Origin of the sequence: Staphylococcus sp. 17KM0847 (assembly GCF_013463155.1) — a bacterium.
Classification (GTDB): domain Bacteria; phylum Bacillota; class Bacilli; order Staphylococcales; family Staphylococcaceae; genus Staphylococcus.
On sequence record NZ_CP040781.1, the window covers coordinates 115,343 to 173,013 of the forward strand.

At 39.6% G+C, this 57,671-nt stretch carries 46 protein-coding genes, 9 tRNA genes, 7 rRNA genes and 1 other annotated feature (2 of these 63 running past the window's edge); of the genes, 60 read left to right on the forward strand and 2 right to left on the reverse strand.

Going from position 1 to position 57,671, the window contains the following annotated elements:
* The 33 genes from mfd to FGL66_RS00715 all read left to right on the forward strand — a co-directional run.
* Window positions 1-1,540: the end of a transcription-repair coupling factor gene (gene mfd / locus FGL66_RS00555; protein ID WP_180809694.1), read on the forward strand. It extends 1,985 nt beyond the left edge of the window; only the last 1,540 of its 3,525 coding nucleotides appear in the window; its start codon lies beyond the left edge, outside the window; it ends in the stop codon at window positions 1,538-1,540.
* The gene (locus FGL66_RS00560; protein ID WP_180809695.1) at window positions 1,518-3,065 is read left to right on the forward strand and encodes a polysaccharide biosynthesis protein; all 1,548 of its coding nucleotides are present in this window, start codon (window positions 1,518-1,520) and stop codon (window positions 3,063-3,065) included. The genes mfd and FGL66_RS00560 overlap by 23 nt, the downstream gene beginning before the upstream one ends.
* Window positions 3,062-4,249 carry a MazG nucleotide pyrophosphohydrolase domain-containing protein gene (locus FGL66_RS00565; protein ID WP_180809696.1) on the forward strand — a complete coding sequence of 396 codons (1,188 nt, stop codon included), beginning with the start codon at window positions 3,062-3,064 and terminating at the stop codon, window positions 4,247-4,249. Before FGL66_RS00560 ends, FGL66_RS00565 begins: the two co-directional genes overlap by 4 nt.
* Window positions 4,239-4,493: an RNA-binding S4 domain-containing protein gene (locus tag FGL66_RS00570; RefSeq protein WP_180809697.1), complete on the forward strand. Its 255-nt coding sequence runs from the start codon at window positions 4,239-4,241 to the stop codon at window positions 4,491-4,493. Before FGL66_RS00565 ends, FGL66_RS00570 begins: the two co-directional genes overlap by 11 nt.
* Window positions 4,494-4,522: 29 nt before the next feature.
* Window positions 4,523-4,906, forward strand: a complete 384-nt coding sequence (locus FGL66_RS00575) for an FtsB family cell division protein (RefSeq protein WP_180809698.1) — start codon at window positions 4,523-4,525, stop codon at window positions 4,904-4,906.
* 229 nt (window positions 4,907-5,135) lie between these two features.
* Window positions 5,136-5,513, forward strand: coding sequence for a S1 domain-containing RNA-binding protein (locus tag FGL66_RS00580; protein WP_180809699.1), 378 nt, complete (start codon window positions 5,136-5,138; stop codon window positions 5,511-5,513).
* A gap of 97 nt (window positions 5,514-5,610) precedes the next feature.
* Window positions 5,611-6,900: a tRNA lysidine(34) synthetase TilS gene (gene tilS, locus FGL66_RS00585; RefSeq protein WP_180809700.1), complete on the forward strand. Its 1,290-nt coding sequence runs from the start codon at window positions 5,611-5,613 to the stop codon at window positions 6,898-6,900.
* Window positions 6,890-7,429 carry a hypoxanthine phosphoribosyltransferase gene (gene hpt, locus FGL66_RS00590; protein ID WP_180809701.1) on the forward strand — a complete coding sequence of 180 codons (540 nt, stop codon included), beginning with the start codon at window positions 6,890-6,892 and terminating at the stop codon, window positions 7,427-7,429. The genes tilS and hpt overlap by 11 nt, the downstream gene beginning before the upstream one ends.
* Before the next feature lie 153 nt (window positions 7,430-7,582).
* Window positions 7,583-9,652, forward strand: a complete 2,070-nt coding sequence (ftsH, locus tag FGL66_RS00595) for an ATP-dependent zinc metalloprotease FtsH (protein ID WP_180809702.1) — start codon at window positions 7,583-7,585, stop codon at window positions 9,650-9,652.
* Window positions 9,653-9,931: 279 nt separating this feature from the next.
* On the forward strand, window positions 9,932-10,813 hold the full coding sequence (hslO, locus tag FGL66_RS00600; protein ID WP_180809703.1) for an Hsp33 family molecular chaperone HslO: 882 nt from the start codon (window positions 9,932-9,934) through the stop codon (window positions 10,811-10,813).
* Between the two features lie 136 nt (window positions 10,814-10,949).
* Window positions 10,950-11,879 carry a cysteine synthase A gene (gene cysK, locus FGL66_RS00605; RefSeq protein WP_180809704.1) on the forward strand — a complete coding sequence of 310 codons (930 nt, stop codon included), beginning with the start codon at window positions 10,950-10,952 and terminating at the stop codon, window positions 11,877-11,879.
* Window positions 11,880-12,040: 161 nt separating this feature from the next.
* Entirely contained in the window at window positions 12,041-12,832 is a 792-nt protein-coding gene (folP, locus tag FGL66_RS00610; RefSeq protein ID WP_180809705.1) for a dihydropteroate synthase, read from the forward strand.
* Window positions 12,822-13,184 carry a dihydroneopterin aldolase gene (gene folB / locus FGL66_RS00615; RefSeq protein WP_180809706.1) on the forward strand — a complete coding sequence of 121 codons (363 nt, stop codon included), beginning with the start codon at window positions 12,822-12,824 and terminating at the stop codon, window positions 13,182-13,184. Before folP ends, folB begins: the two co-directional genes overlap by 11 nt.
* A gap of 1 nt (window position 13,185) precedes the next feature.
* Window positions 13,186-13,692 (forward strand): 2-amino-4-hydroxy-6-hydroxymethyldihydropteridine diphosphokinase, encoded by a 507-nt coding sequence (folK, locus tag FGL66_RS00620; protein WP_180809707.1) that lies wholly within the window; start codon window positions 13,186-13,188, stop codon window positions 13,690-13,692.
* Window positions 13,693-13,710: 18 nt separating this feature from the next.
* The gene (gene dusB, locus FGL66_RS00625; RefSeq protein ID WP_180809708.1) at window positions 13,711-14,703 is read left to right on the forward strand and encodes a tRNA dihydrouridine synthase DusB; all 993 of its coding nucleotides are present in this window, start codon (window positions 13,711-13,713) and stop codon (window positions 14,701-14,703) included.
* 18 nt (window positions 14,704-14,721) lie between these two features.
* Complete coding sequence (lysS, locus tag FGL66_RS00630) at window positions 14,722-16,209, forward strand: lysine--tRNA ligase (protein ID WP_180809709.1); 1,488 nt, start codon at window positions 14,722-14,724, stop codon at window positions 16,207-16,209.
* Window positions 16,210-16,588: 379 nt separating this feature from the next.
* Window positions 16,589-16,703: ribosomal RNA gene (gene rrf / locus FGL66_RS00635) — 5S ribosomal RNA — on the forward strand.
* Window positions 16,704-16,712: 9 nt separating this feature from the next.
* Window positions 16,713-16,788 (forward strand) — tRNA-Val (locus FGL66_RS00640).
* Between the two features lie 3 nt (window positions 16,789-16,791).
* A tRNA-Thr gene (locus FGL66_RS00645) sits at window positions 16,792-16,867 on the forward strand.
* Between the two features lie 10 nt (window positions 16,868-16,877).
* Window positions 16,878-16,950, forward strand: a tRNA-Lys gene (locus FGL66_RS00650).
* 18 nt (window positions 16,951-16,968) lie between these two features.
* Window positions 16,969-17,043: transfer RNA gene (locus tag FGL66_RS00655), tRNA-Gly, on the forward strand.
* A gap of 8 nt (window positions 17,044-17,051) precedes the next feature.
* Window positions 17,052-17,140 (forward strand) — tRNA-Leu (locus tag FGL66_RS00660).
* Window positions 17,141-17,158: 18 nt separating this feature from the next.
* Window positions 17,159-17,235 (forward strand) — tRNA-Arg (locus FGL66_RS00665).
* An 8-nt stretch (window positions 17,236-17,243) separates the two neighbouring features.
* A tRNA-Pro gene (locus FGL66_RS00670) sits at window positions 17,244-17,317 on the forward strand.
* A gap of 15 nt (window positions 17,318-17,332) precedes the next feature.
* Window positions 17,333-17,408: transfer RNA gene (locus FGL66_RS00675), tRNA-Ala, on the forward strand.
* A gap of 137 nt (window positions 17,409-17,545) precedes the next feature.
* Window positions 17,546-19,096: ribosomal RNA gene (locus FGL66_RS00680) — 16S ribosomal RNA — on the forward strand.
* A 259-nt stretch (window positions 19,097-19,355) separates the two neighbouring features.
* Window positions 19,356-22,280, forward strand: a 23S ribosomal RNA gene (locus FGL66_RS00685).
* Between the two features lie 73 nt (window positions 22,281-22,353).
* Window positions 22,354-22,468, forward strand: a 5S ribosomal RNA gene (gene rrf / locus FGL66_RS00690).
* Between the two features lie 241 nt (window positions 22,469-22,709).
* Window positions 22,710-24,260: ribosomal RNA gene (locus tag FGL66_RS00695) — 16S ribosomal RNA — on the forward strand.
* A gap of 102 nt (window positions 24,261-24,362) precedes the next feature.
* Window positions 24,363-24,439: transfer RNA gene (locus FGL66_RS00700), tRNA-Ile, on the forward strand.
* Window positions 24,440-24,611: 172 nt separating this feature from the next.
* Window positions 24,612-27,536, forward strand: a 23S ribosomal RNA gene (locus FGL66_RS00705).
* A gap of 73 nt (window positions 27,537-27,609) precedes the next feature.
* Window positions 27,610-27,724: ribosomal RNA gene (gene rrf, locus FGL66_RS00710) — 5S ribosomal RNA — on the forward strand.
* The 16S, 23S and 5S rRNA genes sit together here with 9 tRNA genes alongside, the layout of an rRNA operon.
* Window positions 27,725-27,826: 102 nt before the next feature.
* Window positions 27,827-29,755 (forward strand): FUSC family protein, encoded by a 1,929-nt coding sequence (locus FGL66_RS00715; RefSeq protein ID WP_180809710.1) that lies wholly within the window; start codon window positions 27,827-27,829, stop codon window positions 29,753-29,755.
* Between the two features lie 34 nt (window positions 29,756-29,789).
* Here FGL66_RS00715 and pdxR read toward each other — a convergent pair whose 3' ends face one another.
* Entirely contained in the window at window positions 29,790-31,208 is a 1,419-nt protein-coding gene (pdxR, locus tag FGL66_RS00720; RefSeq protein ID WP_180809711.1) for a MocR-like pyridoxine biosynthesis transcription factor PdxR, read from the reverse strand.
* Window positions 31,209-31,315: 107 nt separating this feature from the next.
* On the opposite strand from pdxR, the gene pdxS reads away from it, so the two are divergent.
* Window positions 31,316-32,203, forward strand: coding sequence for a pyridoxal 5'-phosphate synthase lyase subunit PdxS (gene pdxS / locus FGL66_RS00725; RefSeq protein WP_180809712.1), 888 nt, complete (start codon window positions 31,316-31,318; stop codon window positions 32,201-32,203).
* Between the two features lies 1 nt (window position 32,204).
* Entirely contained in the window at window positions 32,205-32,768 is a 564-nt protein-coding gene (gene pdxT, locus FGL66_RS00730) for a pyridoxal 5'-phosphate synthase glutaminase subunit PdxT (RefSeq protein ID WP_180809713.1), read from the forward strand.
* A gap of 165 nt (window positions 32,769-32,933) precedes the next feature.
* Here the strand turns inward: pdxT and FGL66_RS00735 are convergent, their stop codons facing one another.
* Window positions 32,934-34,139 (reverse strand): NupC/NupG family nucleoside CNT transporter, encoded by a 1,206-nt coding sequence (locus tag FGL66_RS00735; protein WP_180809714.1) that lies wholly within the window; start codon window positions 34,137-34,139, stop codon window positions 32,934-32,936.
* Between the two features lie 165 nt (window positions 34,140-34,304).
* Here FGL66_RS00735 and FGL66_RS00740 point away from each other — a divergent pair, with 165 nt between their 5' ends.
* The 25 genes from FGL66_RS00740 to rpoC all read left to right on the forward strand — a co-directional run.
* Window positions 34,305-34,766 (forward strand): CtsR family transcriptional regulator, encoded by a 462-nt coding sequence (locus FGL66_RS00740; RefSeq protein ID WP_180809715.1) that lies wholly within the window; start codon window positions 34,305-34,307, stop codon window positions 34,764-34,766.
* A gap of 20 nt (window positions 34,767-34,786) precedes the next feature.
* The gene (locus FGL66_RS00745) at window positions 34,787-35,308 is read left to right on the forward strand and encodes a UvrB/UvrC motif-containing protein (RefSeq protein ID WP_180809716.1); all 522 of its coding nucleotides are present in this window, start codon (window positions 34,787-34,789) and stop codon (window positions 35,306-35,308) included.
* Entirely contained in the window at window positions 35,298-36,302 is a 1,005-nt protein-coding gene (locus tag FGL66_RS00750) for a protein arginine kinase (RefSeq protein WP_180809717.1), read from the forward strand. The genes FGL66_RS00745 and FGL66_RS00750 overlap by 11 nt, the downstream gene beginning before the upstream one ends.
* Window positions 36,303-36,317: 15 nt before the next feature.
* Window positions 36,318-38,765 carry an ATP-dependent Clp protease ATP-binding subunit gene (locus FGL66_RS00755; protein WP_180809718.1) on the forward strand — a complete coding sequence of 816 codons (2,448 nt, stop codon included), beginning with the start codon at window positions 36,318-36,320 and terminating at the stop codon, window positions 38,763-38,765.
* 128 nt (window positions 38,766-38,893) lie between these two features.
* Window positions 38,894-40,264, forward strand: coding sequence for a DNA repair protein RadA (gene radA / locus FGL66_RS00760; protein ID WP_180809719.1), 1,371 nt, complete (start codon window positions 38,894-38,896; stop codon window positions 40,262-40,264).
* A gap of 14 nt (window positions 40,265-40,278) precedes the next feature.
* The gene (locus FGL66_RS00765) at window positions 40,279-41,340 is read left to right on the forward strand and encodes a PIN/TRAM domain-containing protein (RefSeq protein WP_180809720.1); all 1,062 of its coding nucleotides are present in this window, start codon (window positions 40,279-40,281) and stop codon (window positions 41,338-41,340) included.
* Window positions 41,341-42,039 (forward strand): 2-C-methyl-D-erythritol 4-phosphate cytidylyltransferase, encoded by a 699-nt coding sequence (gene ispD / locus FGL66_RS00770; RefSeq protein ID WP_180809721.1) that lies wholly within the window; start codon window positions 41,341-41,343, stop codon window positions 42,037-42,039. It abuts the gene before it with no gap.
* Window positions 42,032-42,508: a 2-C-methyl-D-erythritol 2,4-cyclodiphosphate synthase gene (gene ispF, locus FGL66_RS00775; protein ID WP_180809722.1), complete on the forward strand. Its 477-nt coding sequence runs from the start codon at window positions 42,032-42,034 to the stop codon at window positions 42,506-42,508. Before ispD ends, ispF begins: the two co-directional genes overlap by 8 nt.
* A gap of 74 nt (window positions 42,509-42,582) precedes the next feature.
* The gene (gene gltX / locus FGL66_RS00780; protein WP_180809723.1) at window positions 42,583-44,037 is read left to right on the forward strand and encodes a glutamate--tRNA ligase; all 1,455 of its coding nucleotides are present in this window, start codon (window positions 42,583-42,585) and stop codon (window positions 44,035-44,037) included.
* Between the two features lie 314 nt (window positions 44,038-44,351).
* The gene (gene cysE / locus FGL66_RS00785) at window positions 44,352-44,993 is read left to right on the forward strand and encodes a serine O-acetyltransferase (RefSeq protein ID WP_180810439.1); all 642 of its coding nucleotides are present in this window, start codon (window positions 44,352-44,354) and stop codon (window positions 44,991-44,993) included.
* Entirely contained in the window at window positions 44,977-46,377 is a 1,401-nt protein-coding gene (gene cysS, locus FGL66_RS00790; RefSeq protein ID WP_180809724.1) for a cysteine--tRNA ligase, read from the forward strand. Before cysE ends, cysS begins: the two co-directional genes overlap by 17 nt.
* A 4-nt stretch (window positions 46,378-46,381) precedes the next feature.
* Window positions 46,382-46,771, forward strand: a complete 390-nt coding sequence (locus FGL66_RS00795; RefSeq protein WP_180809725.1) for a Mini-ribonuclease 3 — start codon at window positions 46,382-46,384, stop codon at window positions 46,769-46,771.
* A 3-nt stretch (window positions 46,772-46,774) separates the two neighbouring features.
* Window positions 46,775-47,524, forward strand: a complete 750-nt coding sequence (gene rlmB / locus FGL66_RS00800) for a 23S rRNA (guanosine(2251)-2'-O)-methyltransferase RlmB (RefSeq protein WP_180809726.1) — start codon at window positions 46,775-46,777, stop codon at window positions 47,522-47,524.
* Between the two features lie 3 nt (window positions 47,525-47,527).
* The gene (locus FGL66_RS00805) at window positions 47,528-48,049 is read left to right on the forward strand and encodes an NYN domain-containing protein (RefSeq protein ID WP_180809727.1); all 522 of its coding nucleotides are present in this window, start codon (window positions 47,528-47,530) and stop codon (window positions 48,047-48,049) included.
* Window positions 48,050-48,128: 79 nt separating this feature from the next.
* On the forward strand, window positions 48,129-48,713 hold the full coding sequence (locus FGL66_RS00810) for a sigma-70 family RNA polymerase sigma factor (protein ID WP_180809728.1): 585 nt from the start codon (window positions 48,129-48,131) through the stop codon (window positions 48,711-48,713).
* 58 nt (window positions 48,714-48,771) lie between these two features.
* Window positions 48,772-48,915 (forward strand): 50S ribosomal protein L33, encoded by a 144-nt coding sequence (rpmG, locus tag FGL66_RS00815; protein ID WP_180809729.1) that lies wholly within the window; start codon window positions 48,772-48,774, stop codon window positions 48,913-48,915.
* 18 nt (window positions 48,916-48,933) lie between these two features.
* Window positions 48,934-49,113, forward strand: coding sequence for a preprotein translocase subunit SecE (gene secE / locus FGL66_RS00820; RefSeq protein WP_180809730.1), 180 nt, complete (start codon window positions 48,934-48,936; stop codon window positions 49,111-49,113).
* A gap of 19 nt (window positions 49,114-49,132) precedes the next feature.
* Window positions 49,133-49,681, forward strand: a complete 549-nt coding sequence (nusG, locus tag FGL66_RS00825) for a transcription termination/antitermination protein NusG (protein WP_180809731.1) — start codon at window positions 49,133-49,135, stop codon at window positions 49,679-49,681.
* A gap of 161 nt (window positions 49,682-49,842) precedes the next feature.
* Window positions 49,843-50,265 (forward strand): 50S ribosomal protein L11, encoded by a 423-nt coding sequence (rplK, locus tag FGL66_RS00830; protein WP_180809732.1) that lies wholly within the window; start codon window positions 49,843-49,845, stop codon window positions 50,263-50,265.
* Window positions 50,266-50,456: 191 nt separating this feature from the next.
* Window positions 50,457-51,152, forward strand: coding sequence for a 50S ribosomal protein L1 (gene rplA / locus FGL66_RS00835; RefSeq protein ID WP_180809733.1), 696 nt, complete (start codon window positions 50,457-50,459; stop codon window positions 51,150-51,152).
* A 95-nt stretch (window positions 51,153-51,247) separates the two neighbouring features.
* Window positions 51,248-51,385 (forward strand) — a sequence feature (ribosomal protein L10 leader region).
* 49 nt (window positions 51,386-51,434) lie between these two features.
* A complete protein-coding gene (gene rplJ / locus FGL66_RS00840) occupies window positions 51,435-51,935 on the forward strand; it encodes a 50S ribosomal protein L10 (protein WP_180809734.1) in 501 nt (166 codons plus the stop codon).
* A gap of 38 nt (window positions 51,936-51,973) precedes the next feature.
* Complete coding sequence (gene rplL, locus FGL66_RS00845) at window positions 51,974-52,339, forward strand: 50S ribosomal protein L7/L12 (RefSeq protein ID WP_180809735.1); 366 nt, start codon at window positions 51,974-51,976, stop codon at window positions 52,337-52,339.
* 104 nt (window positions 52,340-52,443) lie between these two features.
* Window positions 52,444-53,052, forward strand: a complete 609-nt coding sequence (locus FGL66_RS00850) for a class I SAM-dependent methyltransferase (protein ID WP_180809736.1) — start codon at window positions 52,444-52,446, stop codon at window positions 53,050-53,052.
* Window positions 53,053-53,260: 208 nt separating this feature from the next.
* A complete protein-coding gene (gene rpoB, locus FGL66_RS00855; protein WP_180809737.1) occupies window positions 53,261-56,815 on the forward strand; it encodes a DNA-directed RNA polymerase subunit beta in 3,555 nt (1,184 codons plus the stop codon).
* A 125-nt stretch (window positions 56,816-56,940) separates the two neighbouring features.
* Window positions 56,941-57,671 carry the 5' end (the start) of a DNA-directed RNA polymerase subunit beta' gene (gene rpoC, locus FGL66_RS00860; RefSeq protein WP_374757665.1) on the forward strand. It continues 2,887 nt past the right edge of the window, so the window shows 731 of its 3,618 coding nt (coding positions 1-731); the start codon lies at window positions 56,941-56,943; the stop codon falls past the right edge of the window.

Consider the following 57,671-nt stretch of genomic DNA (forward strand, 5'->3'; position numbering starts at 1 on the left):
TGCATTTAAAGCAGTCATGTCAGGAAAACAAGTGGCATTTCTTGTGCCAACAACCATATTGGCACAACAACATTATGAGACATTGTTAGAGCGTATGCGAGATTTTCCGGTTGAAATTCAGTTGATGAGTCGTTTTCGAACAACCAAAGAAGTGCGTGAAACAAAAGAAGGTTTAAAGTCAGGATACGTTGATATTGTTGTAGGTACACACAAACTATTGGGGAAAACGGTGGAATATAAAGATTTAGGCTTATTGGTTGTCGATGAAGAACAGCGATTTGGTGTACGTCATAAAGAGAAGATTAAAGCACTAAAAGCAAATGTGGATGTATTAACGCTGACTGCAACACCTATTCCAAGAACGCTGCACATGAGTATGTTAGGTGTGCGAGATTTATCTGTTATTGAAACACCGCCAGAAAACCGTTTCCCTGTTCAAACCTATGTTTTGGAGCAAAATACAAATTTTATTAAAGAAGCTCTGGAACGGGAATTATCAAGAGGAGGTCAAGCCTTCTACCTTTACAATCAAGTGCAGTCGATTTATGAAAAGCGTGAGCAACTTCGCATGTTAATGCCAGAAGCAGAAATTGGGGTAGCACATGGGCAGTTGCCAGAACGTGAATTAGAGGAAACAATGCTAGATTTTATTAATGGTGTATATGATATTTTGTTAACGACTACTATTATTGAAACGGGTGTTGATGTACCGAATGCGAATACACTTATTATTGAAGATGCAGATCGTTTTGGTTTGAGCCAGTTGTATCAATTGCGTGGAAGAGTTGGACGATCTAGTCGAATCGGGTATGCGTATTTCTTACACCCTCAAAACAAAGTGTTAAACGAGACGGCAGAAGAGCGTTTACAAGCAATTAAAGAATTTACTGAACTCGGTAGTGGTTTTAAAATTGCGATGAGAGATTTGAACATTCGAGGTGCAGGTAATTTGTTAGGCAAGCAGCAACATGGCTTTATTGACTCTGTAGGTTATGATCTGTATGCACAGATGTTAGAAGAAGCTGTGAATGAAAAGCGTGGTATGACACCAGAAACCCCTGTGCCAGAACTTGAGATGGATTTACGTTTAGATGCGTATTTGCCAGCAGAATATATTCAAAATGAGCAAGCGAAAATTGAAATTTATAAAAAGTTACGTGCAACAGAGACATTAACGCAGCTTATGGATATCAAAGACGAATTGTTAGATCGTTTTAATGAGTATCCACAGGAAGTGGCGCATTTATTAGATTCTGTTGAAATTAAGGTGTATTTACTACAAGTTGGTGTACAACATGTTAAAGATACAGGTAAAGTCATTGAAATCTTATTAACGCAAGCAGGGACAAATCGTATTGATGGTGAGGTGCTTTTCCGCAACTCAGAACCACTTGGGCGTAGTATGTCACTCGGTGTAAAAGAGGGTTGTATGAAAGTAACGTTGACAAAAGGCAAGCAGTGGCTTGAATCACTGAAATTTTTAGCAAAAACACTGGCAGAAAGTAAGAGGTTAGAAGATGAAGACGAAAACGGCATTTAATGGTGTCGTTGTATTAACTGTTGCACTTATTATGGTGAAAATTTTAAGTGCACTTTATCGTGTACCCTATCAAAATATATTAGGTGATGCAGGACTTTATGCATATCAACAAGTTTATCCAATTGTTGCATTAGGTGTTGTGCTATCGAGCAATGCAATTCCAAGTGCACTCACACAAATGTTAGATGGACAACATGCGACAAAGTTTTTGATGAGACGTTTATGGATGGTGACGGAAATAATAGGAAGTATCTGTTGTGTCATGCTTTTTGTGGGTGCAACAGAAATTGCACGTTGGATGGGAGACAGTCAATTGACACCCATGTTACGTGCAGCGAGTGTGAGTTTTCTCTTCATAGGGGCGCTTGGGTTGTTACGTGGTTATTTTCAAGAAAAATATGAAATGACATACCCTGCGTATTCACAAGTGTTAGAACAATGTATTCGTGTTACAATGATTGGATTTGTTATTGCTTATGCTATACACCGTGATATATCTATATACCAAGCGGGTACATGGGCTATTTTGGCATCTACGTTAGGCTTTGTGATTTCGACGCTTTTTTTATGGTGGAGAAGTGAACGGTTATCATCACCATTATTGGAAGGGCAAGCGCCGTCTCAATCTATCGCATGGAGACAATTTTTTATTGCAGTTGTTATTTTTGCGATGAGCCACTTGATTGTGATTTTATGGCAAGTTATAGATAGCTTTACTATTGTCAATACTTTACAACATGGTGTGGGTTATGCATTTGAAGCAGCGATTGTGCAAAAAGGAATTTACGACCGAGGTGCATCTTTTATCCAGATGGGTTTAATAGTTACGACTACATTTTGTTTTGTATTAATTCCGTTATTAACAGATACTAAACGTCGTGATGCTATAAAAGAGATGAATAATTATGCGAATGTATCGCTCAAGATAAATCTTGTTATCAGTAGTGCCAGCAGTATAGGATTGATGAATCTTTTACCGTTATTGAACCGGGTATTTTTTGAAAGTAATGTTTTAACAGTGACGTTGACTGTTTATATGCTGACTGTTATTGGCGTATCGCTTATCATGATGTATATTGCAATGTTAGAAGTTCATCATCAATTTCGTCTTATTGCAGTAGCATTTATCATTGGATTAGTGAGTAAGTTTGTTTTGAATATGGTTTTAATTGTACAATTTGAAATGTTAGGTGCGAGTTTGGCAACAGTAGGGTCATTGATATTGTTTGTCATCATATTATATCGAGGTGTGATACGGTTTTATACGTTAGAGCACTTAAATCAGTTTTATATCAAACTATCTATCGCTTTATTGGTGATGACTGCTAGTGTACAATTATGTCACTATCTCATACATTCCACATCTCGATTGGGTGGCTTGGTAGAGTTGATTATCTCAGCGATAGTGGGTTTACTGGCTATCGGTGTAATACTCGTTAAACTTAGCATACTGGAAGAAAAAGAGTGGAGCTATCTACCATTTGGAGATAGAATGTATCGTTTACAGAGAGGACGAAAAAGATGACACATCACTTAACAATTATTGGACTGGGAAACTATGGTTTAGACGAGTTACCGGTGAGTATTTATCGTCTTATTACACAGCAACAGCACCTTTATGTGCGCACAGCAGATCATCCTGTTGTGCAAGAACTTAACTCTATTCAAATCACATCTTTTGATACCGTATATGAAGCAAAAGACACGTTTGAGGAAGTTTATGAAGCTATTGTGACACAATTGTTAGAAAAAGCACAAAGTGAAGATGTTATCTATGCGGTTCCAGGGCATCCACGTGTTGCAGAAACGACGACACAATATTTGTTAACACGAGCCTCTGATTATGGTGTTACGGTTGAGATTAAAGGAGGGCGCAGCTTTATAGATGATATTTTTGCAGCGGTGAATGTAGATCCTAATGATGGATTCACATTATTAGATGCCACTGCATTGGATGTGGCGGCGCTTAATTTGAGGACAGCGACGATTGTCACTCAAGTTTACAGTGATATGGTTGCTGGGGCGTTAAAGTTAAGTTTGATGGAACGCTATCCAGATGATTTTGAGGTGATGATTGTCGATGGTGCACATCAGTCGGGTGCATCAGTGATAACTGTACCCTTATACGAGTTAGATCATCATTCAAGTTTTACAAACTTGACGAGTGTGTTTATTCCTAAAGTGACACATGAAGAGCTGTTATATGGTGACTTTGATTTTGCTGATCAAGTGATCGCTCAGCTCGTCGATGATGAGACAGGATGTCCGTGGGATAAAGTACAGACACACGAATCATTGAAACGTTATTTATTAGAAGAAACATTTGAGTTGTTTGAGGCAATTGACAATGAAGATGACTGGCATATGATTGAAGAACTTGGAGATGTATTATTACAAGTGTTACTACATGCAAATATTGGTCGGAAAGAAGGATATATTGACACGCGTGAAATCATTGTAAGCATGACGAAAAAGATGATTCAACGTCATCCGCACGTGTTTGGAGACGGTTATGCGGATAGTGTAGACGATGTGATGTCAATATGGAACAAACAAAAAGCAGCAGAAGGAAAACAGCCACGTATTAAGTTTGAAAAAGTATTTGCACGTCATTTTTTAAAACTTTATGATGAAGTTAAAAATAAAGACTTCACAGAAGAAATGCTTACAAATTATTTAATACAAGGAGGTTATCAGAATGAGACTTGATAAGTATTTAAAGGTTTCTCGATTAATTAAAAGACGTACACTGGCAAAAGAGTTAAGTGACCAAGGGCGAGTATCAGTAAATGGTCAGGTTGCTAAAGCTGGAACCGCTATCAAAGTTGGAGATGAACTTATTATTCAGTTTGGTCAAAAAGTTGTGACAGTTAAAGTAACAGCTTTAAATGAGCATGCGACGAAAGAAAACGCTAAAGGAATGTATGAACTGATGAATGAAGCACGTATTTAGTAAAGCGAATTAAGGAAAGGTGACGCTGCATGAGTAAGAAAGTTAAAGGTATAGGCAATCAATATACGTCAGAAGCCAATGCAAAACGCCAAAGACATGAACGTCGCAAACAAGTTGTTAAAAAGCGTATTACAGTATTTGGTGGTACCCTTCTTGCTATTATTATCGTTTTACTAATAATGGTAGGCCTACAAATCCGTAGTAACTATGAAGCATCTCAGGAACGGCAAGCCAAAGAAGAAACTTATCAAAAAATACAAGATGAAGAAATTGAATTAAAAGAACAGCTTAACAATTTAAACGATGATGAGTACATTGAGAAGATTGCACGTGATGAGTACTATTTGAGCAATGATGGTGAAATTATTTTTAAGTTGCCGGAAGAACAAGAAGATCATAAAAAGAAAGAATAGCTGAGATATATTTGTGGTGTAAAACTTTTGCACATAAAAGACCGATAGAAATGATAAACGTTTGTAACCTAAGTAACAATGATATTTTATAATATACAGTATGTATCCTAGGCGCATGCACTAAAAAGTAAAGAAAATTGCTAAATGTTGTTTTGTCATTGTGTAAATAGTCAAACAAACGTATAATAGAGTTAAATATCGAACATAATCGGGAGGATGCAGTAAAACAATGTCAATCGAAGTAGGAAGTAAGGTCAAAGGTAAAGTCACTGGTATCAAAAAGTTTGGTGCGTTTGTGGAGTTACCGGGAGGAAAAAGTGGGCTTGTGCATATCAGTGAAGTTGCCGACAATTATGTTGAGAATGTTGAAGACCATTTGTCAATGGGTGACGAAGTAGAGGTAAAAGTACTATCTATTGCAGACGATGGTAAAATTAGTTTATCGATTAAAAAGGCAAAAGAGCGTCCACGTCGCCAAAGACCGGCACAAAAACCAGAAGACTTTGAAAAAAAATTATCTAACTTCTTGAAAGATAGTGAAGATAAATTGAATTCTGTAAAACGCCAAGCAGAATCGAGACGTGGTGGTCGCGGTTCACGTCGATAAGTCATCGTAATGTAGGGGTTGAGAAACGAAGGGAACTTTGGATCTCAGCTCTTTTTTTCGCGTTTGAATGAACAGAGAGCATGGAGGGGGTTAAGCGATGCAACAATTTTGGAAGCCGCAAGATCATCTTGTATTAGCCGTATCAACAGGTATTGATAGTATGGTTTTGTTACATCAACTACATATGCATTATGCGCATACATATCGCGCGCTCACATGTTTACATGTTCATCATGGTTTACGAAAGGAATCAGATGAGGAAGCGCGGTTTATTACGGCATATTGTCGTGAACATAATATTCCCTTGCATATACATTATCTAGATTTGAGTGATCTTGTTGAAGCGGGACGTAGCATTCAACAGGAAGCGCGTGATTTAAGATATGCATGGTTTGATAATATGATGCATGACTTACGAGCTGATTATTTGTTGACAGCGCATCACCTAGATGATCAATTGGAAACCATCTTTTATCGTGTATTCACAGGACGTACGAGTCGCAGTATGCTGGGTATGCGTTTATGTGAACAACGTACAGATTATCAGCTAGGTCGTCCATTACTTGATCAAACAAAATCTCAAATTCGTGACTATCAAGGTCAATACGAAGTCCCTTATTATGAAGACGCAAGTAATCAGATTAACAGTTATGTACGCAATGATATCAGAAATAGATTATTGCCTGAAATTGAGCGTAATACACAGCTACAATCTACACAGTTATTAAAGTTAATGGATATTCATACAGAGGCGATGATGTTGTTTAAGCAGCAAGCACAAGATTTTATTACACAGCATGCGATACGACAAAACAAACATAGATGGATTATTTTGAGAAAAGCATTCAATCCATTGCCACTGCATGTTAAAATGAGTGTCTTGGACCAAATACTTTCCCACTTTGAGAAAGATATATCTGTGAGTGATAAAGCCTATCAAGATTGGTTCCTTAAAATAGAGGGAGCCGTCGTACAAACATCACTCATGCGTACAAACAAATGGCATGTACAAATTGTGTATGATAAATTAATCATAGCTCAACCAGAGGATGATGGTGTTATAGAATCACAGGTTATCACAGAGACAGGAATATATCGGTTTGGTTCATATCAGGTTACAATTGCACAAGATGTATTAGATACATATGGTGTACTTTATATGCGCTCGCGTCAATCAGGTGACCGTATCTTAATCCATAATGGACATCATAAAAAAGTGACGCGTTTAATGATTGACTGTAAAGTACCGCAGTTTTTACGTGATCGTATACCGCTTGTTGTATCAGAAGAGGGTATAGTTCTAGCGGTAGGGACATATTATCAATACAATACAAATAAATATACAATCAACATTCAATACTTGGGAGATGACAGAAATGAAAAATGACTTGAAAGAAATTTTATTGACGGAGCAAGATATTCAAGATATTTGTGTGGAACTCGGTCGTGTGTTAACAGAAGACTACAAAGGGAAAGACTTGTTTTGTGTAGGGATTTTAAAAGGTTCTGTTTTATTTATGACAGATTTGATTAAACATATAGATACACATTTATCCATTGATTTTATGGATGTATCTAGCTATCACGGAGGAACGGAGTCAACAGGAGAAGTTCAAATTTTGAAAGATCTTAGTACGTCAATTGAAAATAAAGACGTTTTGATTATTGAAGATATTTTAGAAACGGGAACAACCTTGAAGTCGATTACTGAGTTATTGGAGTCACGCCGTGTGAACTCATTAGAGATTGTCACATTGCTTGATAAGCCTAATCGTCGTAAAGCAGATATCGAAGCAAAATATGTGGGGAAAGTTATTCCAGATGAGTTTGTAGTAGGTTACGGTTTAGACTACCAAGAAAAGTATCGTAACTTGCCATACATTGGTACATTAAAACCTGAAATTTATGCGCATTAGTATATCGTAAAGAAGCCACAATATTTATGAATGTGCACAGTAAATGAGTAAGACATTCAACAGTAGTGTAAAAAGCTCAATTACTAGCCACTTATGTTTATATTGTGGTAAAATTTTTGTTAGCTTTATATTTGGAGTAGGAGGAAACGTCGCATGCAGAAAGCTTTTCGTAATGTGCTATTTATCGCACTGATTGGCGTCGTCATTTTTGGACTGTTTTCATGGATAAATGGTAATGGTAATGTCCCAAAAGAGCTTACATATAATCAATTTATGCAAAAATTAGAAAAAGGTGATCTCAAATCATTAGAGATTCAACCTGAAAATAATGTGTATAAGGTGAGCGGTAAGCTTAAAAACAATGATGACTTCGCGTCAACAATACTTTTTAATAACGATAAAGAACTTGATAAAGTGACAGAGACAGCTAAAGATCAAAAAGGATTAGAGTTTACAGTTAAAGAAGAAGAAGGACAGAGTGTATTTGTAAGTATTATTTCAACATTGATTCCTGTTTTAGTGATTGCACTGCTCTTTATTTTCTTCTTGAGCCAAGCACAAGGTGGCGGCGGTGGCGGTCGTATGATGAACTTTGGGAAGTCCAAAGCGAAAATGTACGATAGTCAAAAAGGTCGTGTACGTTTCTCAGATGTAGCGGGAGCAGATGAAGAGAAGCAAGAACTTGTAGAAATTGTAGACTTCTTAAAAGATAATAAGAAATTTAAGCAAATGGGATCACGTATTCCTAAAGGTGTCTTACTTGTTGGACCACCAGGGACAGGTAAAACTTTACTAGCACGTGCCGTTGCAGGCGAAGCAGGAGTGCCTTTCTTCTCAATTAGTGGTTCGGACTTTGTAGAGATGTTTGTAGGTGTTGGAGCGAGCCGTGTACGTGACTTGTTTGAAAATGCGAAAAAGAATGCACCGTGTATTATTTTTATCGATGAGATTGATGCAGTAGGTCGTCAACGTGGTGCAGGTGTTGGTGGCGGTCATGATGAACGTGAACAAACATTAAACCAATTGCTTGTCGAAATGGATGGATTTGGTGAAAATGAGAACATTATTATGATTGCAGCAACAAACCGTCCAGATATTTTAGATCCAGCGCTTTTACGCCCGGGTCGTTTTGACCGTCAAATTCAAGTGGGTCGTCCAGATGTAAAAGGGCGAGAAGCTATTTTACATGTACATGCAAAAAATAAACCATTAGATGAAACGGTAGATTTAAAAGCAATTGCACAAAGAACACCAGGCTTTTCAGGTGCAGATTTAGAAAACTTATTAAATGAAGCGTCGCTAGTTGCAGCACGTAGTGGCAAGAAGAAGATTGATATGCGAGATATTGAAGAAGCGACAGACCGCGTGATTGCGGGACCTGCTAAAAAATCTCGTGTTATTTCAACAAAAGAGCGTAACATTGTTGCACATCATGAGGCAGGACATACAGTGATCGGTATGGTACTTGATGAAGCTGAAGTCGTGCATAAAGTAACTATTGTACCACGTGGTCAAGCAGGTGGTTATGCCATGATGTTACCTAAGCAGGATCGTTTCTTAATGACAGAACCAGAACTTTTAGACAAAATTTGTGGTCTGCTTGGTGGACGTGTAGCAGAAGATATCATTTTTGATGAGGTATCAACGGGTGCTTCTAATGATTTTGAACGTGCAACACAAATTGCACGCGAAATGGTTACTCAATATGGTATGAGTAAAAAACTTGGACCATTACAATTTTCTCATGGTGGTGGGCAAGTCTTTCTAGGTAGAGAGATGTCAGGAGAACCAGAATATTCTGGGCAAATTGCTTTTGAAATTGACAAAGAAGTACAACGTATTATTAAAGAACAATATGAGCGTTGTAAACAAATTTTACTTGAACATGAATCACAATTGCGTCTCATTGCTGAAACACTATTAACAGAAGAAACGTTAGTAGCAGAGCAAATTCAAACATTATTCCATGAAGGTCATCTTCCTGAAGTGAATTATGATGAAGCAAAAGTTGTAGAACGCTCTGCTGATGATGAATTTAGTGAAGGTAAGTATGGTAAGTCTTATGATGACATTCGTCGCGAGCAAGAAGAGATGACAAACCGTGCGAACCAAGGTACATCTGATCGTGAAGAAAGTCAAGAAACAGATGACACAACAGCATATGAGCAAGAACCAGAAATTGACAAACCGGGCGATGATCATTATACGCCGCCACGTCAATAGAGTATATATGAGACCTTCTCACAATCAGTGAGGGGGTCTTTTTATGTTAGAAGGGTATACGAGTATTGGTTTGAGTAATGTAAGTGGGCAGTAGATTGAAACCTTAGTGCTAAAAAGGGCGTGTGCTGATAAGAAAGTGTGGAGGTGATTAAGCATTTGAATGGTATGTGTAAGTCATTTCAGTTGTACTTATGAGCATAGATGGTTATGATAATGCAACGTAGAAAAATGCGATAATACTAAAAATAGAGCGTATTGCATAAAAAGGAGATTAGACAGATGACTCAAGATTATATTGTGAAAGCACTTGCATTTGGCGGTGAAGTACGTGCATACAGTGCGAAAACAACAGATGCTATACAAGAAGCACAAACAGATCACTATACGTGGCCTACTGCTTCAGCAGCACTTGGACGTACGATGACAGCAACAGTAATGATGGGTGCTATGTTAAAAGGTGAACAGAAACTTACTGTAACGATAAATGGTGACGGCCCTATTGGTAAAGTTGTTGCAGATGCGAATGCGCAAGGGAAAGTGAGAGGGTATGTGACAAATCCACAGACGCATTTTCCACTTAATGCACAAGGTAAGTTAGATGTACGTCGGGCAGTGGGAACCAATGGTGCAATCAATGTTGTGAAAGATGTAGGTATGAGAGAGTATTACACGGGGAATAGTCCTATTGTATCTGGAGAATTAGGCGAAGATTTTACATATTACTTTGCGAATAGTGAACAGGTACCGTCATCAGTAGGTGTAGGTGTGCTTGTTAATCCAGATAATTCGATAAAAGCAGCAGGTGGCTTTATTATTCAAGTCATGCCGGAAGCTAAAGAAGAAACCATTGCCAAATTAGAAACGGCTATTAATGAGATGACGCCTGTATCACAATTAATTGATAAAGGCTATACACCAGAAGAAATGTTAAATGAAATTCTAGGTGCAGAAAATGTAGAGTTTTTAGAGACGTTACCTGTTGTGTTTGAATGTAACTGTGGTCACGATAAGTTTTTGACAGCAATTAAAGGTTTAGGTGAAGCAGAAATTGAAAGTATGATTCGAGAAGACCATGGTGCAGAAGCGGAATGTCATTTTTGTCGTACGAAATATCATTTTACAGAAGAAGAACTCGAAGATTTATTGAGTACAATGAAATAATACGTATAAGATGTGAAAATTGAGATAGAATAGATAATAATAGTTTCTAAATTGTCTGAACAATGATACAATACTTATATCCGATTTATTAACTAAGTATTGAATGAAGAATACAATAAAAGTGAGGTTGTCGATTATGGTAAGAAAACCCGTAGAAAATATTACTGAGATTATTGGTCAAACGCCTGTTGTTAAGTTACGTCATCAAGCTGATGAAGATGCAGCTGATATTTATGTCAAATTAGAATATCAAAACCCGGCTGGATCAGTAAAAGATCGTATTGCATTAGCGATGATTGAACAAGCCGAAAAAGAAGGTAAAATCAAACCGGGTGATACAATCGTTGAACCAACAAGCGGTAACACAGGTATCGGCTTGGCGTTTGTATGTGCTGCAAAAGGATATAAAGCGGTATTTACAATGCCTGAAACAATGAGTCAGGAGCGACGCAATTTATTAAAGGCATATGGTGCGGAACTTGTTTTAACACCCGGATCAGAAGCAATGAAAGGTGCCATTAGAAAAGCAAAAGAATTAAAGGAAACATATGGTTATTTTGAACCGCAACAATTTGAAAACCTTGCTAACCCACGTATCCACGAATTAACGACAGGACCAGAACTTGTTGAACAATTTGAAGGTCGAACAATTGATGCATTTTTAGCAGGTGTTGGAACAGGCGGCACATTATCAGGTGTGGGTAAAGTGCTAAAGGAAAAATATCCAGATATCCAAATCGTAGCTATTGAGCCGGAAGATTCACCGGTATTAAGTGGTGGGGATCCGGGGCCTCATAAATTACAAGGTTTAGGTGCAGGGTTTGTACCTGGTACACTGAATACAGATATTTATGAAGAAGTCATCAAAGTTGGCAATGAAGTCGCAATGGAAACATCACGTCGTGTTGCAAAAGAGGAAGGTATTTTAGGCGGTATTTCTTCTGGGGCTGCAATTTATGCGGCAATTCAAAAAGCGAAAGAATTAGGCAAAGGCAAGACGGTTGTAACGGTACTCCCAAGTAACGGAGAGCGTTACCTATCTACACCACTTTATAATTTTGAATAAAGGGTAGCATGTGTATCAATCCACTAATGACGATGTTGTTGTCATTAGTGGATTTTTAATGTTATATGATTAAAGTCTTCAGAACAGGTGCATAGTTAAAAGTTTGATATAATAAGGGCGTTGTGAATAATAGGAGATCAAATGATGAAAGGAAGAGTCTAATGCAACAAACGCAAATTATGGGGATTCTTAATGTGACCCCCGATTCGTTCTCAGATGGTGGTCAATATAATGAGGTAGGCAAGGCTATTTCACATGCGAAACAAATGGTACGTGATGGTGCACATATCATTGATGTTGGGGGTATTTCGACTCGTCCAGGATTTGAATCTATTAGTATAGAAGAGGAAATAAAACGTGTACAACCTGTTGTTGAGGCATTGCGAGGTATTCAAGCAGATATTTCAGTAGATACATATCGTAGTGAAGTTGCAGAAAAAGCATTGCAAGCGGGTGCCACAATTATTAATGACCAATGGGCAGGAATGTATGACCCACAAATGTTTGAAGTTGTTGCGGCACACCAAGCGAGTATTGTATTAATGCATAATGGCGATGGTCGAAGAGATGAACCTGTTATAGATGAAATGCTTGTTACATTATTAAAACAAGCGAATAAAGCGATATTAGCAGGTATCCCTAAAGAAAAAATATGGTTAGATCCCGGCATTGGTTTTGCAAAAACACGTGAAGAAGAACGAGAAGTCATGGCACATTTGGATGCACTTGTGGCGACAGGATTTAAAGTATTGTTGGCTACGAGTCGTAAGCGATTCATTAAAGAAATACTTGGGGGAGATAACCAAGTCGATGAACGAGATGAAGCAACTGCGGCTACAACAGCGTATGGCATCATGAAAGGTGTACATGGCGTACGTGTGCATAATGTATTGATGAATGCACGTCTTGCTAAAGCAATGGATCAGTTGAGAGGTTACGAAAATGAACGATAAAATTTTTTTACAAGGTTTAGAGTTTTACGCATATCATGGTGCATTATCCGCAGAAAACGAAATAGGTCAAATATTTACAGTTGATATTGAGATGAAAGTAGATCTTAAACAAGCTGGGCAGTCTGATCAAGTAGAAGATACTGTTCATTATGGTGAGGTTTATGAAGATGTTCGCAAAATTATGGAAGGTAATGCTGTAAATTTGTTAGAACATCTTGCTGAACGTATTGCAATGTGTATAAATTCACACTATAATCGTGTAATGGAAACGAAAGTTAGAATTACAAAGAAGAATCCACCGATTCCAGGGCATTACCAAGGCGTCGGTATTGAGATTGTAAGGGTGAAATAGCATGGTAGAGGTGTATCTTGGACTTGGCGGGAATATCGGAGATCGTGAACAACAGTTAAGAGCTGCCATTGAGCATCTTAATGCATACAAAGAAATCGAGGTTATTTCAATTTCGCCAATATATGAAACGAAACCTGTCGGCTATGTGGAACAACCGGATTTTTTAAATGTATGTGTTTGTATTGAAACGACATTGAAACCACATGATTTACTGGCGATAGGCTTGGCAGTAGAGGCAGAGTTGCATCGGGTGCGCGATGTAAGATGGGGCCCCCGCACAATAGATATAGATATTTTACTTTATGGTGATGATGTGATTGAGACATCACAACTAGTTGTACCCCACCCTCGTATGACAGAACGTGCATTTGTGATGATACCTCTTAATGATATTGCACCAGATGTTGTGGAGCCGCGCTCAGGAAAAAAGATAAGTCAATTGGTAAATACAGATGATACTGTTGTACGTTATAAACCTTCGTGCGATGAACCAGATAGATGCGAATGAAATATTGGAGGAAATAGTATGTGGAAAATTGGAGATGTCGAAATTGAAAATAGAGTTGTACTGGCTCCAATGGCTGGAGTGTGTAACGCTGCATTTCGTCTAACGGTTAAAGAATTTGGAGCCGGACTTGTCTGTGCAGAAATGGTTAGTGATAAAGCGATTTTATTTAACAATCCTAAGACGATGAAAATGTTATATATAGATGAAAATGAACGCCCACTATCCCTACAAATATTTGGTGGTGAAAAAGAAACATTAGTAGAAGCTGCTGAATACGTTGATAAAAATACAACGGCTGATATTATTGATATTAATATGGGATGTCCAGTTTCTAAAATTATTAAATGTGAAGCAGGTGCACGCTGGCTACTTGATCCCAATAAAATTTACGAAATGGTATCAGCAGTTACAGAACGTGTGAGTAAACCTGTAACTTGTAAAATGCGTATTGGTTGGGACGAAGATCATATCTATGCAGTAGAAAATGCAAAAGCTGCAGAAAGAGCGGGTGCAGCGGCAATCTCACTTCATGGACGTACTCGGGTACAAATGTATGAAGGTGAAGCGGATTGGGACATTATCCGACAAGTAAAAGAAGCTGTTTCAATACCAGTTATTGGTAATGGAGATGTAACAAGCCCAGAACTCGCTAAAAAAATGTTAGAAGAAACAGGTGTAGATGCTGTAATGATCGGTCGAGAAGCGTTAGGCAATCCGTGGATGATCTACCGTACAGTCCGCTACCTCGAAACGGGTGAATTAATAGAAGAACCACACATTAGTGAAAAAGTGGAAATCGCTTTATTACATTTACGTCGTTTAGTAGAATTAAAAGGTGAAAAAGTAGGCGTGATGGAAATGAGAAAACATGCATCATGGTACTTAAAAGGTGTTAGAGGAAATGGTAAAGCACGCAAAGCATTAAACCAGGCAGAAACAGAAGCAGAAATGACAGAAATACTTACAGCGTTTCGTGACGAAATGACTACACAACAGAAAATAGAAGCATAGAGTAAAGGAGAGAGAAGAATGACAGAAGAAATGAATGACCAGATGCAAGTGCGTCGTCATAAATTACAGGAATTGCGCGATTTAGGGATAGATCCATTTGGTGAAAAGTTTGAACGTACAGGTGATGCACAATCATTAAAAGAAGACTGGGATCAATATTCAAAAGAAGAGCTTGCAGAGAAAGAAAAAGAAAGTCATACAATTATTGCTGGACGCATTATGACAAAGCGTGGTAAAGGTAAGGCGGGTTTTGCACACATTAAAGACTTAACAGGACAGTTACAAATTTATGTTCGTAAAGATCAAGTGGGAGACGCACAGTTTGATATTTGGAAAAGTGCAGATTTAGGAGATATTGTAGGTATAGAAGGTGTGATGTTTAAAACAAACACAGGAGAACTTTCTGTCAAAGCCAAGTCTTTTAAACTTTTATCCAAAGCACTACGTCCGCTACCTGATAAACACCATGGTTTGCAAGATATTGAACAGCGTTATCGCCAGCGCTACTTAGATTTGATTACAAATGAAAATAGTACACAAACTTTTATTAATAGAAGTAGAATTTTACAAGAGATGCGTAATTACTTAAATAATAAAGGGTTTTTAGAAGTTGAAACGCCGATGATGCATCAAATCGCAGGTGGGGCAGCTGCACGTCCATTCGTGACACATCACAATGCACTGGATGCAACACTTTATATGCGTATTGCGATTGAACTACACTTGAAACGCCTAATCGTTGGTGGACTAGAAAAAGTTTATGAAATTGGGCGTGTATTCCGTAATGAAGGGGTATCTACACGTCATAACCCTGAATTTACAATGATTGAATTGTATGAAGCTTATGCTGATTACAAAGATATTATGTCACTAACTGAAGAGATGGTTGCACATATTGCGCGTCAAGTTTTAGGGACGACATCTATTCGATATGGTGAAGAAACTATTGATTTAGAACCACAGTGGCGTCGTTTACATATGGTAGATGCTGTTAAAGAAGCGACAGGTGTGAATTTTTATGATATTCAATCAGATGAAGAAGCACATCAAGTTGCTAAAGAACATGGTATTGAAGTAGATAATAATATGAAATATGGCCATATTTTAAATGAATTCTTTGAACAAAAAGTTGAAGAAACATTAATTCAACCTACGTTTATTTACGGTCATCCAATTGAGATTTCTCCATTAGCAAAGAAAAATCCTGAAGATCCACGCTTTACAGATCGCTTTGAACTTTTTATCGTAGGTCGTGAGCATGCGAATGCTTTTACAGAGTTGAATGATCCAATAGATCAACGTGAGCGTTTTGAAGCACAATTAGTGGAAAAAGAACAAGGAAATGATGAAGCACATGAAATGGATGAAGACTTTATTGAAGCACTAGAATACGGTATGCCACCAACAGGAGGTTTGGGTATCGGTATTGATCGACTTGTTATGTTGCTAACTGATGCACCATCAATTCGAGATGTCTTATTATTTCCATATATGCGCCAGAAATAAAGAGGGGCGCTGGCTAATTAAAAACTTAGGTTGATACATAATAATGTGTTGACCTAAGTTTTTTTATTTGCAGATGGGGTGATAGGGTTAAGTATAGGAAATGATCTGATGTGCAAAATAATGTTGTTAAATATAGGTGATAACTATATAGAATAAAATAGGTGTTATAAAAACTTGCTACAAAATAAAAAGTTAAATAAAAGTATTGACATTTAAACAGTAATTTATTAATATATAAAAGTCGTCAAAAACGAAGTGCCATTTTTATTAAAGGACCACAAAAACTTTAATAAAGTGTAAAATTAACTGTTGAAAAACAGTTGGCAACCTAGTATTATTAAAAAAGTAGCCGATAAGAGCTACGACAAAACAAAAGATGTCTGGTGACAATGGCAAAGAGGTCACACCTGTTCCCATGCCGAACACAGTAGTTAAGCTCTTTAGCGCCGATGGTAGTCGGACTTACGTTCCGCAAGAGTAGGACGTTGCCGGGCATAAAAAACGGAGAATTAGCTCAGCTGGGAGAGCATCTGCCTTACAAGCAGAGGGTCGGCGGTTCGAACCCGTCATTCTCCACCATTTGCCGGCCTAGCTCAATTGGTAGAGCAACTGACTTGTAATCAGTAGGTTGGGGGTTCAAGTCCTCTGGCCGGCACCATCTATAAGTTGAGCCATTAGCTCAGTTGGTAGAGCATCTGACTTTTAATCAGAGGGTCAGAGGTTCGAATCCTCTATGGCTCATCATTTAAATATCATTGAGCAGAAGTAGTTCAGCGGTAGAATACAACCTTGCCAAGGTTGGGGTCGCGGGTTCGAATCCCGTCTTCTGCTCCATTATTTTTGCCGGGGTGGCGGAACTGGCAGACGCACAGGACTTAAAATCCTGCGGTAAGTGATTACCGTACCGGTTCGATTCCGGTCCTCGGCACCATCATAATACATTGTAAATGCGCCCGTAGCTCAACTGGATAGAGCGTTTGACTACGGATCAAGAGGTTATGGGTTCGACTCCTATCGGGCGCGCCATTTTAAAACGGGAAGTAGCTCAGCTTGGTAGAGCACTTGGTTTGGGACCAAGGGGTCGCAGGTTCAAATCCTGTCTTCCCGATCACTTAAAATATTTGGGGGCTTAGCTCAGCTGGGAGAGCGCCTGCTTTGCACGCAGGAGGTCAGCGGTTCGATCCCGCTAGTCTCCACCATTATTGACAACCAAAATGAACATTGAAAACTGAATGACAATATGTCAACGTTAATTCCGATAAATTGAGTACTAACGATAGTACTTTCGAGAGTGATTGACTTAAACAATCAAACGAGCTATATCAAGCTTACTTCTTTTATGGAGAGTTTGATCCTGGCTCAGGATGAACGCTGGCGGCGTGCCTAATACATGCAAGTCGAGCGAACAGATGAGGTGCTTGCACCTCTGACGTTAGCGGCGGACGGGTGAGTAACACGTGGGTAACCTACCTATAAGACTGGAATAACTCCGGGAAACCGGGGCTAATGCCGGATAACATGTTGAACCGCATGGTTCAACAGTGAAAGACGGTTTTGCTGTCACTTATAGATGGACCCGCGCCGTATTAGCTAGTTGGTGAGGTAACGGCTCACCAAGGCGACGATACGTAGCCGACCTGAGAGGGTGATCGGCCACACTGGAACTGAGACACGGTCCAGACTCCTACGGGAGGCAGCAGTAGGGAATCTTCCGCAATGGGCGAAAGCCTGACGGAGCAACGCCGCGTGAGTGATGAAGGTCTTCGGATCGTAAAGCTCTGTTATTAGGGAAGAACAAACGTGTAAGTAACTGTGCACGTCTTGACGGTACCTAATCAGAAAGCCACGGCTAACTACGTGCCAGCAGCCGCGGTAATACGTAGGTGGCAAGCGTTATCCGGAATTATTGGGCGTAAAGCGCGCGTAGGCGGTTTTTTAAGTCTGATGTGAAAGCCCACGGCTCAACCGTGGAGGGTCATTGGAAACTGGAAAACTTGAGTGCAGAAGAGGAAAGTGGAATTCCATGTGTAGCGGTGAAATGCGCAGAGATATGGAGGAACACCAGTGGCGAAGGCGGCTTTCTGGTCTGCAACTGACGCTGATGTGCGAAAGCGTGGGGATCAAACAGGATTAGATACCCTGGTAGTCCACGCCGTAAACGATGAGTGCTAAGTGTTAGGGGGTTTCCGCCCCTTAGTGCTGCAGCTAACGCATTAAGCACTCCGCCTGGGGAGTACGGTCGCAAGACTGAAACTCAAAGGAATTGACGGGGACCCGCACAAGCGGTGGAGCATGTGGTTTAATTCGAAGCAACGCGAAGAACCTTACCAAATCTTGACATCCTTTGACCGCACTAGAGATAGTGTTTTCCTCTTCGGAGGACAAAGTGACAGGTGGTGCATGGTTGTCGTCAGCTCGTGTCGTGAGATGTTGGGTTAAGTCCCGCAACGAGCGCAACCCTTAAGCTTAGTTGCCATCATTAAGTTGGGCACTCTAAGTTGACTGCCGGTGACAAACCGGAGGAAGGTGGGGATGACGTCAAATCATCATGCCCCTTATGATTTGGGCTACACACGTGCTACAATGGACATTACAAAGGGCAGCGAAACCGCGAGGTCAAGCAAATCCCATAAAGATGTTCTCAGTTCGGATTGTAGTCTGCAACTCGACTACATGAAGCTGGAATCGCTAGTAATCGTAGATCAGCATGCTACGGTGAATACGTTCCCGGGTCTTGTACACACCGCCCGTCACACCACGAGAGTTTGTAACACCCGAAGCCGGTGGAGTAACCTTTTGGAGCTAGCCGTCGAAGGTGGGACAAATGATTGGGGTGAAGTCGTAACAAGGTAGCCGTATCGGAAGGTGCGGCTGGATCACCTCCTTTCTAAGGATATATACGGAACATCATCTTAGATGATGATAGCGGATTAACGTGACATATTGTATTCAGTTTTGAATGCTCATATTTGAGGATTCAATATTGTACATTGAAAACTAGATAAGTAAGTATAAATGATTTTACCAAGCAAAACCGAGTGAATAGCGAAAGCTTGAAACTAAATTATCGCTAGTCGTCGACAGACGACTCACATAATTAATAACTGGTGATTGACAAGTCATTAGACTTGCCAATATCATAATAAGATTAAGTTATTAAGGGCGCACGGTGAATACCTTGGCACTAGAAGCCGATGAAGGACGTTACTAACGACGATATGCTTTGGGGAGCTGTAAGTAAGCTTTGATCCAGAGATTTCCGAATGGGGGAACCCAGCACGAGTTGTGTCGTGTTATCCACATGTGAATACATAGCATGTGAGAAGGTAGACCCGGAGAACTGAAACATCTTAGTACCCGGAGGAAGAGAAAGAAAAATCGATTCCCTGAGTAGCGGCGAGCGAAACGGGAAAAGCCCAAACCAACAAGCTTGCTTGTTGGGGTTGTAGGACACTCTATACGGAGTTACAAATGGCTATGTTAGACGAATAACCTGGAAAGGTTAATCAAAGAAGGTAATAATCCTGTAGTCGAAAACATAGACACTCTTGAGTGGATCCTGAGTACGACGGAGCACGTGAAATTCCGTCGGAATCTGGGAGGACCATCTCCTAAGGCTAAATACTCTCTAGTGACCGATAGTGAACCAGTACCGTGAGGGAAAGGTGAAAAGTACCCCGGAAGGGGAGTGAAAGAGAACTTGAAACCGTGTGCTTACAAGTAGTCAGAGCCCGTTAATGGGTGATGGCGTGCCTTTTGTAGAATGAACCGGCGAGTTACGATCTGATGCAAGGTTAAGCAGAAAATGTGGAGCCGCAGCGAAAGCGAGTCTGAATAGGGCGAATGAGTATTTGGTCGTAGACCCGAAACCAGGTGATCTACCCTTGGTCAGGTTGAAGTTCAGGTAACACTGAATGGAGGACCGAACCGACTTACGTTGAAAAGTGAGCGGATGAACTGAGGGTAGCGGAGAAATTCCAATCGAACTTGGAGATAGCTGGTTCTCTCCGAAATAGCTTTAGGGCTAGCCTCAAGTGATGATTATTGGAGGTAGAGCACTGTTTGGACGAGGGGCCCCTCTCGGGTTACCGAATTCAGACAAACTCCGAATGCCAAATAATTTAACTTGGGAGTCAGAATGTGGGTGATAAGGTCCATATTCGAAAGGGAAACAGCCCAGACCACCAGCTAAGGTCCCAAAATATATGTTAAGTGGAAAAGGATGTGGCGTTGCCCAGACAACTAGGATGTTGGCTTAGAAGCAGCCATCATTTAAAGAGTGCGTAATAGCTCACTAGTCGAGTGACACTGCGCCGAAAATGTACCGGGGCTAAACATATTACCGAAGCTGTGGATTGTCCTTTGGACAATGGTAGGAGAGCGTTCTAAGGGCGTTGAAGCATGATCGCAAGGACATGTGGAGCGCTTAGAAGTGAGAATGCCGGTGTGAGTAGCGAAAGACGGGTGAGAATCCCGTCCACCGATTGACTAAGGTTTCCAGAGGAAGGCTCGTCCGCTCTGGGTTAGTCGGGTCCTAAGCTGAGGCCGACAGGCGTAGGCGATGGATAACAGGTTGATATTCCTGTACCACCTAATTTCGTTTTAAGCGATGGGGGGACGCAGTAGGATAGGCGAAGCGTGCTGTTGGAGTGCACGTCCAAGCAGTGAGGTTGAGTGTTAGGCAAATCCGGCACTCATAAAGACTGAGCTGTGATGGGGAGAGAAAACACGTTTTCTCGAGTCGTTGATTTCACACTGCCGAGAAAAGCCTCTAGCTAGAAAGTAGGTGCCCGTACCGCAAACCGACACAGGTAGTCAAGATGAGAATTCTAAGGTGAGCGAGCGAACTCTCGTTAAGGAACTCGGCAAAATGACCCCGTAACTTCGGGAGAAGGGGTGCTCTTTAGGGTTCACGCTCTGAAGAGCCGCAGTGAATAGGCCCAAGCGACTGTTTATCAAAAACACAGGTCTCTGCTAAACCGTAAGGTGACGTATAGGGGCTGACGCCTGCCCGGTGCTGGAAGGTTAAGAGGAGTGGTTAGCTTCTGCGAAGCTACGAATCGAAGCCCCAGTAAACGGCGGCCGTAACTATAACGGTCCTAAGGTAGCGAAATTCCTTGTCGGGTAAGTTCCGACCCGCACGAAAGGCGTAACGATTTGGGCACTGTCTCAACGAGAGACTCGGTGAAATCATAGTACCGGTGAAGATGCCGGTTACCCGCGACAGGACGGAAAGACCCCGTGGAGCTTTACTGTAGCCTGATATTGAAATTCGGTACAGTTTGTACAGGATAGGTAGGAGCCTTAGAAGCGTGAGCGCTAGCTTACGTGGAGGCATTGGTGGGATACTACCCTAATTGTATTGGATTTCTAACCCGCAGCACTTATCGTGCTGGGAGACAGTGTCAGGCGGGCAGTTTGACTGGGGCGGTCGCCTCCTAAAGTGTAACGGAGGCGCTCAAAGGTTCCCTCAGAATGGTTGGAAATCATTCATAGAGTGTAAAGGCATAAGGGAGCTTGACTGCGAGACCTACAAGTCGAGCAGGGTCGAAAGACGGACTTAGTGATCCGGTGGTTCCGCATGGAAGGGCCATCGCTCAACGGATAAAAGCTACCCCGGGGATAACAGGCTTATCTCCCCCAAGAGTTCACATCGACGGGGAGGTTTGGCACCTCGATGTCGGCTCATCGCATCCTGGGGCTGTAGTCGGTCCCAAGGGTTGGGCTGTTCGCCCATTAAAGCGGTACGCGAGCTGGGTTCAGAACGTCGTGAGACAGTTCGGTCCCTATCCGTCGTGGGCGTAGGAAATTTGAGAGGCGCTGTCCTTAGTACGAGAGGACCGGGATGGACATACCTCTGGTGTACCAGTTGTCGCGCCAGCGGCATAGCTGGGTAGCTATGTATGGACGGGATAAGTGCTGAAAGCATCTAAGCATGAAGCCCCCCTCGAGATGAGATTTCCCAACTTCGGTTATAAGATCCCTCAAAGATGATGAGGTCAATAGGTTCGAGGTGGAAGCGTAGTGATACGTGGAGCTGACGAATACTAATCGATCGAAGACTTAATCAATTTTTATTCTTTCGGTTTCTCTTGTGAAACTTTTATACTTACAATCTAGTTTTGAATGTATAACATTCTTTTATCTGGTGCCTATGGCAAAGAGGTCACACCTGTTCCCATGCCGAACACAGTAGTTAAGCTCTTTAGCGCCGATGGTAGTCGGACTTACGTTCCGCAAGAGTAGGGCGGTGCCAGGTTTCTTTTATTATGACCTTATGGTCATTTTTTCTTTGGAATAAATCTTAAAGAAATTAAATAAAAGTATTGACTATAAGATGAAGAATATGTATAATATTTTCTTGTCGAGTCAAAAGAAATGAACATTGAAAACTGAATGACAATATGTCAACGTTAATTCCGATAAATTGAGTACTAACGATAGTACTTTCGAGAGTGATTGACTTAAACAATCAAACGAGCTATATCAAGCTTACTTCTTTTATGGAGAGTTTGATCCTGGCTCAGGATGAACGCTGGCGGCGTGCCTAATACATGCAAGTCGAGCGAACAGATGAGGTGCTTGCACCTCTGACGTTAGCGGCGGACGGGTGAGTAACACGTGGGTAACCTACCTATAAGACTGGAATAACTCCGGGAAACCGGGGCTAATGCCGGATAACATGTTGAACCGCATGGTTCAACAGTGAAAGACGGTTTTGCTGTCACTTATAGATGGACCCGCGCCGTATTAGCTAGTTGGTGAGGTAACGGCTCACCAAGGCGACGATACGTAGCCGACCTGAGAGGGTGATCGGCCACACTGGAACTGAGACACGGTCCAGACTCCTACGGGAGGCAGCAGTAGGGAATCTTCCGCAATGGGCGAAAGCCTGACGGAGCAACGCCGCGTGAGTGATGAAGGTCTTCGGATCGTAAAGCTCTGTTATTAGGGAAGAACAAACGTGTAAGTAACTGTGCACGTCTTGACGGTACCTAATCAGAAAGCCACGGCTAACTACGTGCCAGCAGCCGCGGTAATACGTAGGTGGCAAGCGTTATCCGGAATTATTGGGCGTAAAGCGCGCGTAGGCGGTTTTTTAAGTCTGATGTGAAAGCCCACGGCTCAACCGTGGAGGGTCATTGGAAACTGGAAAACTTGAGTGCAGAAGAGGAAAGTGGAATTCCATGTGTAGCGGTGAAATGCGCAGAGATATGGAGGAACACCAGTGGCGAAGGCGGCTTTCTGGTCTGCAACTGACGCTGATGTGCGAAAGCGTGGGGATCAAACAGGATTAGATACCCTGGTAGTCCACGCCGTAAACGATGAGTGCTAAGTGTTAGGGGGTTTCCGCCCCTTAGTGCTGCAGCTAACGCATTAAGCACTCCGCCTGGGGAGTACGGTCGCAAGACTGAAACTCAAAGGAATTGACGGGGACCCGCACAAGCGGTGGAGCATGTGGTTTAATTCGAAGCAACGCGAAGAACCTTACCAAATCTTGACATCCTTTGACCGCACTAGAGATAGTGTTTTCCTCTTCGGAGGACAAAGTGACAGGTGGTGCATGGTTGTCGTCAGCTCGTGTCGTGAGATGTTGGGTTAAGTCCCGCAACGAGCGCAACCCTTAAGCTTAGTTGCCATCATTAAGTTGGGCACTCTAAGTTGACTGCCGGTGACAAACCGGAGGAAGGTGGGGATGACGTCAAATCATCATGCCCCTTATGATTTGGGCTACACACGTGCTACAATGGACATTACAAAGGGCAGCGAAACCGCGAGGTCAAGCAAATCCCATAAAGATGTTCTCAGTTCGGATTGTAGTCTGCAACTCGACTACATGAAGCTGGAATCGCTAGTAATCGTAGATCAGCATGCTACGGTGAATACGTTCCCGGGTCTTGTACACACCGCCCGTCACACCACGAGAGTTTGTAACACCCGAAGCCGGTGGAGTAACCTTTTGGAGCTAGCCGTCGAAGGTGGGACAAATGATTGGGGTGAAGTCGTAACAAGGTAGCCGTATCGGAAGGTGCGGCTGGATCACCTCCTTTCTAAGGATATATACGGAACATCATCTTAGATGATGATAGCGGATTAACGTGACATATTGTATTCAGTTTTGAATGCTCATATTTGAGGATTCAATATAAAATGGGCCTATAGCTCAGCTGGTTAGAGCGCACGCCTGATAAGCGTGAGGTCGGTGGTTCGAGTCCACTTAGGCCCACCATTTTTAAATTGTACATTGAAAACTAGATAAGTAAGTATAAATGATTTTACCAAGCAAAAACCGAGTGAATAGCGAAAGCTTGAAACTAAATTATCGCTAGTCGTCGACAGACGACTCACATAATTAATAACTGGTGATTGACAAGTCATTAGACTTGCCAATATCATAATAAGATTAAGTTATTAAGGGCGCACGGTGAATACCTTGGCACTAGAAGCCGATGAAGGACGTTACTAACGACGATATGCTTTGGGGAGCTGTAAGTAAGCTTTGATCCAGAGATTTCCGAATGGGGGAACCCAGCACGAGTTGTGTCGTGTTATCCACATGTGAATACATAGCATGTGAGAAGGTAGACCCGGAGAACTGAAACATCTTAGTACCCGGAGGAAGAGAAAGAAAAATCGATTCCCTGAGTAGCGGCGAGCGAAACGGGAAAAGCCCAAACCAACAAGCTTGCTTGTTGGGGTTGTAGGACACTCTATACGGAGTTACAAATGGCTATGTTAGACGAATAACCTGGAAAGGTTAATCAAAGAAGGTAATAATCCTGTAGTCGAAAACATAGACACTCTTGAGTGGATCCTGAGTACGACGGAGCACGTGAAATTCCGTCGGAATCTGGGAGGACCATCTCCTAAGGCTAAATACTCTCTAGTGACCGATAGTGAACCAGTACCGTGAGGGAAAGGTGAAAAGTACCCCGGAAGGGGAGTGAAAGAGAACTTGAAACCGTGTGCTTACAAGTAGTCAGAGCCCGTTAATGGGTGATGGCGTGCCTTTTGTAGAATGAACCGGCGAGTTACGATCTGATGCAAGGTTAAGCAGAAAATGTGGAGCCGCAGCGAAAGCGAGTCTGAATAGGGCGAATGAGTATTTGGTCGTAGACCCGAAACCAGGTGATCTACCCTTGGTCAGGTTGAAGTTCAGGTAACACTGAATGGAGGACCGAACCGACTTACGTTGAAAAGTGAGCGGATGAACTGAGGGTAGCGGAGAAATTCCAATCGAACTTGGAGATAGCTGGTTCTCTCCGAAATAGCTTTAGGGCTAGCCTCAAGTGATGATTATTGGAGGTAGAGCACTGTTTGGACGAGGGGCCCCTCTCGGGTTACCGAATTCAGACAAACTCCGAATGCCAAATAATTTAACTTGGGAGTCAGAATGTGGGTGATAAGGTCCATATTCGAAAGGGAAACAGCCCAGACCACCAGCTAAGGTCCCAAAATATATGTTAAGTGGAAAAGGATGTGGCGTTGCCCAGACAACTAGGATGTTGGCTTAGAAGCAGCCATCATTTAAAGAGTGCGTAATAGCTCACTAGTCGAGTGACACTGCGCCGAAAATGTACCGGGGCTAAACATATTACCGAAGCTGTGGATTGTCCTTTGGACAATGGTAGGAGAGCGTTCTAAGGGCGTTGAAGCATGATCGCAAGGACATGTGGAGCGCTTAGAAGTGAGAATGCCGGTGTGAGTAGCGAAAGACGGGTGAGAATCCCGTCCACCGATTGACTAAGGTTTCCAGAGGAAGGCTCGTCCGCTCTGGGTTAGTCGGGTCCTAAGCTGAGGCCGACAGGCGTAGGCGATGGATAACAGGTTGATATTCCTGTACCACCTAATTTCGTTTTAAGCGATGGGGGGACGCAGTAGGATAGGCGAAGCGTGCTGTTGGAGTGCACGTCCAAGCAGTGAGGTTGAGTGTTAGGCAAATCCGGCACTCATAAAGACTGAGCTGTGATGGGGAGAGAAAACACGTTTTCTCGAGTCGTTGATTTCACACTGCCGAGAAAAGCCTCTAGCTAGAAAGTAGGTGCCCGTACCGCAAACCGACACAGGTAGTCAAGATGAGAATTCTAAGGTGAGCGAGCGAACTCTCGTTAAGGAACTCGGCAAAATGACCCCGTAACTTCGGGAGAAGGGGTGCTCTTTAGGGTTCACGCTCTGAAGAGCCGCAGTGAATAGGCCCAAGCGACTGTTTATCAAAAACACAGGTCTCTGCTAAACCGTAAGGTGACGTATAGGGGCTGACGCCTGCCCGGTGCTGGAAGGTTAAGAGGAGTGGTTAGCTTCTGCGAAGCTACGAATCGAAGCCCCAGTAAACGGCGGCCGTAACTATAACGGTCCTAAGGTAGCGAAATTCCTTGTCGGGTAAGTTCCGACCCGCACGAAAGGCGTAACGATTTGGGCACTGTCTCAACGAGAGACTCGGTGAAATCATAGTACCGGTGAAGATGCCGGTTACCCGCGACAGGACGGAAAGACCCCGTGGAGCTTTACTGTAGCCTGATATTGAAATTCGGTACAGTTTGTACAGGATAGGTAGGAGCCTTAGAAGCGTGAGCGCTAGCTTACGTGGAGGCATTGGTGGGATACTACCCTAATTGTATTGGATTTCTAACCCGCAGCACTTATCGTGCTGGGAGACAGTGTCAGGCGGGCAGTTTGACTGGGGCGGTCGCCTCCTAAAGTGTAACGGAGGCGCTCAAAGGTTCCCTCAGAATGGTTGGAAATCATTCATAGAGTGTAAAGGCATAAGGGAGCTTGACTGCGAGACCTACAAGTCGAGCAGGGTCGAAAGACGGACTTAGTGATCCGGTGGTTCCGCATGGAAGGGCCATCGCTCAACGGATAAAAGCTACCCCGGGGATAACAGGCTTATCTCCCCCAAGAGTTCACATCGACGGGGAGGTTTGGCACCTCGATGTCGGCTCATCGCATCCTGGGGCTGTAGTCGGTCCCAAGGGTTGGGCTGTTCGCCCATTAAAGCGGTACGCGAGCTGGGTTCAGAACGTCGTGAGACAGTTCGGTCCCTATCCGTCGTGGGCGTAGGAAATTTGAGAGGCGCTGTCCTTAGTACGAGAGGACCGGGATGGACATACCTCTGGTGTACCAGTTGTCGCGCCAGCGGCATAGCTGGGTAGCTATGTATGGACGGGATAAGTGCTGAAAGCATCTAAGCATGAAGCCCCCCTCGAGATGAGATTTCCCAACTTCGGTTATAAGATCCCTCAAAGATGATGAGGTCAATAGGTTCGAGGTGGAAGCGTAGTGATACGTGGAGCTGACGAATACTAATCGATCGAAGACTTAATCAATTTTTATTCTTTCGGTTTCTCTTGTGAAACTTTTATACTTACAATCTAGTTTTGAATGTATAACATTCTTTTATCTGGTGCCTATGGCAAAGAGGTCACACCTGTTCCCATGCCGAACACAGTAGTTAAGCTCTTTAGCGCCGATGGTAGTCGGACTTACGTTCCGCAAGAGTAGGACGGTGCCAGGTTTTATTTTGAGGGAGGTCATTGTGACCTCTCTTTTTTATTTTCAATCATATTCCATAGTCATCGGGTATATTATATTATTTATTGTGATGGAGTGTTGTTACATGAAACGTTACTTGAAAAATGTCACAACTGTTGAAACTTCAAAAATTGATATGGGTCGAGGAGTTCGTCAAGGTTTATTGATGTTTATCCCTTTACTCTACGGTTTACTCACTCAGGATTTTTCGTCTGCGTTACTCGTTACAATTGGCACGCTTGCTCATATTTATGTATTTAAAGGGACTTTTACTTCTCGTATACGTGCTGTAACTTTTGCTACGTGTGGTTTGGTTGTTTCAATGATGTTGGGCACCTTAACAGCAGGCCACACATTGTTGTTTGGTATTCTGTTATTATTTGTAGCGGTTATTCCTTATTATTTATTTAACACTTTAGCACTTCCAGGTCCTTCATCAACATTTTTTATTATTGCATATAGTCTATCAAGTGTAATGCCTGAAGACCCAAGTGCTTTTCTGTATCGTGGTCTGATGGTAGGTATTGGTGGTGTATTAGGTATTCTCCTTGTATATATTGAAAGTAAATTAACAGGAGAAAAACCTGAGTATGATGCAGTGAAGAAAGATTTTATGCATATTCGTCAATTGATTTATCATTTTAATCAGCAGTCTACGTTTAATGATATGACTAAAGCTGCAGTTAAAGATTTGATGTTATCATCAGATATTTTAAGTACAACACGATTAACATTGCAAAAAAAGTCTTCTGATTATCAAAGACTCACACTGTTGCATCATGTAGCAGAAGGGATTTATTCAGAGCTATTAGAACTGAATGCCAAAGGGTGTCGACCTATGCCACCTATCATTGTTGAAATGATCGATCATGTTAATGCATACGTTATTCAAGAGAAAAAGAGCAGCATGCCATGGCGCAGATCTATCGAAGTTCCACCTGATTTTGAAGGATTAGTTCAGTTAATTTTTAAGATAGATGAGATTTTGAAAATGCCTGATCACCAAGTCAAAAAACAAGTTCAAGTGAAGTCTCCACTCTATATAAAACGTTTACGATACCATTTAACGCCAGAATCTTTAAGTTTTATTGCGTCGATGAAATATATGATTATTATCGGTGTTGCTATTTTTATTGCATTGGTTTTTCATTTTGAACGTGCATATTGGATTCCTCTCAGTGCACATACGGTTTTGATTGGTAGTACGACGATTGCAAGTATAGAACGCGCGGGTGCAAGGTGGTTTGGAACATTTATTGGTATTGGCATTGTAGTCGGTCTATTGAGTATGAATCCTAATATTTGGGTTATCGTTATTGTCATGTGTGTAAGTGGAGCACTGACTGAAATGTTAATTGGTGCGAATTATGCACTTGCGATGTTTCCGATTACAGTACAAGTTATTTTATTAGCAGGATTGGCGCAGGGGAATTTAACGATGATGATTGCGATTCCACGCTTGTTAGATACAACGATTGGTATTTTAATTGCAGTGATAGGCGTTATGATGATTGGACAGCGTTTGGCAAGTAAGCGACTGCCAGAGATAATTGGTAAAGTCGTGCGTATTGAGTCACAAATTTTTCATTCATTGTTTTCTGATCACACATATGAGGATCTTAACGCTCGTCAACACAAAATCTTACATTTAAAATTAAATTTGGAAAATATGGAAGCAATGTATCGACATGCTTATGGAGAATGGTCGTCAAATCGAAAACGTACACAGTACTACTATCCAGCAATGTTCCTTCTACAACAGATGCATTTTAAGTTAGTACAAGGTTTAATGGATGAGAGACACCCTATTTTAAATCGTATGGAAATGGGACAATATTTGTTAGTATTTGAAAATATCGCTAAACATTTTGAATATGGTATACAATATCATCCTATTGTTCAACTTCCATATTTAGAAAGTCATATTCAAATACGTTATGTACTGATGCAATTACAAGAAATTGCTTTGTATGATCAAAATAACGAGCGGAACCCTAATTTATTACCGAATTAATGAGAATAAGCAGAAAAGCAATCTTATGAGTGAATCAAGATTGCTTTTCTGCTTTTTTTAGTGCATGAATAAGTTGCTGTGCATGCTTTAATATGTCAGAAGTTTCAATGCCTCCAAAGCCTAGAACGAATTTGGGTTTTGAAGTTTGGTGTTGAAACAAATAATGAGAGAGCGGTTGAATAGTAATATCATATTTTTTAAAACATGCCATACATTCTTGTTCGGTTAAATGATTTTGTATGGTTAAGATAAAATGCATACCTGTAAATGCACCGTCAATACGGCATAGATCTGGATATTGAGATAAGTAGTTGACTAAGAGATCGCGTTTCTTTCTATAAATTTTACGCATACGGTTAAGGTGACGTTCAAATTGATGTGTTGCCATAAATTGACTTACTATATATTGAATATGCCGAGGAACTGTTCCACCTTCAATATTTAAAGTTTTTTGATATTTTTCGAGTAGTGGTTTTGGAAGGACGGCATAGGCTACACGAATACTTGGTGAGATAGATTTCGAAAAAGTGCTGACATAAATCACGCTATCAGTCTGATCTAAGCTTTGAAGTGCTGGAATTGGCTTACCCTCATAGCGAAACTCTGAATCGTAGTCATCTTCTATAATATAACGTTCTGTACTTTCACTTGCCCATTTCAATAGTTTAATGCGATGTTGTAAACTCATTGTTACCCCAGTTGGAAACTGATGACTTGGTGTAATATAAACAATGTTAGCATGATGTTGTAGGACCTGTTGAATATCAATGCCATCTTGGTAAACAGGAATAAAATCATAATCAATATGTTTACGTGTTAGAAGATGACGTACTTGTCGGTAGATAGGGTCTTCTAACATAAAAGATGTATGTGAAGGGAGTAAATCTGTAATAATAGATAAAAGCTGTTCAGTCGATGAAGCGACAATCACTTGTTCTGGTGTGGATTGTACACCACGGCTATGAAAAAGATAGTGACTAATTTGTTCGCGTAATGGGAAGTCTCCTTGTTGATGTCCCCCTTCAACAAGATCATATTGTAATGTTTCGAATGATTCTTTAGCATATTTACGAAATTGTTCAAAAGGAAAATGCGCCTTATCAATGGTTCCAAGATGAAATGCAAACCGAGATGTTTTTTCGGAAGATGTCTTTTCAGTAGAAGTTATTGCCCGTGTGTTACGTTGTGTTACAAGTGGTAGTATATCAATATCACTTACGAAATAACCAGAACGGTGTTTACTGTATATGTAGCCTTCATCAATGAGCTGAGCATATGCATTTTCAACAGTAGTTTGACTAATTGAGAGATAGTCGCTTAACAAACGTTTAGAAGGTAATTTTTCTCCCTCGTTTAGGCTCCCATCAATAATACTACTACGAATTTTTTCATAAAGTTGCATATACATTGGGTACTGTAATGACTTATCAATATGAAACATTAACATCTCCATTTTATTTACTCCAATCTGACCCTTTTATTTTTTATAATTCTGATACTTTAACCAGTTCAGATATTAGTATAAGCTACATTTAAACGTATTTAAAGGGGGACTTATTTATGGTGAAGCAAGTTGGATCAGAGCGCGTCAAACGTGGTATGGCGGAGATGCAAAAAGGCGGCGTTATTATGGACGTTGTTAATGCAGAACAAGCAAAGATAGCGGAAGCTGCAGGTGCAGTGGCAGTTATGGCGTTGGAACGTGTACCGTCAGATATTCGTGCAGCAGGTGGTGTTGCACGTGCATGTAATCCTAGAATTGTAGAAGAAGTCATGAATGCAGTATCTATTCCAGTTATGGCGAAGTGCCGTATTGGACATATTACAGAGGCGCGTGTACTCGAAGCGATGGGTGTCGATTATATTGATGAATCAGAAGTATTAACACCCGCAGATGAAGTTTTTCATTTGAAGAAAAGTGATTATACCGTACCATTTGTTTGTGGATGTCGTCATTTAGGTGAAGCAGCACGTCGTATTGGAGAAGGGGCAGCTATGTTGCGTACGAAAGGTGAACCGGGTACAGGTAATATCGTTGAGGCAGTACGTCATATGCGACAAGTCAATCAAGAAGTCGCACGTATTACAGTAATGAGCGATGATGAACTGATGACAGAAGCCAAAAATTTAGGTGCACCGTTTCATATTCTGCAAGATATTAAAAAACATGGACGTTTGCCAGTCGTCAACTTTGCGGCAGGTGGTGTCGCAACGCCGCAAGATGCAGCATTAATGATGGAATTAGGTGCAGATGGTGTTTTTGTTGGATCGGGTATTTTCAAGTCAGAAGACCCAGAAACATTTGCAAAAGCGATTGTTCAAGCGACAACACATTACCAAGATTATGAGTTGATTGGGCGATTGGCGAAAGAGCTAGGGACAGCAATGAAAGGCCTAGATATTAATCAACTGTCATTAGAAGAACGTATGCAAGAGCGTGGTTGGTAAGATGAAAATTGGTGTGCTCGCTTTACAAGGTGCTGTCCGTGAACATATTCGACAAATCGAAGTGTGTAGTTGTGAAGGAATAGAAGTTAAGAGAACGGAACAATTGGATGAGTTAGACGGTCTGGTTATTCCGGGAGGTGAATCCACAACATTACGTCGTTTAATGACGTTGTATGGATTTGATGAAGTGCTCAAGCAGTCTTCACTACCGATGTATGGGACGTGTGCAGGTTTAATTGTATTGGCACGTGATATAGTGAATGAATCTGGCTATCTAGGTAAGTTAGATATTACAGTGGCACGTAATTCGTTTGGTCGTCAAATTGATAGTTTTGAGGCTGATCTTGAGATTCAAGGCATTGATGACACGGTAGAAGGTGTTTTTATACGTGCGCCTCACATTCAAGAAGTAGATGATCATGTTGAAGTACTAGGGAGAATTGATGATAAAATTATTGCAGTACGCCAAGGTCAGTATTTAGGTGTATCCTTTCATCCTGAACTCACAGATGATACGATGATGATGCGTTATTTTATAGAGAATGTCATTAAACAAGAAGTATAAATACAAAAGTAATAGGGACAGCAGAAAAAGGGTCCCAAATCAGTGCGTAAAAGTTTATAAATAGCAAGAGATGACTAAAGTGAAAAGCGTTTTTCACTTTAGTCATCTCTATCAGAGTGGGACGACGAAAGCTAATGGGCTTTCAGTTCCACTCTTTTTGACGTTTTAAATAAAGAAGCCTGCAATTGTTGCTGAGATAAATGATACAAGTGTTGCACCAAATAATAGTTTTAATCCAAAGCGTGCTACCATGTCACCTTTTTCATCGTTCAGTGATTTGATAGCACCTGAAATAATGCCGATAGAGCTAAAGTTAGCGAATGATACTAAGAAGACCGATACGACACCGATTGCACGGTCTGATAATCCATCTATTTTCCCTAATTCTGTCATAGCAACGAACTCATTAGATAAAAGTTTTGTCGCCATAATAGAGCCTGCATCAACGGCATCACTCCAAGGAATGCCAGTTAAAAATGCTAATGGTGCAAAAATAAAGCCGATGAGTGTTTGGAAGTTCCAATCCAATGAGCCACCAGAAACAACACTAATGATACCACCTACAAGACCATTTAATAATGAAATTAAGGCAATATAACCAATTAACATCGCGCCGACAATAACAGCTACTTTAAAACCATCTAAAATGTATTCCCCAAGCATTTCAAAAAATGACTGTTGTTTTTTATCTGTATCAATAAGTAATTTGTCACTTTCTTCATCTACTGTATAAGGATTAATAATTGAAGCGATGATGAAGCCGCCGAATAAGTTCAAGACAACAGCTGTTACAACATACTCAGGTTGAATCATTGTAAAGTAAGCACCTACAATAGATGCAGAAATCGTTGACATTGCCGAAGCTGTCAGAGTATAGAGGCGGTGTTTAGGAATATGTGGAAGTTGTTTCTTTAATGAAATAAATACTTCTGATTGTCCTAAAATGGCTGAAGCGACTGCGTTATATGATTCTAATCGTCCCATGCCGTTTACTTTTGAAATTAAAAAGCCAAGTACATTAATAATCAGTGGTAAAATTTTCAAGTATTGTAGGATACCGATTAATGCAGAAATAAATACAATAGGTAAGAGTACGTTAATGAAGAAAGTAGATCCGCCTTCATTCATTAAGTCACCGAATACAAAGTTAATACCTTCAGCTGCCTGTTTGAGTAAATACCCAAATCCAGTTGCTACGCCACCAACTAATTGAATACCGATAGTTGTTTTAAGTAAGAAGAAGGCCAAAACAAGTTGGATGAGTAACATAAGTCCAATATATTGCCAGCGAACATTTTTCTTATCGGAACTCGCAAGTAAAGCAAGTGCTAAAAATACGACAATACCGACAATCCCAATAATAATATGCATGAAGTAAACACCTCTTATTCTTTTATTAAAAAATTTACTAACACCATCATACAACATAAGTGAAAGCATTAATATAACAAATTAATGAATTCAAAAACATATTGGTTGAAAAAGGTCAAAGTTGGTCATATAATATAGTCAAAGATGGTCAAAAGGGGTGATATTATGCACAACATGTCAGACATCATTGAGCAGTACATTAAACAACTATTTGAAGAAGCACAGGCGGATGTTGTAGAAATCCAACGTGCCAACATTGCCCAACGTTTTGATTGCGTACCATCTCAGCTCAATTATGTCATCAAGACAAGATTTACAAATGAACATGGTTATGAAATAGAGAGTAAACGTGGTGGTGGTGGGTATATTCGCATCACTAAAATCGAAACGAAAGATCATGCCAATTATATTAAACGATTGATGGAATTAATTGGTACATCACTCTCGCAACAACAAGCCTATTACATTATTGATGGTTTGTTGGAGAATGATTTGATCACAGAACGCGAGGCAAAGATGATTTCAGCAGTTGTTGATAGAGAAACTTTAAAGATGGATGTTGCATCTAGGGATATTATTCGTGCGAATATACTTAAGAGATTATTACCTGTTATTAATTATTATTAAAGATGAGAAGGTGATGAACCATGTATCGTCATAAAAAAGAACAATCCACAGTGCGCGCAAACATAAATATATATCAACAAGAACCCATACACAATCAGTCAGATGAACAATGGCATGAAGGTGAAGATGTTGAAGGTACATTTGTTATTAAGCAGATCTTACAACATCTTGCAGCAAAACATGGGCTCAACGTAGACCAAGTTGTTTATCGTGAAGAAAAACGTTGTCCGACATGCCATATGACACTCAAGGATATTGCACATGTCGGAAAGTTTGGTTGTCATGATTGTTATGAAACGTTTCGAGATGATGTAGATGATATTGTACGTCGCGTACAGGGAGGGCATATTGAACATTCAGGAAAATATCCCAAATCTTCACATACAAAACGTGCATTAAAGCGTCAAATTGAAGAAAAACGTGAATATTTAGAGTCACTTGTTGCACAGCAAGCATTTGAAGAAGCGGCAGTTATTCGAGATGAAATTCAAGCGTTAGAGGCAACACAACAAAGTGAGGTATCTAAAGATAATGACGAATGACAATTACAAATCGCTAAATCAAGCGCAGCAAGACACAGAAGTACAGCCGGTTGTCATGTCTTCGAGAATTCGACTTGCACGCAATCTAGAAAATTATGTACATCCTTTGATGTTTCCGAATGAAGAAGAGGGATATCGTATAATTAATGAAGTTCAGGATGCTTTGACAGATTTAACGTTGCAACGACTTGATGAGTTAGATCAACAAAGCAAATATAAATTAGTTGCTAAACATTTGATTAGTCCAGAGCTTACAAAACAGCCCGCCTCTGCAGTGCTACTTAATGATGATGAGTCAGTAAGTGTAATGGTCAACGAAGAGGATCACGTGCGTATTCAAGTAATGGGTGAAGATTTAGAGCTAAATACACTATATCAGCGTGCATCATATATTGATGATCAGTTGGATGCACAAGTGGATATCAGTTACGATGATACACTTGGTTATTTGACGACTTGTCCAACGAATATAGGGACGGGCATGCGTGCGAGTGTCATGTTACATTTGCCGGGTTTGTCAATTATGAAACGCATGAATCGCATTGCCCAGTCGATTAACCGATTTGGTTTCACAATTCGTGGCATTTATGGTGAAGGTTCACAAGTATATGGACATGTTTACCAAGTGTCTAACCAACTCACATTAGGAAAATCTGAACAAGAAATTATAGATGCATTAACAGAACTCGTACATCAAATTATTAATGAAGAATTGGATGTTCGTCGACGTTTGTTAGAACATAAAGAAAATGAAACATTAGATCGTATTTATCGTTCGTTAGGTATTTTGAAATACAGTCGACGTATCTCTGTAGAGGAAGCATCGTATCGTTTGAGTGATATTAAGTTAGGTGTAGATTTAGGCGTATTAGATATGCCAGACTTTGACTTTAACACTTTAATGATCGCGATACAGTCACCATTTTTAGTTGATGATACAACGCCTCAACCAATAGAAGCAAAACGAGCAGATATATTAAGACAACATTTATAAATAGGAGGGCAACATATGTTATTTGGTAGATTGACAGAACGTGCACAACGCGTATTAGCACATGCACAAGAAGAAGCGATTCGATTTAATCATTCAAATATAGGAACGGAACATTTATTACTTGGTTTAATGAAAGAACCTGAAGGCATTGCTGCAAAAGTTTTAGAGAGCTTTGATATTACTGAAGAAAAAGTGATTGCAGAAGTTGAAAAGTTAATAGGTCATGGTCAAGAACATATCGGTACATTACATTATACGCCGCGTGCGAAAAAGGTTATTGAATTGTCGATGGATGAAGCGCGTAAACTGCAACATAACTTTGTAGGTACAGAGCATATTTTACTTGGATTAATTCGTGAAAATGAAGGCGTTGCAGCACGTGTCTTTGCAAACTTAGATTTAAATATTACAAAAGCACGTGCACAAGTCGTGAAAGCATTAGGTAGCCCAGAAATGGCATCTAACAATAGTCAAACAACTAAGTCGGATAACACACCAACATTAGATAGTTTGGCGAGGGACTTAACTGTCGTTGCCAAAGATGGGACATTGGATCCAGTTGTGGGACGTAGTAAAGAGATTACACGTGTGATTGAAGTACTCAGTCGACGCACTAAGAATAACCCTGTACTTATCGGTGAACCAGGTGTCGGTAAAACAGCGATTGCAGAAGGACTTGCGCAAGCCATTGCTAAAAATGAAGTCCCTGAAACATTGAAAGATAAGCGTGTCATGTCATTGGATATGGGAACAGTTGTTGCAGGTACTAAATATCGTGGTGAGTTTGAAGAACGTTTGAAAAAAGTCATGGAAGAGATTCATCAAGCGGGTAACATCATTCTCTTTATTGATGAGTTACACACATTAATTGGTGCAGGTGGAGCAGAAGGTGCTATTGATGCATCTAACATTTTAAAACCAGCATTAGCACGTGGTGAGTTACAATGTATTGGTGCAACAACTTTAGATGAATATCGAAAACATATTGAAAAAGACGCAGCTTTAGAACGTCGTTTTCAACCCGTACAGGTGGATGAACCGACTGTTGAAGATACTATTGAAATATTAAAAGGATTACGAGATCGTTATGAAGCACATCATCGTATTACTATTTCAGATGAAGCAGTAGAAGCGGCTGCAAGATTAAGCGATCGTTATGTTCAAGATCGTTTCTTACCAGATAAAGCGATTGACTTAATTGATGAAGCAAGTTCTAAAGTACGATTAAGACATCATACAACGCCAACAAATTTGAAAGAGTTAGAGCAGCAAATTGAACAAGTAAAAAATGAAAAAGATGCAGCAGTTCACGCGCAAGAGTTTGAAAATGCAGCTAATTTAAGAGATAAGCAAACAAAATTAGAAACACAATATGAAGCAGCAAAAAACGAATGGAAAAATAATCAAGACGGCCAAAATACAACACTTGTAGCAGATGATATTTCTGAAGTGATTGCGGGTTGGACTGGTATTCCATTAACACGTCTCAATGAAACAGAGTCGGATCGCCTATTAAATTTAGAAGAAACACTGCACGAGCGCGTCATTGGACAAAAAGACGCAGTAACGTCAATTGCTAAAGCCGTGCGCCGTGCACGCGCGGGTCTTAAAGACCCTAAACGTCCAATTGGTAGCTTTATCTTTTTAGGGCCAACAGGTGTTGGTAAAACAGAGTTAGCACGTGCACTTGCAGAATCTATGTTTGGCGAAGAGGATGCAATGATTCGTGTTGATATGAGTGAGTATATGGAAAAACATGCAGTAAGTCGTCTCGTTGGTGCGCCTCCTGGATATGTTGGACATGATGATGGCGGTCAATTAACAGAAAAGGTACGTCGCAAACCTTATTCAGTTATTTTATTTGATGAGATCGAAAAAGCACATCCAGATATTTTTAATGTATTACTTCAGGTTTTAGATGATGGTCACCTAACAGATACAAAAGGGCGCCGTGTAGACTTTAGAAATACAGTGATTATCATGACATCGAATGTGGGTGCACAAGAGTTACAAGACCAACGTTTTGCAGGATTTGGCGGTAAAACACAAGGTAGTGACTATGAAACAATTCGCAATACAATGATGAAAGAACTTAAAAATGCATTTCGTCCAGAATTTTTAAACCGTGTAGATGATATTATCGTCTTCCATAAGTTAGATAAAGATGAATTAAAAGAAATTGTGACAAAAATGGTGGGTCAATTAACACAACGCCTATCTGAGCAAAATATTCATGTTCATGTAACAGAAGCAGCAAAAGAAAAAATTGCCTCTGAAGGCTATGATCCAGAATACGGTGCAAGACCACTGATTCGTGCGATTCAAAAAACAGTTGAAGATAGCTTGAGTGAGTTAATTCTTGAAGGCACTGAATTAGAAGGTAAAGATGTTACGGTAGATTATGATGATGCATCATTCCAATATAATGTGACAGAGCGAGAAGTTACAGAAGCAACAAAATAAAGTAAAGCTAAAAAGCTAGAGCACGTCTCTAGCTTTTTTGTGTGATTTATACCTCATTCAATATTTGTCAAGAACGGTTCACCAGTATAAAATGGATTTGATATATTAAGAGATGGAGGTGCATAACATTGGCCAAAAAGAAGGTGACATTTGAATGTACAGCTTGTGGTTATCAGACACCGAAATGGATGGGAAAATGTCCAAATTGTGGCGCTTGGAATAGTATGGATGAAACGATTGAGCAAAAGTCATCGAGCGCAAGACACGGTGTTCGTGCTCAAACGACAACAAACACTAAAGTCCAGAAGTTAGACGATATTAAACATGAGCAGACGCCACGTATTTTAACAGAAAGTCGAGAACTGAATCGTGTATTAGGTGGTGGCATTGTAGAGGGTTCACTTGTACTTATTGGTGGTGATCCGGGTATTGGAAAGTCAACATTGTTACTTCAAATGTGTGCTGCACTATCAAAAACACGTAAAGTTTTATATATCACAGGAGAGGAATCATTAAATCAAACGAAGCTACGTGCGGATCGTCTGGAAGAAGATGCGAGTGCTTTGAATGTTTTTGCTGAAACGAATTTAGAAGTGATTCACGAAGCGGTCAAAAAAGTTGAGCCGGAGCTTATTGTAGTAGATTCGATTCAAACGATTTTTCATCCGGAAATCAGTTCTGCACCAGGATCGGTGTCTCAAGTTCGAGAGAGTACACAAAGTTTGATGCATATTGCTAAACAAATGAATATTGCGACATTTATTGTTGGTCATGTGACTAAAGAAGGTCAAATTGCTGGTCCACGCTTGCTTGAACATATGGTAGATACAGTACTTTATTTTGAAGGGGATGAGCATCATGCTTATCGTATTTTACGTGCAGTGAAAAACCGCTTTGGTTCGACACATGAAATGGGTATTTTTGAAATGAAACAGTCAGGTCTACAAAGTGTTATGAATCCATCGGAAATGTTTTTAGAGGAGCGTTCGTCTAATGTACCGGGATCCACAATAGTTGCAACAATGGAAGGGACGCGCCCACTACTTATTGAAGTACAAGCACTGGTTACACCAACGACATTTAATAATCCTCGACGTATGGCAACGGGCATTGATCATAATCGTTTGAGTTTATTAATGGCTGTTTTAGAGAAAAAAGAAGGCTATTTGTTACAACAACAGGACGCTTATATTAAAGTAGCTGGTGGTGTGAGATTGACAGAGCCTGCTGTTGATTTGGGCATTATTATTGCAACGGCAACGAGTTTCAAAGATCGTGCGGTGGATGGTTTAGATTGTTTTATTGGTGAGGTCGGTTTAACAGGTGAGGTACGTCGGGTATCACGTATTGAGCAACGTGTGCAAGAAGCAGCAAAATTAGGATTCAAACGTGTAATTATTCCGCAAACGAATATAGGGGGATGGTCGTTTCCAGAAGGGATTGAAGTAGTCGGTGTAACTTCTGTACATGAGGCATTGAAATATGCATTAAAAGTGTAGAGGGGATGAAAGAGATGGACTTTGTGAAACTACTTGTAACGACAGCGTATATCATTATTGGAAGTGTGCTTGGTTATTTCTTAGTCCCTGAAATACTCCATGATTTTAATATGCGTCACCCTATTTTTTTAGAAAATGGCTATGTTGCATCTATTATAGGTGTTCTATGCTTTTTTCTAGTATTTGGATGGTCGATTGGACGTGTGACAATTGCAGTTAAAGCGTTGGAGCAATTTATTTTAAGTTATAGTGCAGTTGAAGTTATTTTCGCAACAGTTGGTTTGCTTATGGGTCTGCTTATTTCTGTGATGATTGCGTTTATCTTAGAGTTTATCGGTACAACATTTATTAATCGTATCGTGCCTATCATTGTCACATTATTGCTGAGTTATTTAGGATTTCAGTTCGGCTTGAAAAAAAGGGATGAAATGCTGCGGTTCCTTCCAGAAAATATGGCACGTTCAATGTCCGTAGATGTACGTGTAGCAAAGCCTAAAATTATGGATACGAGTGCAATTATTGATGGGCGTATTTTAAAAGTAATGGAATCAGGATTTATCGATGGTGATATTTTAATTCCTCAAGGTGTCATTAATGAACTTCAAATAGTTGCAGATGCAAATGATAGCGTCAAACGCGACAAAGGACGACGTGGTCTCGAAATCTTAAATGCAATTCACCACTCACAATATCCTACACGTATCATATCCCCGCAAGTTAGCCATGAAAATATTGATGACTTAGTTGTGAAGTTAGCACAACAATACTCTGCCGATGTGATTACAACGGATTATAATTTGAATAAAGTATGTATGATTCAGCAAATTAAGGTACTAAATGTGAATGATTTGTCAGCAACATTACGTCCAGAAGTATATCAAGGTGATCGATTTAACTTGATGATAACAAAGGCAGGAAAAGAGCGAGGACAAGGTGTGGGGTATTTAGATGATGGTACAATGGTTGTTGTTGAAGAGGCGAAACATCATATTAACGATGTTGTAAACATTGAAGTGCTGAGCATTTTACAATCGGCATCGGGACGAATAATCTTTGCGAAAAAGGTGAATGAATAGATGAAAGACTATTATGTAATTATTCCGGCAGCAGGTAAAGGTACACGTATGGGACGTTCATATAATAAGTTACTCATTGAGTTAGCGGGGCTGACAATCATTGAGCATACAATCGGAATTTTCCAACAAGATGATGCATGTAAAGGTATTTATCTTGCTATCCAACCTAATGAAAGAGACGTTTTGACGACTTTACTTGATCGATTTGATAAAGTAAAAGCAATGATAGATGGAGGTAAAGAGCGTCAGGAAAGTATCCATAAAGTTATACAAACACTCGATATCGCAGACAATGATATTGTATTGGTGCATGATGGTGCACGCCCATTTGTTACACATGAAACAATACATAAATTATCTGAGGCTATCGATGAGTATGGTGCTGCAGTTGTTGGTGTACAAGCAAAAGACACTATAAAAATGGTGGAAAATCATTTTGTTTCTCAAACATTAGAGCGCCGTTATTTATGGCAAGTACAGACACCGCAAGGCGCACAATATGCAAAGTTAAAGTCTGCATATAAGTGTGCAAGTCATGAAGGCATTGTTGGAACAGACGATGCGTCACTACTGGAATATGCAGGATATGCAGTTTTTATGGTTGAAGGTGACTATGACAACATTAAGGTAACAACAGAAGAAGATTTAACAAATGCAAAAGCAATATTAACGAAAAGGAGAGAGGTTGGATATGTATAGAGTGGGTTTAGGATATGATGTTCATGCGTTTGATGCACAACGCCCTCTAATTATTGGAGGTATTGAAGTGCCACATACATATGGATTAAAAGGGCATAGTGATGCAGACGTGTTATTGCACGCAATTACAGACGCAATGCTAGGGGCTTGCGCCCTTGGTGATATTGGGAAGTTGTTTCCAGACACAGATGAACAATTTAAAGATGCAGATTCTAAAATTTTACTAAAAGAAGCATATCAGCAAGTGAAAGATATAGGCTATGTTATTCATAATGTAGATGCTACAATTATTGCTGAACGTCCAAAGTTTCGTCCGCATATTGATGCAATGCGTCAAGTTATTGCAGCACTTTTTGATATTGATGTTTCATGGGTGAATGTCAAAGCAACAACGAGTGAAAAACTAGGCTTTACAGGTCGTCAAGAAGGTATTGCAGCACAGGCGATTGTATCTGTAATTTCAAAATAAACAGGACACGTATGCATAGGTTTACGGAGCATGCTATAATATAACAATTGATGATAAAAACAGGAGTGAACGATATGAGTGAACGAGTAAGAGTAAGATATGCACCAAGCCCAACAGGATATCTGCATATCGGTAATGCACGTACAGCATTATTTAACTATTTATTTGCGAAACATTATGATGGTGATTTTGTAATCCGTATTGAAGACACTGATTCGAAGCGTAATTTAGCAGATGGTGAATCATCACAATTTGATAATTTACAATGGCTTGGTTTAGATTGGGATGAGTCTGTTGATAAAGACAAAGGTTATGGACCATATAGACAATCAGAGCGTGGTCATATTTACCAACCGCTGATCGACCAATTATTAGCAGAGGATAAAGCGTATAAGTGCTATATGACAGAAGAAGAGTTAGAAGCAGAGCGTCAAGAACAGATTGCACGTGGTGAAATGCCTAGATATGGTGGAAAGCATGCACATTTAACAGAAGAGGAACGTGCACAATTTGAAGCGGAAGGACGCCAACCTTCTATCCGTTTCCGTGTACCTCAAAATCGTACATATCAATTTGATGATATGGTAAAAGGTGAAGTGTCATTCGAATCTGATAACTTTGGTGACTGGGTTATCGTTAAAAAAGATGGTGTTCCAACATACAACTTTGCTGTTGCAGTAGATGATCATTATATGGAGATTACAGATGTCATTCGAGGCGATGATCATATTTCGAATACACCAAAACAATTGATGATATATGAAACATTTGGCTGGGAACCGCCACGTTTTGCACATATGACATTAATTGTAAATGAACAGCGTAAAAAATTAAGTAAACGTGATGGACAAATTTTACAGTTTATTGAGCAATATCGTGATTTAGGTTACTTGCCTGAAGCCTTATTTAATTTTATTGCACTACTTGGTTGGTCACCAGAAGGCGAAGAAGAAATTTTTTCAAAACAAGAATTTATTGATATCTTTACAGAACAGCGTTTATCTAAGTCTCCTGCATTTTTTGATAAACAAAAACTTGAATGGATTAATAACCAGTACATGAAAGAGAAAGATGCTGAGACAGTATTTGAAATGACGTTGCCACATATGATTAAAGCAGGTTTGTTACCAGAATCTCCTTCAGAAGCAGAACTTGATTGGGGACGTAAACTTGTGGCATTATATCAAGAACAAATGAGTTATGCTGGGGAGATTGTTCCGTTATCTGAGCTGTTTTTCCGAGATGAGAAAGCGTTAGATGAAGCATCGCAAGAAGTGTTAAATGGCGAGCAAGTGCCGGAATTGATGCGCGTCTTATATGGTAAGTTAGAGGCTTTAGCAACCTTTGAATCCACTGAAATCAAAAAAGAAATTAAAGCTGTACAAAAAGAAACTGGTATAAAAGGGAAACAGTTATTTATGCCGATTCGTGTAGCAGTTACAGGGCAAATGCATGGTCCAGAATTGCCAAATACCATGGAAGTATTAGGTAAAGAAAAAGTGTTGCAACGCATCCAAAAATTATTGTAACTTGAAGATAATTTAACTTGATATTAGATTCTAAATCGACTACTATTAAAGTGAATTTTGAATAAAGGATTAGTAAGCTATGAGCATGTTTCAGAGAGTGTACGGAGCTGTGAGTACATCATGTGATTAGTCGAATGCACCTTTAGGATAACAATAAAATATACCAATGAGTGAGTATGTGATCCAAACTATAAGGACATATACTAATGAGAGTGGAACCGTGCGATAGCATCTCTGACATGACGTTAGAGGTGCTATTTTTAAATGGAATATTGGAGTTAGAAGTTGAGTATGGAGGAAAGAGGGGGAAGCCAATGTTAAGACGTATGATGGATGATGTGAAAATGGTGTTTGAGCAAGACCCTGCTGCACGTTCATCTTTTGAAGTCATTACTACTTATGCAGGGTTACATGCTGTATGGAGTCATTTGATTGCACATAAACTCTATAAAAAAAAGCGCTATATATTAGCACGTATGATTTCACAAGTGTCACGTTTCTTTACGGGGATTGAGATACATCCTGGTGCCAAAATTGGGAGGCGTTTATTCATAGATCATGGTATGGGTGTCGTTATTGGAGAAACGTGTACAATTGGTGATAATGTGACAATTTATCAAGGTGTGACCTTAGGAGGAACAGGCAAAGAAAAAGGTAAACGTCATCCAGATATTGGAGACAATGTACTTATTGCAGCAGGATCGAAAGTTCTCGGAAATATTAAGGTTCATTCCAATGTTAATATTGGAGCCAATTCAGTTGTTTTAAGAGATGTTCCTAGTTATACAACAGTAGTGGGTATACCAGGACGTATTGTAAAGCAGGATGGCAAGCGAATTGGAAAAACATTCGATCACTTAAACTTACCTGATCCTATTTATGAACAAATTAAACAGCTTGAGAAGCAACTCGAACAAACAAAAAACGGAGAGATTAAAGATGATTACATTATATAATACATTGACGCGCCAAAAAGAAGTATTTCAGCCGATAGAGCCTGGAAAAGTTAAAATGTATGTGTGTGGTCCTACGGTTTACAATTACATTCATATTGGCAATGCACGTCCAGCAATTAATTATGACGTTGTGCGACGTTATTTAGAATATAAAGGTTATGAAGTAGACTATGTGTCAAACTTTACAGATGTAGATGATAAATTGATCAAGCGTTCACAGGAGTTAGGAGAGACAGTTCCAGAAATTGCTGATCGCTATATCCAAGCGTTCCACGAAGATACAGGGGCATTGAATGTAAAACCCGCAACATCGAATCCACGCGTTATGGATCATATGGATGATATTATTACTTTTATTAAGAAGTTGGTGGATGAAGGTTATGCGTATGAAAGTGGAGGCGATGTTTATTTCAGAACACGTCAATTTGAAAGCTATGGCAAGTTAAGTCATCAATCATTAGACGACTTAAAAGTTGGAGCACGTATTGAGCAAGGTGAACATAAAGAAGATGCCTTGGACTTTACGCTATGGAAAAAAGCTAAGCCGGGTGAGATCAGTTGGGAGAGTCCTTTTGGTGAAGGACGCCCGGGCTGGCATATCGAATGCTCTGTAATGGCGTTTCAAAAACTTGGGCCGACCATAGATATTCATGCAGGAGGTAGTGACTTACAATTTCCACATCATGAAAATGAAATTGCTCAATCGGAATGTCATAATCATGCACCGTTTGCAAATTATTGGATGCATAATGGATTTATTAATATTGATAACGAGAAAATGAGTAAATCACTTGGCAATTTTATTTTAGTTCACGATATTATTAAAGAGATAGATCCAGATGTGTTACGTTTCTTCATGATTAGTGTGCATTATCGCAGTCCGATTAACTATAATTTAGAATTAGTGGATGCAGCGCGTAGTGGATTATCGCGTATTAGAAATAGTTATCAAGCATTGGTAGAGCGTGAACCACTTGCGACAAATTTAGTTGTAGATCAGCAATATATAGACCAAACGGAAGCGATATTAATGCAATTTGAAAAAGTGATGGATGATGACTTTAATACAGCTAATGCGATCACAGCATGGTATGATTTAGCAAAGTTAAGCAATAAGTATTTACGTGAAAACAATACAGCCCAAACAGTTATTGCACGTATTAAAGAAGTATTTCATATCTTTAGTGAAGTTCTGGGAGTGCCATTACAGTCTAAAGTAGACACAGAACTTTTAGATGCAGATATTGAAGCATTAATTGAAGAACGTAATGAAGCGCGCAAAAACAAAAATTTTGCACGTGCAGATGAAATCCGCGACCAACTTAAAGCTCAAAATATTATACTCGAAGATACGCCTCAAGGTGTGCGTTTCAAACGTGGATAAAAATATGAACTTTAAGTTGCTTAATCCTCTATCACTGGCGTATATGGGGGATGGCGTACTGGATCAATATGTACGTAAATATATTATTTTAAAGTATCAAAGTAAACCGAACCGTTTGCATCAAGAAGCCAAACGGTTCGTTTCTGCTAAAAGTCAAGCTCAGACGCTGGAGTTGTTATTAGCAGAAGGTTGGTTTACAGAGGAAGAACAAGCTATTATTAAACGTGGTCGCAATGCTAAAAGTTATACCAAAGCTAAAAATACAGATATTCAAACATATCGTAAAAGTTCAGGGCTAGAAGCCATTATAGGTTTTCTATATTTAGATCAGCAAGAAGAGCGGTTAGCGTCATTATTAGAACAAATTGTTATAAATGTAGAAAAGAGGTGTTAATACGTGGAATCAGAAGTTATTGTAGGACGTCATGCAGTTCGTGAGGCGATTAGCAGTGGGCACGCAGTAAATAAAGTGCTCATCCAAGAGGGTATAAGAAAACAACATATTGACGATATTTTAAAATCAGCTAAAGCTTTAAAACTTGTTATTCAAACTGTACCCAAATCAAAATTAGATCAAATTTCAACAGCGCCTCACCAAGGTGTAGCAGCATATATTGCACCTTACAATTATGAAACATTGGAAAACTTCATAACGCAACAAGCACAAAAAGAAGGGTTATCAACAGTTCTTATTCTTGATGGTTTAGAGGATCCACACAATTTAGGGTCGATTTTACGTACGGCAGATGCAACAGGTGTTGATGGTGTCATTATTCCTAAGCGTCGATCAGTAGCATTAACCCAAACAGTGGCAAAAGCTTCAACAGGAGCCATTCAGCACGTGCCTGTAATACGCGTAACGAATTTATCACAAACAATAGATACATTAAAAGATCAAGGGTATTGGGTGGCTGGAACAGAAGCGAATAATGCAACCGACTATCGTCATATGCAAGTTGATATGCCACTTGCTATCGTTATTGGTAGTGAAGGACAAGGTATGAGTCGCCGAGTTAAAGAAAAATGCGATTTTTATATAAAAATTCCGATGGTTGGCCATGTGAATAGTTTAAACGCTTCTGTAGCAGCAAGTTTAATGATGTATGAAGTGTTAAGAAAGCGCCAGCCCATTGGTGGTGACAAGTAATCTATGAAAGATTATTATGTAATCATTGATGGCTATAACATGATAGGGCAGTCACCAGATTTAATGCGCTTGGCTAAAGAAAGTTTAGAGGAAGCGCGTGAAAAGTTATTAATTGAAATTGCGAATTATAATGCCTTAGTTAAAGGGACAATTATTTGTGTATTCGATGCATATGAGCAAGGTACACCTCAATCTGAAACAATTTATCATGGTGTTCATGTAGTTTTTACTAAAGAAGGAGAAACGGCAGATAGCTTTATCGAACGTTATGTTTATAACATTTATAATAAACATACAACGCACATTACAGTGGTCACAAGTGATATGAGCGAGCAACATGCTATATTTGGTACAGGTGCTTTTCGTATATCGTCTCGTGAAATGTGGCGTCATCTCAATGAGAATAAAACGGCCGTATCTAAGTCGATTTCTACATTTGAAGCTCAAAAGCCACGGACACGCATTACGCTATCGAAAGAAGTATTAACGGAGTTTGAAAAAATAAGACGTGGTAAGAAGAAATAACTGATAAACACTAAGTTGCTTTTTGTTATAGAAAATGATTAATCTTGAAAAGTATTCTATAACAAGGTGAGGCGGTTTTATGATTGATAAGGCAAAACCGATACGTTCTGTTAACGCTTTAGCATCCTCCAATAATGTATTACCAATATTAGAATTGCAATTGTCATATGCAAGACGATGTGCAATGCAAAGTTTTAGTGATTACAGTATTCAAGAATATGAGCGAGAAGATCTGGTACAAGAAACGATGTTAGCACTCTTTCAAAAGCTAACGTCAGTACATTGGCATGAACATATTCCTGTTGAGCACTATATCAATAGGACGATTTATCGGCGAAAAATAGATTATCGACGTAGAAAGATCAAACGTCAACGTATATTTGAATTATATAGGCGGTCACTTGAAGCTCAGATAGAATATCAACAACAGATACATGGTAATATCCTTGAGAATGTGTTAATGATGGATGGGTTGTTAGAAGTTTACCAGCAAGCGATTCACACAATGACACCCATTGAACAACAAGTTTGTACTTATATTGCTCAAGAATGGAAACCTAATGAAATTGCACTAAAGCTTAATCTAAGTAACAAAAAAATTTATAATACAATCTATCGTGTGAGACGCAAACTTAAAGCTGCATTGCATAGTAATGTCGATTGACAATTGAATACCATCTTATGTATAGTTAATTGGTATTATAGGATTAAGGTGAGATAAAGTGAAAAAAGTACCACTGAGTTGTGAGAAATGTGGCTGTCGTAATTATCATGTGTCAAAGTCTAGCAGTAAAACAGATAGACTTGCATTAAAAAAATTTTGTACGTCATGCCAGACACACACACTTCATAAAGAGTCCAAATAATTGGAGGTAAGAGCGATTATGGCTAAAAAAGAAAGTTTCTTCCAAGGTGTTAAGTCAGAAATGGAAAAAACAAGCTGGCCAACGGGTCCGGAGCTTGTTAAATATACAACAATCGTAGTATTTACAGTAGTATTCTTCCTGCTTTTTTTCTACGGTTTGGATATTGGTATTGGTCAAATAATTGAAATGATAAAATAGTAGATGAGGAGATGTCAGCATGTCTGAAGAGTTAGGTGGTAAACATTGGTATGCAGTTCATACCTACTCTGGTTATGAGAATAAAGTTAAAAAGAATTTGGAGAAGCGTGTTGAGTCTATGAATATGACTGAACAAATCTTTCGTGTTGTCATTCCTGAAGAGGAAGAAACACAAGTGAAAGATGGTAAAGCAAAAAAATCAATGAAAAAGACTTTTCCTGGCTATGTATTAGTGGAGCTTGTTATGACAGATGAGTCATGGTACGTTGTGCGCAATACACCGGGGGTCACTGGATTTGTAGGTTCAGCAGGTGCAGGTTCTAAACCTAACCCATTATTGCCAGAAGAAGCACGATTTATCTTGAAACAGATGGGTATGAAAGAAAAAACAATTGATGTTGAAGTAGATCTTGGTGAACAAGTACGTATTACATCTGGCCCATTTGCTAATCAAGTGGGTGAGATTGAAAGTATCGAAGCGGATAAATTTAAGTTAACGGTACTAGTAGATATGTTTGGTCGTGAAACACCGGTTGAAGTAGAGTTTGATCAAATCGAAAAATTGTAAAAGTATAAAAAGAAACGAAATTTATATTGTAATATAGGATGCTAAATGTTATAATAGCGAAGTCGCGCATTTATAGCGCTACATTTCGTCACGAAATGTTAAGAGTGGGAGGGCAAAAATGAGCCCTGTGACCACATCACGATATCAAGGAGGTGCACATCGTGGCTAAAAAAGTTGAAAAAGTAGTTAAGTTACAAATTCCAGCAGGTAAAGCAAACCCAGCACCACCAGTTGGTCCTGCATTAGGTCAAGCCGGTGTGAACATTATGGCTTTCACAAAGGAATTTAATGCACGTACGCAAGAACAAGCAGGTTTAATTATTCCAGTTGAAATTTATGTGTATGAGGATCGCTCATTTACATTTATTACAAAAACACCACCTGCAGCTGTATTACTTAAAAAAGCAGCTGGCGTAGAAAAAGGTTCTGGTGAACCGAATAAAACAAAAGTTGCTACTGTAACGAAAGATCAAGTACGTGAGATTGCTAACACTAAAATGCCTGACTTAAACGCTGCTGACGAAGAAGCGGCTATGCGTATCGTTGAAGGTACTGCACGTAGCATGGGTATTGTTGTTGAGTAATATCGATTTAAACTAAAAAACGAATGAAATAATAAATTTGTAGTGAACGCAGGTAGAACCGCTTTGTTGTATGAGATGACATCAAACATGGCGTGAGAAAAACGCATGGGACTATCTGCGCTCAACTTGCTATTATGGCAAGTGAACGTGGGAGGACATTCCGATAAAACCACTAAAGGAGGACAATATTAATGGCTAAAAAAGGTAAAAAGTATCAAGAAGCACTTAGCAAAGTTGATCGCCAAGCTTTCTATGCAGTAGAAGAAGCGATTAAATTAGCTAAAGAAACATCTATTGCTAACTTCGATGCTTCAGTTGAAGTAGCATTCCGTTTAGGAATCGATACACGTAAAAATGACCAACAAATCCGTGGTGCAGTTGTATTACCACATGGTACAGGTAAATCACAACGTGTATTAGTTTTTGCTAAAGGCGATAAAATTGCAGAAGCAGAAGCAGCAGGCGCTGATTATGTAGGTGATGCTGAATATGTTAATAAAATCCAACAAGGTTGGTTTGACTTTGACGTAGTTGTTGCAACACCTGACATGATGGGTGAAGTTGGTAAATTAGGTCGTGTATTAGGACCTAAAGGCTTAATGCCAAACCCTAAAACAGGAACAGTAACTATGGATGTTACAAAAGCTGTTGAAGAGATTAAAGCAGGTAAAGTAGAATATCGCGCTGAAAAAGCAGGTATTGTACATGCTTCTATCGGTAAAGTATCTTTTGATACAGATAAATTAGTAGATAACTTTAAAACATTATTAGATGTATTAACAAAAGCAAAACCAGCATCAGCAAAAGGTACTTATTTTAAATCTGTTGCCGTAACAACGACAATGGGTCCTGGTATTAAAGTTGATACTGCAAGCTTTAAGTTATAATTAAAATTGAGCGTAAAATAATCATTGGTTATTTTACGCTTTATCTTAAATAGTGAAATAATGGTTGACTAATTGTGTTAAAACCGTTATATTTATTTTTGTTGAATATTTTACCTAAGACAGTAGGAGTGTTCATACACTTAAATTATATCCTACCGAGGCTAAATTGACTTGAACGTGAAAACATTCAAGCACTTTTTGCTCTGGGTAAAAAGTGCTTTTTTTATTCGAGAGACATCTTGGATAATTAAAAGCATAAAACTTATCTATGGAGGTGTCTAAATGTCTGCAATCATTGAAGCGAAAAAACAACAAGTTGACGTCATCGCTGAACAACTTAAAAGTTCTGTTTCAACAGTAGTTGTCGACTATCGTGGTTTAACAGTAGCTGAAGTTACAGAATTACGTAAACAATTACGTGAAGCTGGTGTTCAGTATAAAGTTTACAAAAACACAATGTTACGTCGTGCTGCTGAACAAGCAGGTATCGAAGGTTTAGATGAATTTTTCACTGGACCGACTGCAGTTGCTTTCACAACTGAAGATGTCGTTGCACCAGCTAAAGTCATTGCTGGATTCGCTAAAGAACATGAAGCTTTAGAAATTAAGACAGGTGTAATGGAAGGTAGCGTTATCACAGCTGAAGAAGTTAAAACAGTTGGTTCTTTACCATCACACGACGGTCTTGTATCAATGCTTCTTTCAGTATTACAAGCACCAATTCGCAACTTCGCTTATGCGGTTAAAGCTGTTGGTGAAAACAAAGAAGAAAACGCTGAATAATTAATAAATTAAACATTAAAAAATGGAGGAATATTAACATGGCTAATCAAGAGCAAATCATTGAAGCAATTAAAGAAATGTCAGTTTTAGAATTAAACGATTTAGTTAAAGCAATCGAAGAAGAATTTGGTGTAACAGCAGCAGCTCCAGTTGCAGCAGCAGGTGCAGCAGGCGGAGAAGGTGCAGCTGAGAAAACTGAATTTGATGTTGAGTTAACTTCAGCTGGATCATCAAAAATCAAAGTTGTTAAAGCAGTTAAAGAAGCAACTGGCTTAGGCTTAAAAGACGCTAAAGAATTAGTTGACGGTGCACCAAGCATCATCAAAGAAGCGTTACCAAAAGAAGAAGCTGAAAAACTTAAAGAACAATTAGAAGAAGTTGGCGCTTCAGTAGAATTAAAATAATTCATTGATAAATGAAAACCCGCTATTTCAAGAAATAGCGGGTTTTTGAATATAGAGATATGAATAAAATAGAGTAATGATGTGAGAATGAGGTGTTAAAGTATATGAGCCACTATTATGACAAACATCCTGACGTAGTGTCAGATCAAAAAGAAATTATTTATCAATATCGACAGCACGGCTTACGTTTATTAACAGATGCAGGTGTTTTTTCAAGAGATAAAGTAGATTATGGATCAGACTTGTTAGTTCAGTCTTTCTTAAATGAGCATCCGCCGGGACGAGCTAAAAAAATAATAGATGTCGGGTGTGGCTATGGTCCAATCGGCTTAACACTTGCTAAAGTAGCACCTCATGATCATATTATATTGCTCGATGTAAATCATCGTGCTTTAGAATTAACAAGAAAAAATGCACAGCGCAATCATATTGATAATATTATTATTAAAGAAAGTGATGGACTGACTGAAGTGGCTGATGCATCAGTAGACTATATTTTAACAAATCCTCCTATTAGAGCTGGAAAAAAAGTGGTTCATCAAATATTAGAGGATGCATTTGCTAAATTATTAGAAGACGGTGTACTTTATGTTGTTATCCAAAAAAAGCAAGGTATGCCTTCAGCTAAGAAAAAAATGGCAGATATATTTGGAAATGTATCCTCCATCAAAAATAGTAAGGGTTATCATATATTAAAGAGTGTTAAACATTGATTTTGAATGATATGTATGGTAAAGTAGTAAGATGAAAAAATTATGTTCAACAAGTGTGTACTTTTGCAATTCTAGTTTCATTGTAACATTGAATAAATATCGTGATTATAATAGAAAATGGTGTCATCAAATATGTGCTGCCGTTTTCTTTTTGTCTTGATATACATTGCAGTATAAGTACGACACAATATTTGAGGGGTGAATCTGTTTGGCAGGTCAATTTGTCCAATATGGAAGACATCGTAAACGTAGAAACTACGCAAGAATCTCAGAAGTATTAGAATTACCAAACTTAATTGAGATTCAAACAAAATCATATGACTGGTTCTTAAAAGAAGGGCTTTTAGAGATGTTTAGAGATATCTCTCCGATAGAAGACTTTACGGGCAACCTATCTTTAGAGTTCGTTGATTATCGATTAGGTGAACCAAAATATGATTTAGAAGAGTCTAAAAACCGTGATGCGACGTATGCAGCACCATTACGCGTTAAAGTACGTTTGATTATTAAAGAAACAGGCGAAGTGAAAGATCAAGAAGTATTTATGGGAGATTTTCCATTAATGACTGAAACGGGCACATTCGTCATCAATGGTGCAGAGCGCGTTATTGTATCACAATTAGTTCGTTCACCATCTGTATACTTCAATGAAAAGTTAGATAAAAATGGTCGTGTGAACTACGATGCAACTGTAATTCCAAACCGTGGTGCATGGTTGGAATATGAAACAGATGCGAAAGATATTGTATATGTTCGTATTGATAGAACGAGAAAACTTCCATTAACAGTGTTGCTTCGTGCTTTAGGATATTCAACAGACCAAGAAATCATTGATTTAATCGGGGATAATGAATATCTACGCAATACGTTAGAAAAAGACAGCACAGAAAACACAGACCAAGCGTTATTAGAAATTTATGAGCGCTTACGTCCAGGTGAGCCACCAACACTTGAAAATGCAAAGAGCTTATTATACTCACGATTCTTTGATCCAAAACGTTATGACTTGGCGAGTGTAGGCCGTTATAAAGCAAATAAGAAGTTACACTTAAAACATCGCTTATTTAACCAAAAGTTAGCTGAGCCTATTGTGAATACGGAGACAGGTGAGATTGTTGCTGAAGAAGGAACAGTGCTGGATCGACGTAAATTAGATGAAATTATGGAAGTGCTTGAGTCCAATGCTAATGCGCAAGTTTATGAATTACCTGATAGCATTGTTGACGAGCCGGTAGAAGTTCAATCTATTAAAGTATATGTACCAAATGATGAAGAAGGGCGTACAACTACCGTAATTGGTAATGCCTTCCCAGATTCAGAAGTGAAGTGTATTACACCAGCTGATATCGTAGCGTCTATGTCTTACTTCTTTAATTTATTGCATGGCATTGGCTATACAGATGATATTGACCATTTAGGTAATCGTCGTCTACGCTCAGTAGGTGAATTGTTACAAAACCAATTCCGTATTGGTTTATCAAGAATGGAACGTGTTGTGCGTGAAAGAATGTCAATCCAAGATACAGATTCAATCACACCACAGCAGTTAATTAATATTCGTCCGGTTATTGCGTCAATTAAAGAGTTCTTTGGTAGTTCGCAGTTATCACAATTTATGGATCAGGCAAACCCACTTGCAGAGTTAACGCACAAAAGACGTCTGTCAGCTTTAGGACCGGGTGGTTTAACACGTGAACGTGCACAAATGGAAGTACGTGACGTACACTATTCTCACTATGGTCGTATGTGTCCTATTGAAACGCCTGAGGGTCCAAACATTGGATTGATTAACTCATTATCAAGTTACGCACGTGTCAATGAATTTGGTTTTATTGAAACACCTTATCGTAAAGTAGATATTGAAACAAATACGATTACAAACCAAATTGACTATTTGACAGCGGATGAAGAGGACAGTTATGTTGTTGCACAGGCAAACTCACGCTTAGATGAGAACGGTCGATTTATTGATGATGAGATTGTATGTCGTTTCCGTGGTAATAATACAACTATGGCTAAAGAAAAAATGGACTATATGGACGTGTCACCGAAGCAGGTTGTATCTGCAGCGACAGCATGTATTCCATTCTTAGAAAACGATGACTCAAACCGTGCCTTAATGGGTGCAAACATGCAACGTCAAGCAGTGCCATTGCTGAATCCTGAGTCCCCATTTGTAGGAACAGGTATGGAGCATGTGGCAGCTCGTGATTCTGGTGCGGCTGTTATTGCTAAACATCATGGTCGTGTAGAGCATGTGCAATCCAAAGAAATCCTAGTACGTCGTTTAATAGAAGACAATGGAGAAGTACGTGAAGGAGAACTTGATCGCTATCCATTAGCAAAATTTAAACGTTCTAACTCAGGAACTTGTTATAACCAACGTCCGATTATTAAAGTAGGCGATGTGGTAGATAAAGGTGAAATTTTAGCTGATGGTCCTTCAATGGAATTAGGTGAAATGGCATTAGGCCGTAACGTCGTTGTTGGATTTATGACGTGGGACGGTTATAACTATGAGGATGCCGTTATTATGAGTGAGCGTCTAGTAAAAGATGATGTCTACACTTCTATTCATATTGAAGAATATGAATCAGAAGCACGTGATACTAAGCTCGGGCCTGAAGAAATCACACGTGATATTCCAAATGTTTCTGAAAATGCACTTAAAAACTTAGATGATCGAGGTATCGTGTATGTAGGTGCAGAAGTAAAAGATGGTGATATTCTTGTAGGTAAAGTAACGCCTAAAGGTATGACAGAACTTACAGCAGAAGAGCGTTTATTACATGCGATCTTCGGTGAAAAAGCCCGTGAAGTACGTGATACATCATTGCGTGTTCCACATGGTGCAGGTGGTATCGTATTAGACGTGAAAGTTTTCAATCGTGAAGAAGGAGACGATTCCCTTTCACCGGGGGTTAACCAATTGGTGCGCGTCTATATTGTTCAAAAACGTAAAATTCATGTCGGAGATAAAATGTGTGGTCGTCACGGTAACAAAGGTGTCATCTCTAAAATTGTTCCAGAAGAAGATATGCCATATTTACCAGATGGACGCCCAATTGATATCATGTTAAATCCACTAGGTGTACCATCTCGTATGAATATTGGACAAGTATTAGAGTTACACTTAGGTATGGCTGCTAAAAACTTAGGTATTCATGTCGCTTCACCAGTATTTGATGGTGCGAATGATGATGATGTATGGTCAACAATTGAAGAAGCAGGAATGGCACGTGACGGTAAAACTGTACTGTATGATGGACGTACAGGTGAGCCGTTCGATAACCGTATTTCTGTGGGTGTGATGTACATGTTGAAACTTGCACACATGGTTGATGATAAACTTCATGCACGTTCAACAGGACCTTACTCACTCGTAACGCAACAACCACTTGGAGGTAAAGCACAATTTGGTGGTCAAAGATTCGGTGAGATGGAGGTATGGGCACTTGAAGCATACGGTGCAGCATACACGCTACAAGAGATCTTGACATACAAATCTGATGATACAGTCGGACGTGTAAAAACATATGAAGCCATCGTAAAAGGTGAAAACATCTCAAGACCAAGTGTTCCAGAATCATTCCGCGTATTAATGAAAGAACTTCAAAGTTTAGGTTTAGATGTTAAAGTGATGGACGATCAAGACAATGAAATCGAAATGCGTGACATCGAAGAAGATGACGTTCCAGATCGTAAACTTAGTGAGCAACAAGCGAATAATGTACCTGAAGCACAACAAGAAACGAATGAATAATCTACTTATCGTCTAGTATAAAGGTGTGTGAGGGGTATTATATTGCCCTTCACCATCACATTGAAATAAAGATGTTGTTATCAATCAATTTGCATAGCTAATTTAAACTAAAGGAGGTAGGCTCCTTGATTGATGTAAATAAATTCCATTACATGAAAATAGGACTCGCTTCACCAGAAAAAATTCGCTCTTGGTCTTATGGTGAAGTTAAAAAGCCAGAAACAATTAATTACCGTACACTCAAACCTGAAAAAGATGGTCTTTTCTGTGAAAGAATTTTTGGACCAACAAAAGATTGGGAATGTAGCTGTGGTAAATACAAACGTGTACGCTACAAGGGTATGATTTGTGACCGTTGTGGTGTAGAAGTAACAAAATCAAAAGTACGTCGTGAACGTATGGGACATATTGAACTTGCAGCACCTGTATCACATATTTGGTATTTTAAAGGTATTCCAAGTCGCATGGGACTTTTATTGGATATGTCACCGCGTTCTTTAGAAGAAGTTATTTATTTCGCTTCATATGTTGTAGTAGACCCTGGTCCGACCGGCTTAGAAAAGAAAACACTTCTTTCTGAAGCGGAGTTCCGTGATTATTACAGTAAGTTCCCTGGGCAGTTTACTGCCAAAATGGGTGCTGAAGGTATTAAAGATTTATTAGAGGAAATTGATTTAGACGAAGAATTAAAATTGTTACGTGACGAACTTGAATCGGCAACAGGTCAACGTTTGACACGTGCTATTAAACGTTTAGAAGTTGTAGAATCATTTAGAAACTCTGGGAACAACCCGGCATGGATGATTTTAGATGTACTGCCAATTATTCCGCCTGAAATTCGTCCAATGGTTCAACT

Coding starts and splice junctions, on each gene's coding strand:
- FGL66_RS00560 (WP_180809695.1), top strand. CDS start 1,518: ATGAAGACGAAAACGGCATTTAATGGTGTCGTTGTATTAACTGTTGCA.
- FGL66_RS00565 (WP_180809696.1), top strand. CDS start 3,062: ATGACACATCACTTAACAATTATTGGACTGGGAAACTATGGTTTAGAC.
- FGL66_RS00570 (WP_180809697.1), top strand. CDS start 4,239: ATGAGACTTGATAAGTATTTAAAGGTTTCTCGATTAATTAAAAGACGT.
- FGL66_RS00575 (WP_180809698.1), top strand. CDS start 4,523: ATGAGTAAGAAAGTTAAAGGTATAGGCAATCAATATACGTCAGAAGCC.
- FGL66_RS00580 (WP_180809699.1), top strand. CDS start 5,136: ATGTCAATCGAAGTAGGAAGTAAGGTCAAAGGTAAAGTCACTGGTATC.
- tilS (WP_180809700.1), top strand. CDS start 5,611: ATGCAACAATTTTGGAAGCCGCAAGATCATCTTGTATTAGCCGTATCA.
- hpt (WP_180809701.1), top strand. CDS start 6,890: ATGAAAAATGACTTGAAAGAAATTTTATTGACGGAGCAAGATATTCAA.
- ftsH (WP_180809702.1), top strand. CDS start 7,583: ATGCAGAAAGCTTTTCGTAATGTGCTATTTATCGCACTGATTGGCGTC.
- hslO (WP_180809703.1), top strand. CDS start 9,932: ATGACTCAAGATTATATTGTGAAAGCACTTGCATTTGGCGGTGAAGTA.
- cysK (WP_180809704.1), top strand. CDS start 10,950: ATGGTAAGAAAACCCGTAGAAAATATTACTGAGATTATTGGTCAAACG.
- folP (WP_180809705.1), top strand. CDS start 12,041: ATGCAACAAACGCAAATTATGGGGATTCTTAATGTGACCCCCGATTCG.
- folB (WP_180809706.1), top strand. CDS start 12,822: ATGAACGATAAAATTTTTTTACAAGGTTTAGAGTTTTACGCATATCAT.
- folK (WP_180809707.1), top strand. CDS start 13,186: ATGGTAGAGGTGTATCTTGGACTTGGCGGGAATATCGGAGATCGTGAA.
- dusB (WP_180809708.1), top strand. CDS start 13,711: ATGTGGAAAATTGGAGATGTCGAAATTGAAAATAGAGTTGTACTGGCT.
- lysS (WP_180809709.1), top strand. CDS start 14,722: ATGACAGAAGAAATGAATGACCAGATGCAAGTGCGTCGTCATAAATTA.
- FGL66_RS00715 (WP_180809710.1), top strand. CDS start 27,827: ATGAAACGTTACTTGAAAAATGTCACAACTGTTGAAACTTCAAAAATT.
- pdxR (WP_180809711.1), bottom strand. CDS start 31,208: ATGGAGATGTTAATGTTTCATATTGATAAGTCATTACAGTACCCAATG.
- pdxS (WP_180809712.1), top strand. CDS start 31,316: ATGGTGAAGCAAGTTGGATCAGAGCGCGTCAAACGTGGTATGGCGGAG.
- pdxT (WP_180809713.1), top strand. CDS start 32,205: ATGAAAATTGGTGTGCTCGCTTTACAAGGTGCTGTCCGTGAACATATT.
- FGL66_RS00735 (WP_180809714.1), bottom strand. CDS start 34,139: ATGCATATTATTATTGGGATTGTCGGTATTGTCGTATTTTTAGCACTT.
- FGL66_RS00740 (WP_180809715.1), top strand. CDS start 34,305: ATGCACAACATGTCAGACATCATTGAGCAGTACATTAAACAACTATTT.
- FGL66_RS00745 (WP_180809716.1), top strand. CDS start 34,787: ATGTATCGTCATAAAAAAGAACAATCCACAGTGCGCGCAAACATAAAT.
- FGL66_RS00750 (WP_180809717.1), top strand. CDS start 35,298: ATGACGAATGACAATTACAAATCGCTAAATCAAGCGCAGCAAGACACA.
- FGL66_RS00755 (WP_180809718.1), top strand. CDS start 36,318: ATGTTATTTGGTAGATTGACAGAACGTGCACAACGCGTATTAGCACAT.
- FGL66_RS00765 (WP_180809720.1), top strand. CDS start 40,279: ATGGACTTTGTGAAACTACTTGTAACGACAGCGTATATCATTATTGGA.
- ispD (WP_180809721.1), top strand. CDS start 41,341: ATGAAAGACTATTATGTAATTATTCCGGCAGCAGGTAAAGGTACACGT.
- ispF (WP_180809722.1), top strand. CDS start 42,032: ATGTATAGAGTGGGTTTAGGATATGATGTTCATGCGTTTGATGCACAA.
- gltX (WP_180809723.1), top strand. CDS start 42,583: ATGAGTGAACGAGTAAGAGTAAGATATGCACCAAGCCCAACAGGATAT.
- cysE (WP_180810439.1), top strand. CDS start 44,352: ATGTTAAGACGTATGATGGATGATGTGAAAATGGTGTTTGAGCAAGAC.
- cysS (WP_180809724.1), top strand. CDS start 44,977: ATGATTACATTATATAATACATTGACGCGCCAAAAAGAAGTATTTCAG.
- FGL66_RS00795 (WP_180809725.1), top strand. CDS start 46,382: ATGAACTTTAAGTTGCTTAATCCTCTATCACTGGCGTATATGGGGGAT.
- FGL66_RS00805 (WP_180809727.1), top strand. CDS start 47,528: ATGAAAGATTATTATGTAATCATTGATGGCTATAACATGATAGGGCAG.
- FGL66_RS00810 (WP_180809728.1), top strand. CDS start 48,129: ATGATTGATAAGGCAAAACCGATACGTTCTGTTAACGCTTTAGCATCC.
- secE (WP_180809730.1), top strand. CDS start 48,934: ATGGCTAAAAAAGAAAGTTTCTTCCAAGGTGTTAAGTCAGAAATGGAA.
- nusG (WP_180809731.1), top strand. CDS start 49,133: ATGTCTGAAGAGTTAGGTGGTAAACATTGGTATGCAGTTCATACCTAC.
- rplA (WP_180809733.1), top strand. CDS start 50,457: ATGGCTAAAAAAGGTAAAAAGTATCAAGAAGCACTTAGCAAAGTTGAT.
- rplJ (WP_180809734.1), top strand. CDS start 51,435: ATGTCTGCAATCATTGAAGCGAAAAAACAACAAGTTGACGTCATCGCT.
- rplL (WP_180809735.1), top strand. CDS start 51,974: ATGGCTAATCAAGAGCAAATCATTGAAGCAATTAAAGAAATGTCAGTT.
- FGL66_RS00850 (WP_180809736.1), top strand. CDS start 52,444: ATGAGCCACTATTATGACAAACATCCTGACGTAGTGTCAGATCAAAAA.